Here is a 56,920-nt window from a genome sequence, read left to right as displayed (position 1 = left end):
GCGCTGGATGTGGGGGCCACCGCCATCGCCGAGCGAATCCTGCGCTCGGTCCTCGAATCGGGGCCGCCGCAGTCCCGGATTCTGGCCGTCCAAACCTGGGTGCTCCTCGCCGTGGCCGAGGCCCGCAGCAGGCGCCAGACGGATGCCGTCTCGTCGATCCGGCGGGCGCTCAAGTTGGCGGAAGAGCATGTGATCCTGCGGCCCTTCATGAACTTCGCCGGAGACGTCGCCGAGCTACTGACCGCGATCCGGCCGGGGCAGGGCGTCTCACAGCAGTTCCTGGACGCCGTGCGCTCCAAACTGCTCGTCGTCTCCGCGGGGCGCAATCCCGGCCTGACACCCACCGAGAAACAGGTCCTCGCGCAACTACAGACACGGAGGATGCTCAAGGAGATCGCGAAGGAAATGCACCTGTCCGTGAATACGGTCCGTACCCACGCTCGCAACCTGTATCGGAAGCTGGACGTCTCGAGCCGAGACCAGGCAGTCGAGGCCGCAATCCGGCGCGGCCTGCTCTGACCGATCCGAATGCGGCGTCTGGTCGTTTCTGTCCGTAACGACCGAATCCCCGTGCAAGATCATCATCATGACCGAGGGCTGCTGAGGCCCTCCACGGGGAGGAGATCGGCATGGGGTGGAGCGGTTCTGGGACGGTACGGGTTCTGATGGCTGCTGCGGCGGCGGCCGCGGCCGTCGTGGTGGCGGCACCGGCGACTGCGACTGCGGCCGTTGTTCCGGGTGAGTTGGTCCAGATCGACTGGCTCGCCACCAACGCAGGCACCAAGGGCATCTCCGAGTTCGCGTTTCCCGTCACGATCGACGAGATCGGTGTGACCGGACCCGGGCAGACGCTCTCTGTGGGGCAGCATTTCAATTTCCAGAACTGGCAGGGCGGCTACATCGGGCTCGAGGTCCAGCGACCCGCGGCCGATGCTCCGCTCATCGCCCGCACGGTCTTCAGCTACTACGGTCCCGATGTCCAGCAGGCCGGGTGCGGCCCCATCTTCCCCGGACCCGGTGGGACGACCTGTCGCAGCGACTTCTTCGACTTCGCCCTCGGCAAGACCTACACGCTGCGAGTGGAACAGATGGGGTCCAACTACTGGCAGGCGTATGTCGGAGACGGTTCCGTGCAGCGGTGGCTCAGTGGGGTGCAGATCTGGAACGAACTGCGCCGCATGATGCCGTTCGGCTATCAGTCCGTCGGCTTCCACGGGGCATCGGGTTCGTGCGCCGAGGTTCCGCATGCCCGGGTGCGTCTCGGGACCCCGACGGCGTATTCGACGCCGATCGACTACACCGGTACACCGGTTCTCGTGGCGCCGCGCAGGCCGAACCTCACGTGCTTCGGCGGCATCGTCAACGACGCCGCGGCGATCGGCGGCGGTGTTCAGGTGACCGTCGGGCGCGGATAGGTCTCACACCCGCGTCGAGGCCGACGAGAAGACGTCCACGATCGCCTCGCAGAACGCCGGCAGATCGTGGGGGTTGCGGCTCGAGACGAGCACGCCGTCGATGACCACCTCCCGGTCGACGACATTGCCACCGGCGTTGCGAATGTCGGTTCGGACGCTCGGATACGACGTCAGCGTCCTGCCCCGAACCACGTCCGCCTCGACGAGCATCCACGGTCCGTGGCAGATGACGCCGACGGGCTTGCCCGACCGGACGAAGTCGCGCACGAACGACACCGCTCCGTCGTCTTGGCGCAGCTGGTCCGGATTGGTGGTGCCGCCGGGCAGGATCAGCGCGTCGAAGTCGTCGACGGACGCGCCGCCGACGGTGAGGTCGACGTCGTATCGTCCGGCTTCGTGTACATCGCCGTTCATGGCCTGAATCTGGCCGTCGGACAATGAGATCAGACGCACGTCGGCGCCGGCCTCCACGGCCGCCGCGCGGGGCTGAACGAGTTCGACTTCCTCGACGCCGTCGGTCGCGAGGATTGCGATGGTGCGGCCGGTGAGTGCTCGGTCGTCGGTCACGGGTGTTCCTTTCGGTGTAGCCCGGTGTGGGCGAGATGGCCGTTCGAGGGCGCCGGTTCGGCTCGGGTATCGATCTCGGCGAGGACGGGATCGAACGCGGGACCGTCGTTGGCGGGCGTCATCGCGAGGCCCGCGCCCTGTCCGAAGACGAGATGCCCGCCCAGCGCACCGCCCGCTCCGACCGCACCGAGCGCGGTGAGAGACAGTGCCGTCGCCAGGGCGTCCGATGCGGCCGGATCTCGCCGACGCCGACGGAACGAGGCGAGCATCAACACGATTCCCGCCGCATTGGCACCGGCGTGCAGCAGGCCGACGCGGCGCTGACGTACGTCGCGCTCGCTCCAATCGGCCCATCCGGTCGCGAGCGTCGGCGGAACGGCGATCAGTCCCACGCCGATCAGGCGACGTGCCGTCCGGTGATCGCGGAGGACGACATCGAAGAGCAGTGAACTGGTCCACGCGCCGATCGGTATCGCGACCAGGCTGGGGTGGACGGGATGGCCGAGCCAGTCGCCGCGAAGCCGATCGCCGATCACGGTGCGGCCCAACCCCGCTTGTATTCGGTGCTGCAGGGCGGCGCTGACGCCGTCGAGGAACGCTGCGGACTCGGCGCGGTTGTACAGATGTCGAAGGTTCATCCGGTTCGACTACCCGAGAACGCGGCGCGATAAACAACGTCGGTCACGGCGGCGACTGCCGTCGCCGCCGCTGGGGAGAGGAGCGGGCAGGTCGATCAGTACCAGTAGCGTCGACCGCCGACGGCGCGGCCGGTCGCGCCCAGAATCGCCAGGATCACGCCGATCACCAACAGGATGATCCCGATCGTCCACAGGATCGAGATGCCTGTCAGGAAGCCGATCAGCAGCAATATCAAACCGAGAACGATCATGACGGACCTCGATCCGGTCGAGGAGACCCGACGGGTCCCCGCGCATCAGGATTACCCCGTGCGCGGGGACCTCAAACCGCCTGGTGTGTCCGCGGATCAGCCGCCGGGCGTCGACGTGCGCGGCGCTGCGGAACCGGGCGCCGCCGCCAGGACCGACCCGTCACTGACGTAGATCGTGACCGCCGATCCCGGCACCGCCAGGCCCGACGGTGCGCTGCCCGTGACGTTGCCCTTCGGCGCGTCCGACTTGGTCGATACCGGGTTCACCGTGAAACCGGCCGCCTTCAGTGCTGCGGTCGCCGCGTCCTGGGTCTGCCCGACAACGTCGGGTACCTGGGCGTTCTGCGAACCCCTGACGTACCTGTCGTCGACGGCCGGCAACGTCGTCGGACCGAAATTGCCCACCACCGGCATCAGTGCGTCGAACCAGGTGCGGGCGGGTTCGGTGCCGCCGTACAGGTTGCCGTCGCCGCACGGGCGCAGCGGCCCGGAGCAGATCTCGCCCGGGGTGGGGGAGTCGCCGTACACCAGGACGCTGGCCGCCAAGTTGTTGGTGAATCCGAGGAAGCCGGACGACATGTGGGACTCGGTGGTTCCCGTCTTGCCCGACATCGGGAGCTTCCAGCCTGCCGCGCTGGCCGCGCCGAACGAGGTGCCGCCGGGGGCGTCGTCCTTGCTCAGCGCCACTGACAGTGTGTCCGCGAGACCGGGATCGACCACCTGCTCACAGGCCTGCTGCGTCAGCGACACCTGCTTGCCCTCGCGGTCGGTGATGGAGTCGATCGGGGTGGGCGGGCACCATTTGCCGTGCGAGGCCAGCGTGGCCGCGACGTTCGCGAGTTCGAGCGGGTTGACCCACGTGGGGCCCAGTGTGAACGAGCCGAGGTTCTGCGACTTCTGCATCTCGGCCATGCTCTGGTCGCCGAAACCGGACGACCCGCTGGCGGTGTAGGAGCGCAGGCCCAGTCGGACGGCCATGTCGACGGTCGGGGTGACGCCGGTGGACTCGATGAGCTTGACGAACGCGGTGTTGGGTGACTGCGCGAGCGCATCGGTCACCGGCATCTTCGCCGGATAGTTGGGGCTGGCGTTCTCGACGCAGTACGTGGCCGCGGGGCATCCGCGGGCGCCACCGTTGCCCATGCCGCGCGCCTCGAAGCGTCGGGGCACGTCGAGCACCGCGCTGGTGCCGAGACCCTTCTCCATCGCGGCGGCCGTCGTGAAGACCTTGAAGATCGAGCCGGCGCCGTGACCGACGAGCGTGTACGGCTGTGGCTGGACGGTCTCCTCCTTGGAGGTGTCCAGGCCGTAGGTGCGGCTGGAGCCCATCGCGAGCACGCGGTGCTGGTCCTGGCCCGGCTGGACGACGTTCATGACGTTCGCGATGCCGTCGAGCTTCGGGTCGGCGTTCTTGACCAGGGCCGTCTTCACCGAGTCCTGTACGACGGGGTCGAGTGTCGTCTTGATCGTGTAGCCGCCCTTGTTGATCTGCTCGCGGCTGACGCCCGACGCGGCCAGGTACTGCAGCGCGTAGTCGCAGAAGAAGCCGCGGTCACCGGCCGCGATACATCCGCGGGGCAGGGAATTCGGCTGCGGCAGCACGCCGAGCGGGGCCGTCTTGGCGGCCCGGATCTCGGTGGCCCGGTCCGGGATGTTCGCGATCATCGTGTCGAGCACGGTGTCGCGCCGCTCGGTCACGCCGTCGGGGTTGGTGTACGGGTTGAGGGCCGAACTGGACTGCACCATGCCGGCGAGCATCGCGGCCTGCGTCAGGTTCAGGTCCTTCGCGTCGACCCCGAAGTACGTCTGCGCGGCGTCCTGCACACCGAACGATCCGTTGCCGAACGGGACCAGGTTCAGGTAGCGGGTGAGGATCTCGTCCTTGGACAGCTTCTTGTCGAGCGTGAGCGCCATCCGGATCTCGCGGATCTTGCGGGCCGGGGTGGTCTCGATCGCGGCCCGGCGTTCGGCATCGTTCCGCGCGACCACCAGCAGCTGATAGTTCTTCACGTACTGCTGGTCGATCGTCGACGCGCCCTGCTGGACCTCGCCGCTGGTGGTGTTGGTCATCGCCGCGCGCAGCGTGCCCTGCCAGTCGACGCCGTGATGGTCCGCGAAGCGCTTGTCCTCGATCGAGACGATCGCGAGTTTCATCTCGTTGGAGATCTGGTCGCTGGGGACTTCGAAACGTCTCTGCTCGTACAGCCACGCGATGGGGTTGCCGGCGACGTCGGTCATCGTCGAGACCGCGGGGACCGTGCCCTCCACGAGCTCGGCGGAGACGTTGTCGACGGCGTCCGCGGCACGGTTGGAGGCGAAACCGAATCCTCCTGCCAGCGGAAACATCGCTCCCGCGAGCAGAACACCGGCGAGTGCGGAACATCCCGCGAGCTTGGCGATCGTTTTGGCTCTCGACACGATGTACAGAGTACGTCGAACGGACCGTGTGCCCTGGTGGACGACTCGAACAGGCCGGTCGGTCGCGGGTGAACTCGGTATGAACTTTGCCGTAGAGCCGGGCAATTGTCGCGAAGTATGCACGCTCGTACCAGAAAGTGCCGACCTGATCTTGCGCTTCGCGCTCTCTTTACCTAGATTGACTCAAGTCAGTGTGATACAGCTAACACTGGATTAGGAATGTGGTGCAGTCCTCACGTGCTAATTGCGAGGAATGCTCGAGCATTTCGGGCGCCGTGGGGAACGGCGTTCGGACGAAGGGGAACCGAATGCACATGACCAGTCCCGCGACCCGGCTCGATTACGAGCAGGCGGAAGCGCGCATTCAGTGGGTCGCGCAGGCACGATGCCGAGAAGTGGATCCCGATCAGCTGTTCGTACGCGGCGCCGCGCAGCGCAAGGCCGCCACCATCTGCCGTCACTGCCCGGTTCTCATGCAGTGCGGTGCCGACGCTCTCGACAATCGCGTCGAGTTCGGGGTCTGGGGAGGCATGACCGAACGTCAGCGTCGGGCGCTGCTCAAGCAGCACCCGGAGGTGGAGTCCTGGGCGGAGTTCTTCGAAGCGCAGCGTCACCACCAGTCCGCGGTCTGACCGCGAACATCGAGTCGGCCCTCGTCGGGGAGTAGGACCGACTGCAACAACACGAACATTCGACGGGCACAGCGGCGCGCTCGGTGCCGCTGCGCGACCGGTCGGGTCGAGCGCCGCCGCGTCAGCCCTGCCGGGTGAGTTGGTCGCCGACGGCGCGCAGCGCCTCGAGATCCGACACCTCGAATGGCAGCGACGGGACACCGATGATGGGCACCGTCGGATGCGACGCGGTGAACCGGCCGAGCAGCCGCACCTCTCGCTTCGCCATCACCGCGCGATCCCCGTGTACCCGCAGGATCGCCGACGTCAGCGCTGCCCCCGGATCGTCGGGGGCCTTCTCGTCCAGCAGGTCCGCCCCGGTGAGAGCGTGATCGGCGGGCAGCGAACACAGGGTGGGATGCGTCCGGTTCAGCACGAGCCCCGCGAGCGGCATGTGGTCGCCCGACAACCGGTCGACGAAGAACGCGGCCTCGCGCAGTGCGTCGGGTTCGGCGGCCGCGATCACCACGAACTGCGTGCCCTCCTGGCGCAGCAGTTCGTACGTGCGGCCCGCGCGCTCCCGGAAGCCCCCGAACATCGAGTCCAGCGACTGCACGAATGCGGACGCGTCGGACAGCATCTGGCTGCCCACAACGGTGGACACCCCCTTCAGTGCCAGCCCCATTGCTCCGGTCACGAGACGTCCGATGCCGCGGCCCGGCGCGGTGAGCAGCCGGATCATCCGACCGTCGAGGAACGCGCCCAGGCGCTGCGGCGCATCGAGGAAGTCGAGGGCGTTGCGCGACGGCGGGGTGTCCACGATCACCAGGTCCCACCGGTCGTCGGCCGCAAGCTGGCCGAGCTTCTCCATCGCCATGTACTCCTGCGTGCCGGAGAACGACGTGGCGACGGTTTGGTAGAAGGGGTTGGCGAGAATCTGCTGGGCCTTGTCCGGCGCGGAGTGCTCGAGCACCATCTCGTCGAACGTGCGCCGCATGTTCAGCATCATCGCGTGCAGTTCCCCGGTCGAACCGGGTGCGAGCTGCACCAGTTGGGGTTCGTTGTCGAGGTCCTGCACGCCGAGGGCCTGCGCGAGTCGGCGGGCCGGATCGATCGTCAGCACCGCGACGCGTCGGCCCCGCTCGGCGGCCCGCAGCGCCATCGATGCCGCCGTGGTCGTCTTACCGACACCGCCCGCGCCGCAGCACACGACGATCCGAGTCTTCGGGTCGTCGAGGATGCCGGACAGGTCGAGGGCGGCGGCTTTGCGCGGCGGGTTCATCGCACGCCCTGCTCGGTGAGCCGCTCGGCCAGCTCGTAGAGCCCCCCGAGGTCGACGCCGTCCACCAGCGCGGGCAGATGCATGCGGGCCACCTTCACCTCGTCGAGTTGGGTTGCGCTCTCGTCCTGCGCGGCCAGCGTGGCCGCGTGCTCGATGGTCTCCGTCAGCAGGCCGGCGAAGTCGTCGTCGGAGAGTTCGATGCCGGCCTTCGCGAGCCCGGCCCGGACCGCGTCGGCGTCGATCAGGCCCTCCGCGGCATCGGCTTGCGCGTCCTGCGGCAGGAAGCGGCTGTCGTTGCGGTTGACGATGACCGTCCCGAGATGGAGGTCGGCGGACTGGAGTTCGGCCACCGCGTCGGCGGTCTCCTGCACGGGCAGCGCCTCGAGCAGGGTCACCAGATGCACGACGGTCTGCTCCGAGTGCAGCAGACGCACCACGCCCTGGCTCTGAGAGTGGATGGGCCCACCCTTCGCCAGTTCCGACATAGCGCGGGTGACGTCGAGGAACTTGCCGATCCGGCCGGTCGGGGGAGCGTCGACGACGACGGCGTCGTACACGTTCCGGCCGGACTTGTCGGTGCGGACCACGCACTCCTTGATCTTGCCGGTGAGCAGCACGTCGCGCAGGCCCGGCGCGAGGGTGGTCGCGAACTCGACGGCGCCGATCTTCTTCATCGCGCGGCCCGCGAAACCGAGGTTGTAGAACATGTCGAGGTACTCGAGGAACGCCGTCTCGAGGTCCACCGCGAGCGCGAACACCTCGCCGCCGCCCTCGGCGGTCGCGATCTTGGTCTCCTGCGGCGGCAGCGGGGGCACGTCGAACAGCTGCGCGATGCCCTGCCGTCCCTCGACCTCGACCAGTAGGACGCGTCGGCCCCCGGCGGCCAGCGCGAGCGCCAGGGCTGCGGCCACGGTGGACTTCCCCGTCCCGCCCTTGCCGGAGACGAAGTGCAGTCGCGCCGCGTCGGCGACGGGCGGCCAAGCCTGCTCGTTGCCGTCGGGCCGCCCCTGCGCGGCTGTGTCTGTCGGTGCTGCCACGGGCACGAGCCTATAAGTCGTTGGGCGGAAATGTGTGGGGGATAGGCTCAGCGGCATGAGCGAATTGACTACCTGGGAGTATGCGACCGTGCCGCTGCTGACGCACGCGACGAAGGCGATCCTCGATCAGTGGGGTGCCGACGGCTGGGAACTGGTCACGGTGTTGCCCGGTCCGACCGGTGAGCAGCACGTCGCGTACCTCAAGCGTCCGAAGGGCTGAGGCGCGTGACGGACACTGCACAGTCCTGGACTGCGCGCCTGGCCGAGCTCGGCATCGAACTGCCCCCGGTCGCCGCCCCGGTCGCGGCCTACGTGCCGGCCGTGCGTACCGGTGACCACGTGTACACCTCCGGTCAGTTGCCGTTCGTGGACGGCAAGCTGCCGCTCACCGGCAAGCTCGGCGCGGATGTGTCCGACGCCGACGCGAAGGCCGCCGCCCGCACGTGCGCGCTGAACGCGCTCGCCGCGGTGGACGCGCTCGTCGGACTCGATTCGATCGTGCGGATCGTCAAGGTCGTCGGCTTCGTGGCCTCGGCCGAGGGGTACACGGGTCAGCCCGGTGTGATCAACGGAGCGTCGGAGTTCCTCGGTGAGGTCTTCGGCGACGCCGGCATCCACGCCCGTTCGGCCGTCGGTGTGGCGGAACTGCCGCTCGGCTCGCCCGTCGAGGTGGAGATCATCGCCGAGGTGCGCTGACCGCGCCCGGCACCTGCTGAGCCGCATTCCCGAGAAGGGGATGCGGCTCAGTTGTTTTCGGCGGTGAGGGCGGGGTGGTCGAGGAGCGTGCGCATGCACCGTTCCGCCAGTCCCGCGGGACCGCCCGGACCGGTCGTGGGGGCGTCCGTCTCCGCCCACGTCTCGACCGCGATCCGCATTGCGGCATTCACGGACGCGGCCGTGAGCCGGACGATCAGGGGATCGGCGTCCGGGCCCATCAGTGCGGCGAGCGCGCCGACCAGTCCCTCCTCCGAATCGTGTTGTACCCGAAGCCACACCGCGTGCAACCCGGGCTCGTCGTGCACCGTCCGCAGCAGCCCGCGCGTCCACTCGAGCATTTCGTCAGCGACGTCGTCGGTCGGCGTGAGTGCGCGCTCGGTCGCGCGTTCGATCGCCCCACGCACCGACATCTCGACGTCGGCGTCCTCGGTGAGATACGCGATCCATCCGGTGACGCCGCCCGCGAGCAGGGGCGCGACGGCCTCCTCCTTGGTGCGGAAGTAGCGGTAGAACGTGCGCAGTCCGATGCCGGCCGCGGCCGCGATCTCCTCGGCGGTCACCGCGGAGGCGCCACGGGTCGAAAACAGTTCGGCCGCGCGGCGCGAGATCTCCAGTTGTGTCGCCGCCTTGCGTCGCTCGGTCAGCGATGTCACGGGCTGCAGGCCGGGCATGTCGGGTCCTCCGCTCGTCTCCGATCGCAGACTACCGGTTCTTTTCGGAAGAAATGCGTGACACAACGTGCCATATCGGCTTACTGTGCCAGTGGGTTGCACCACACCACTGTAAGCGAATGGGAGAGAACATGAAGCGATTCGAAGGCCGTCGCGTACTGGTCACCGGCGCGGGATCCGGCATCGGCCAGGCCGTCGTCGCCCGCATCCTCGACGAGGGCGGCACCGTCGCAGGAGTCGATGTCGTCGAAACCGGACTGGCCGTCACGCGTGAGCGCGCCGAGCAGGCGGGCGTCGCCGACCGACTGCGCACCGTCACCGCCGACATCTCCAGCGAGGACTCCGTCCGGGAGAACATCGGCGGCGCGATCGCCGACCTCGGCGGACTCGACGCCCTGGTCAATGCCGCCGGCATCCTGCGCGCGTCGCACACGCACGAGACCGAACTGGACTTCTGGAACAAGGTCATCGGCACCAACCTCACCGGCACGTTCCTCGTGACCCGGCAGGCGCTGCCCGCGCTGCTCGAGACCGGCAAGGGCGTCGTCGTCAACTTCAGTTCCACGTCGGCGCAGTTCGCGCACCCCTACATGGCGGCGTACGCGGCGTCGAAGGGCGGCATCCAGTCGTTCACACACGCCATCGCGCTCGAGTACGCCAAGCAGGGCCTGCGAGCCGTCGCTGTCGCACCGGGCAGCATCGCATCCGGCATGACCAGCAACCCGGGTTTCCCGGAGGGCGTGGACGCGAGCCTGATCGGCAAGCTGTACCCGTGGATCGGCGAGGGCTTCGCGGGCCCCGAGACCGTCGCCGGCGTCGTCGCGATGCTCGCGTCCGACGACGGTGCGTTCGTCACCGGCACCGAGATCCGGATCGACGGCGGCACGCACATGTGAGTGCGCTTGCGCCGCACCAGGTGTCGGGTCGTGCGCCCGGCAGTGGATCGGGGCCGTACAGTGATGTCGGTTTCGTGTGCCCGGTTTCTCCGGGTCCGCTGTCGGTCCGTCACGAAAGGCGCGCCCATGACGCTCCAGCACCCCGCGTACGCACAGTTGCGCCAGGTCACGCCCATCGCGGCGGTCATGCTCGAGAACAACCCCAGCATGTACTCGCTCGACGGCACCAACACCTGGATCCTGCGCGCCCCGGGTAGCGACGAGTGCATCGTGGTCGATCCGGGCGACGACGATCCCGAGCACCTGGCGCGCGTCGCCGGCGTCGGGACCGTCGTGCTGACCCTCATCTCGCACCGCCATCACGACCACACCGGCGGCATCGACCGGTTCCACGAACTGACCGGTGCCCCGGTGCGGGCCGTGCGCGAGGAGTTCCGCCGCGGCGGCGGTGGCGGACTGGCGCACGACGAAGTGATCGAAGCGGCCGGGCTCACGGTGCGGGTGCTGTGGACGCCGGGGCACACCGACGACTCGGTGTCGTTCGTCATCGAGGACGAGGGATCGGTCCTCACCGCCGACACCATCCTCGGGCGCGGCACCACCGTCCTCGACGCGTCCGACGGCAACCTTCGCGACTACCTGGGCTCGCTGGATCTGCTCATCGAACTCGGCCCGGGCCGCACCGTCCTTCCCGGGCACGGCCCGGAACTGCCCGACCTGGAGAAGGTGGCCCGCTACTACCGGGCGCACCGCGAGGAGCGGCTCGCGCAGGTCCGCGGCGCTCTCGCCCTCCTCGGCGCCGACGCCGACGTGCGAGCGGTGGTCGAGCACGTCTACACCGACGTCGACAAGACGCTCTGGCCCGCGGCCGAGCAGTCGGTGCGCGTGCAGTTGGAGTACCTGCTCGGCTGACGGCCTACCGCGCGTAGGCGTTGAAGCCGCCGTCGGCATAGAGGATCGTCCCCGTCACGAACGACGCCGCGTCGCTAGCGAGGAAAAGGGCGGGGGCGGCGATTTCCTCGGGTTTCCCGAAGCGGCGCAACGGTGTCCGCCCGACGATCTCGTTCCGGGAAGAGTCGTCCTCGCGCGTCGCAGCCGTCATGGGTGTCTCGGTGAAGCCGGGGCCCACCGCATTGACGCGGATACCGTGCTTCGCGAACTCGATCGACAGGGTCTTCGTGAGCATCCAGGCTCCGGCCTTCGAGACCGAGTAGGCCGACGCGTTTCCGCTGGCCCACGCCGCCGAGATGGACGCGATGTTGACGATCGAACCACCGCTGCCGGCGGCGATCATGTGCCGGGCGACGGCGCGATTGCAGTACATCAGGCCGTCGAGGTTGACGTCGAGAACACGTCGCCACACGTCGGAGGACCAGTCGAGGCCGGCCGCGGAACCGTCGTGGTCGGTGGGATCACCCGGCGCGGCGGCCGCACTGATTCCGGCGGCGGCAATCAGGCCGTCGACGCCGCCGAAAACCTGTGCGGTGTAGTCGGCCATCTCCTCGCAGCGACGCGCATCGGTGACATCTACGGCGAACGACTCGGCCCGCCCACCCTGGGCCCGGATCGACTCCGCCGTCTCCCCGGCGGCATCGGGGTTGCGATCGGCGACCAGCACCGCCGCCCCGGCACGCGCCGCCTCGATTGCGCAGGCGCGTCCGATCCCGCTCGCGCCGCCCGTCACGACGAACCTCTTGCCGTCCAAACAATTGTTCATTCTGCGCGCCCTCTCGTCGGATCCAGGTAAAGCGAACAGGTCCGCGAAGTCTGCGGGCTCTCCCACTGAGAGGGAGCCGATCCATGGCAATCGATCAACGGCCCTTACGGGACCGACCGAGGAAGGCGCAGGGCTGGTGGCGGATGGTCGGTCAGGCAGAACTGGCCATCTTCGCATGGTTCGATCGGTGCCGCGACCCGACATATGGGTGGTCACCATCACAGAAAGTCTGTAGTGGCGACTGTAGACAATCATGTTTGGCTGTTGTAATCTTCCATTCGTAAACGAGAGACGGGTCCAAAAAGCGTGGTAGAGGACGAACTGCCCGCATGAAGGCACGACTGGTTAGTAGTAGGGCGGGACGCGTCGAGAAGGTGTGTTGATGTGTTTCGGAAGGACTCGATGCGTCCCGCCGTCTACCGGGTGGTCGGATCGGCCCGGTAAGGAAAACGCAGGGAAAAGGTAGTTGCAGGACATGCGGTGCTGGTGGCCGCAGACGGGGCGGTAGCGAGATCGCTGCTCCGGAACATCGGAAACACTCGACTGGGAGGTGGTGCACGGTCAGCTTCGACACGATCGCGTTCCGTCCGCCGAGGCGGGGAACAGGTAAGTGAATCCCCTAGGGCCCCGGCGCCGTACAGGCGCCGGGGCCCCGTCCATGTCTGCGCACCCAGGCCTTCCTTCGCAGCGGGACCTCGACGCCGAACGAGCGGCGAGCGTCATCGGACGGCTCAGCCCGACGCCCTCTCGAAGAAGGCCGCCGGATCGAGCTCGCTGACAGGTGTCCAACGCGCGGTCGGCGCCGGAGTGCCCGAATCATGCACTGCCGCAGTTGTATAGCCCTGGATCTCCAGGGCCATCTGGGGGCTTTCGTCCACGCGACGGGCGACTTCGTAGAGTACGGCGAGCAGGTGCAGGCAGGGCGCGGAACGCGCCGAACACGAGCAGTCGGTGTCCGCCAGGACGGGCGCGAGCGCGATACCAGCGGAGACGATGGCGCGGTGGGTGTCGTCGGTGAGCACGGTACTGTCCGGCGCGATCGCCGCAATACCGATGATCGACTCCCTGGTCAGCGGCGCCACCTCCAGTTGGGTCACGGACGCCTGACCTCCGCGGTGGATGGAGGCGCGCACGGTCCGCCCCTCGACGGTGGCCTGCACGAGATTGTTGCGTGCCAGGCTGCGGGCGCGGGGAAGCAGCAGGCGCGCCGGTCCGCTCTGCTGCAGCGGCTGGGCGAGGCGCACCCAGTCCCTGCCCCATGCGGTGTATCCGAATTCGTTGTCCGCCATCAGCTCTCCCTCTTGCGTCGAAGGATCTCGGTCAGTTGGTCGTCGTCGAGTCCCGCGAGCGCCGCGATGCCCGCCGTGTCACTGAGATCGGTGAGTGCGGCCTTGCGGTCGTGCATGCCCGCGATGTGCTCCTCGACGGTGGTGGTCGAGGTGAGAGTGGTGACGGTGACCGTGCGGGTCTGGCCGATCCGGTGTGCCCGGTCGGAGGCCTGCGCCTCGACTGCGGGATTCCACCAGCGGTCGAAGTGGATGACATCGGCGGCACGGGTCAGTGTCAGTCCGGTGCCGGCGGCGCGCAGGCTCAGGATCACCACCGGCGGTCCGTTCTCGGCCTGGAAGCGAGAGACGATGTCGGCGCGTTCGGCCTGGTTCAGTCCGCCGTGCAGGAATGGTGCCGTGATGGCGAACTGGTCGGCGAGATGACGCACGAGCAGTTCGCCTGTGCGTCGATACTGGGTGAACACCAGTGTCGGGCTGGCGGTTTCCAGATTGGTGGCCACGATGTCGGTGCACAGGTCGAGCTTTCCGGATCGGCCGGTCAGGGTTCCGAGTTCGCCGGTGACGAGCCCGGGATGATTGCAGACCTGCTTCAGTGAGGTCAGCACTGCCAGGATGCGCCCGTGGCGTTCGAATCCGGAACCGAATCCGTCGTCGACGGCCTCAGTGAGGAGCAGGTCGTAGAGTTCCTCCTGCTCGGCGGTGAGATCGCAGAGCAGGTCGTTGTGGATCTTCGGGGGCAGTGCCGCAGCTACCTGGCTCTTCCTGCGCGCGAGCACGATCGGTTCGATGGTGTCCCGCAGTCGGGCCGCGGCGGGGACCGAGCCTTCCTGGATCGGTTGGACGAACCGTCGTCGGAACTGTGCCCGGTGCCCGAGCACCCGGGGCGACACCAGGTGTATCAGCGCCCACAGCTCGTCGAGGTGGTTCTCGACCGGTGTTCCGGTCAGCGCGACCTTCGCTGCGCCGTTCAATGCCCGCGCGGCCTTCGAGGTCTGGGTGCGGGGGTTCTTCAGCGCCTGCGCCTCGTCGAAAACCACCGTGCTCCAGAGCTGTTCGGCCAGCATCTCGCCGTGCAAGCGCAAGGTCGGATATCCCACGATGACGACGGTTCCCGGTTCGACGGGGACCTCCCCGCCGCGCCACACTGTCGCGTGCAGCCCCGGCGCGAATCGCTCGATCTCGTGTGCCCAGTTCCCGACGAGCGAGGTCGGGCAGACCACGAGTTGCGGCTCGGCGTCCGCGCGGCCGAGTAGGAAGCCGATGGCCTGAACGGTCTTGCCGAGTCCCATTTCGTCGGCGAGCACTGCGCCGCCGTGCGCGGCGACGGTCTCCCTCAACCAGCCGATGCCGCGTGCCTGGTAGGGCCGCAGTTGCGCCCGCAGCGTCGAGCGGAGTTCCGATGTCACCGCCTCGGAGTCGTGCAGGACGCGAACGGCGTGTGCGGCCGATACGATCGCGGTGCCCGTAGCGTTCGGCACCGCGTGGGCCGCGACGGGAAGCGGTGGCCTCTCGGCGGTGGAAGCGGTGCGCGGGTCGCCGGCCGTGGCGCGGACCGCGTCCTGCCACTGCACCACGGACTCTCCCGCAGTGTCGAGCGTCAGTCCGACGAGGGCCGCGGTGTCCACGATCGTGGTGTCGACGTCGGCAACCTCGATCGCGCCGTCCGCGCCGACCGGGAGCGCGAGCGCGAGGGTTTCGCGGTCACCGAGGACGCGCGGCGCCGGGCCGGTGCCGCGGCCTGTCCATGTCCAGAGCGCGAACATGTGCCGATCCGGCAGGTAGGTGGCGTTTGTGCTGGGCAGAGGAGACCCCCGGAAGTAGCGTATGGTGTACGGAGTATCTCTGACAACGTACACCGCACTGGATTTGTTCCGAAGGGGCTCCGTGAGCGAGGAGATCAGCACCGAGCAGGCGAAACAGGTGGTCAACCTGTTGTGGCGGCACGAGCTTCCGCCGCAGCCCGCCCGGCGTGGTCCGAAGCAGACGGTCACTGTCGACGCGGTGGTCGCCGCGGCGATCGCGCTCGCCGACAGGGAGGGCTACTCGAGCGTCTCCATCCGCTCGGTCGCCACCGAGCTGGGCCTGCGGCCGATGAGTCTGTACACCTACGTCCCCAGCAAGGACGCGCTCACGATCCTCATGGTCGACGCCGTCGCCGACGAGGACGCCACCCCTATTCCGGGAAGGCTCGCACCGCGCGAACGGATGGTCGCCATCGCCCGTCAGGTCCGTGCCGAGCTGATCGCGCACCCCTGGCTCCTGGAGGTGCCGCCCTGGCGGCTCGTTCTCGGCCCCGGGCGCATGCGCCGATACGAACTGCAGCTCGCCGCGATCGAGGGCATCGGCCTGTCGGACGTCGCGATGGACCGGGTGATCGCGGTGCTGTCGGAGTTCGCCACCGGCAATGCCCGAGTGGCGGTCGCGGCGGCCGATGCCGCGCGGCACACGAGCGACGCCCAGTGGTGGGGGGTGCACGGGCCGTTGTTCGCCGCGGTCATGCCGCCGAGTCTGTTTCCGTTGTCGTCGCGGGTGGGCGCGACGGTCGGCGAGCTGTACCAGGCGCCCGCAGACCCGGACGGAGCGTTCGAGTACGGGCTCACCAAGCTGCTCGACGGGATCTCACGCGAGCTGTCCGCGGACTGACGGGCGGGCAACGTGTCCTCCCGGGCGCCTAACCGGCTCGTATGCCCATAAGGGTATGGGGAGAAGCTGATTTGGCATTTGTTCGGCATGGATTGGGGCTCGACCATTGAGCCATGACTTCAACCCTCGACGGCTGGATCCGCAACTTCGTCGACGGCACCTTCGTCGAACCCGACCCGCAGCGCGGATTCGATCAGATCGACCCTGCGACCGGGCGGGTCCTCGCCCAGGTCCACGAGGCCGATCAGGTACTGGTCGACCGGGCTGTGACCTCCGCGCGGCGCGCGCTCGACAACGGCTGGGCCGACACCCCGGTCCGCGAGCGCACCGCGCTGCTGCGTCGGGCCGCCGACCGCATCGAGGAGCGGTTCGAGGAATTCGTGGCCGCCGAGATGGCGGACACCGGCAAGCCGATCACGCAGGCCCGCGAACTCGACGTCGCCCGTGCCCTCACCAACTTCCGGACCTTCGCCGATGTCGCGGCCGCCGCCGGTCAGGAATCGTTCATGACCGATCTCGCCGGTGGACGGCAGGCGCTCAACTACGCCGTGCGCAAGCCACTCGGCGTGGTCGCGGTGATCGTGCCGTGGAACCTGCCGTTGCTGCTGCTCACCTGGAAGGTGGCGCCCGCGCTGGCGTGCGGCAACGCGGTGGTGGTCAAGCCGAGCGAGGAGACCCCCGCAACTGCGACGCTGCTCGCGGAAGTGCTCGCCGAGGTGGGCCTGCCCCCCGGTGTGTACAACGTGGTGCACGGCTTCGGTGGCAACTCCGCCGGTGAATACCTCACCACGCACCCGGGCATCGACGGCGTCACCTTCACCGGGTCGTCCGCGACCGGCTCTCATGTCATGAAAACCGTTGCGCCGCGAGTACGTCCGGTCTCGTTCGAGCTCGGCGGCAAGAACGCGGCCATCGTGTTCGACGACGTAGACCTCGACGAGGCGCTCACCGGGCTCACCAAGTCGGTCTTCACCAACACCGGACAGGTGTGCCTGTGCACCGAGCGGGTGTATGTGCACCGCTCCATCTTCGATGACGTCGCCGCGGGTCTGGCTGAACGAGCCCAGGGCTTGCGTCTCGGGGATCCGAACTCGGAGAGCACCACCACCGGGCCGCTGATCTCGCAGGCGCACCGCGACAAGGTGTTGAGCTTCTTCAAGATGGCCGAACAGTCGGGCGCGAACGTGCTCACCGGCGGTGGGATCCCGGACCTGGGCTCGAAGCTCGCGTTCGGCTCGTGGATCGAGCCCACGCTCTGGACCGGGTTGACCAACGACGACCCGGTGCTCCGCGAGGAGATCTTCGGGCCGGTGGCGGCGCTGGTGCCCTTCGATACCGAGGAGGAGGCAATCGCGCTCGCCAACGACACCAAGTACGGCCTCGCGGCGGCGGTGTGGACCAACGACCTCCGGCGCGGACACCGTGTCGCACAGAGGATGCGGGTCGGGATCTCGTGGGTCAACACGTGGTTCACACGCGAACTGCGCTCGCCCTTCGGAGGTGTCGGGCTCTCCGGTATCGGGCGGGAGGGCGGCGAATCCTCGTTGCACTTCTACACCGAACCGACCAACGTGTGTGTGGCGCTGTAACCCCTCGAGGAGTGATGACTGTGGCATCGAAGGCATCGAAGACATTGAACGGCAACGAGATCGAGGCGCTGGCGATCCGGCTCGACGAGGCGCAGACCGGGGTGCACGACACCCTCAGCCTCGCGGACGACGTCGACCTCGGCATCGACGACGCCTACCGGATCCAGGAAGTACTGGTCGGTCGGCGTCAGGAACGCGGTGAGTCCCTCGTCGGCGTCAAACTCGGATTCACCAGCAAGGCGAAGATGGCCCAGATGGGTGTCTCCGACGTGATCGTCGGCCGGCTTACCGATGCGATGTGCGTCGAGGACGGGGGCGAACTGGACCTGCACCGGTTCATCCACCCCAAGATCGAGCCCGAGATCGCGTACCGGCTGTCGCAGGACGTCGACCTCGACGACCCCACCGTCGATATCGAATCTTGTGTCGACGCCGTCGCTCCCGCGATGGAGATCATCGACTCCCGATACCGGGACTTCCGCTTCACGTACACCGACGTCGTCGCGGACAACACCTCTGCCGCCGCCTACGTGATCGGGCCGTGGCGGCCCGTGCGACCCGTAGGGGATCTCGCGGTGCGCCTCGCGGCGGGGGACGCGTCCGTCACCGGTTCGACCGCCGCGATCCTCGACGATCCCGTCAACGCATTGCACGCGCTGCTCGACATGAGCCGGCGCCGTCGCATCCCGCTGCGTGCCGGTGACGTCGTCCTCGCAGGCGCCGCGACCGCCGCGATCCCGCTCACCGCCGGTCTCGCGGAGTGCGAGATCGACGGACTCGGTCGTGTGACGGTGAAGGGAATCGCATGAGTGACAACGCATCCAAGGTGATCGAAACCCTCGCCACCCCGCGCGGGCGTTTCCCGCACGTGAAGGTGGTCGGCGACTTCGTCTACGTCTCGGGCACCAGTTCGCGTCGTCCGGACAACACGTTCGTCGGTGTCGAGGTCGACGAGATGGGCACCACCAACCTCGATATCCGGGCGCAGACGCGTGCGGTGATCGAGAACATCGCGGCGATCCTCGCCGAGGTCGGCGGTGACCTGAGCGACCTCGTCCAGGTCACGTCGTACCTTGTCTCGATGAACGACTTCGGCGGATACAACGAGGTGTATGCCGAGATGTTCGACGAGTTCGGCCCCACACGCACCACCGTTGCGGTGCACCAGCTTCCGCATCCGCACCTGCTCATCGAGATTCAGGGCGTGGCATACGTGCCCGCCGACCGACGCAGCAACCCCACCGTATCGGCAACCTCGGAGGACCACTCATGACCCGTATCCCGCCCGTCATCGACTTCCAGAAGTGGATCGCCGAGAACCGCCACCTGCTCGCGCCGCCGGTGAACAATCAGACGATGGCGCTCGGTGACGACTTCATCGTCCAGGTCGTCGGCGGCCCCAACCAGCGCACCGACTACCACCTCGACCCCTACGAGGAGTGGTTCTACCAGATCGAGGGCGACATCCACGTCGACGTCATGACCGAGGACGGCCCGCAACGAGTCCACATCCGTGAGGGTGAGACCTGGCTGCTTCCCGGCAATCTGCCGCATTCGCCGCAGCGTCCGACCGCCGGTTCGATCGGTCTGGTCATCGAGCGGGTCCGACGCGAGGGCACTCTCGAGAAGTTCCAGTGGTACTGCCTCGACTGCAACCACCTGATCCACGAGATCGAACTGCAGGTTCGCGACATCGTCGCCGACCTGCCTCCGGTGTTCGTCCAGTTCTACGAGGACGAGCAGGCGCGCACGTGCACCAACTGCGGCGCCCTGCATCCCGGAAAGGGCTGACGTGAGCGGCATCATCGACATTCACACCCACTACGTCCCCAAGGGGTGGCCGGATCTCACTGCGGACGCCGGGCCGCAGGCGCCGTGGCTCAAGGTGGAGAGCGAGTCGGAGGCCGTCATCATGATGGGCTCCAAAGAGTTCCGTCGGATCCAGTCCGACGCGTGGGACGCGGAGACCCGGCTGCGGGACATGGATGCGGACGGTGTCCGTACCCAGGTCGTCTCGCCGACACCGGCGTTCTTCAACTACGGACGCACCGGCGAGCAGGCGGCCCGCATCTCGCGGATCTTCAACGACCTCGCACTCGAGATCGTCGCGCCCGCTCCGGATCGGCTGATCCCGTTCTGCCAAGTTCCGCTCCAGGACGCCGATGCGGCGTGCCGCGAGGTCGAACGGTGCGCTGCCAATGGTCATCGCGGAGTCGAGATCGGCAACCATGTGGGCGACCGCGACCTCGACAGCGAGGGTGTGGTGACCTTCCTGCAGCACTGTGCCTCGCTCGACATCCCGGTGTTCGTCCACCCGTGGGACATGGACTCGTCGCCGCGTCTGGACCGGTGGATGGCGCAGTGGCTCACCGCGATGCCGGCCGAGACCCACCTGTCGATCCTCGCCCTGATCCTCGGCGGCGTCTTCGATCGCATCGACGAGCGCTTGAAGATCGGATTCGCACACGGCGGAGGATCTTTCGCGTTCTGGCTCGGCCGGATGGAGAATGCCTGGCATCGACGCAACGACATCATCGGCACGTCCGAGATGCCGCCGTCGCACTACCTCGGCCGCTTCTATGTGGACTCGGTGGTGTTCGACGACCGCGCCCTGCGTCTGCTTGTCGACACGGTCGGCGTCGATCGCGTGATGGTGGGCAGCGACTACCCGTACCCGCTGGGGGAGCGGCCGGTAGGCGAAGTGGTGCGCAAGAGCGAGTTCCTCGACGAGGCCTCACGCAGTCTGATCCAGCGCGGCAATGCCGAGCGTTTCCTCGGAATCTCCGACATCGCTTGAGGCATAGCCAAATTGAGATACCCAGCGGCCGATTCGGCATTTGTGAGTCATGTCTCACTCGTGCAGACTTCTTCTCACAAGCCCCAAGGGGCCGCTGGATTCTCTTGGCGAAGAGCGGATCTCGAATGTCCGCCCGCCTCCCCGACACCCGATAGGTATCTGCGATGACCGACAGCACGACACGAGGCCGGGGCGCCGCCCCCGTCGCGGCCGCGCGCAGCCGCGTCGCCATGGCGACCCTGGCCGGCACCACCCTCGAGTGGTACGACTTCTTCCTCTACGGCACCGCCGCCGCACTGATCTTCAACAAGCAGTTCTTCCCCGGACTCAGCCCTACTGCCGGAACGCTCGCCGCCTTCAGCACATTCGCGGTCGGGTTCATCGCCCGCCCGCTCGGTGGTCTCGTGTTCGGACACTTCGGCGACCGGATCGGGCGCAAGGCGACGCTCGTGGTCTCACTCGTGATGATGGGCATCGGGTCGACCCTGATCGGCCTCATTCCGAACTACGACGCGATCGGCGTGTGGGCCCCGATTCTGCTCGTCGCGATGCGCGTTGTGCAGGGCATCGGATTGGGCGGTGAGGGCGCCGGCGCGACGTTGATGTCGATGGAGCATGCGCCTGCCGGGAAGAAGAACCTCTATGCCGGCTTCCCCCAGATGGGCACGCCCGCCGGCCTGGTGCTCGCCAACGGTATCTTCCTCACCATCAGTTCGGTGATGTCGGACAGTGCATTCGCGTCGTGGGGCTGGCGCATCCCGTTCCTGCTGAGCTTCGTTCTCGTCGCCATCGGTCTGGTCATTCGACTGCGGGTCACCGAATCCCCGTCGTTCACCGGCATCGTCGCGAACAACGAGGTGTCGAAGTTCCCGCTCCGCGAGTCGCTGAAGGTCGGGTTCCCGCGCCTGTCGCTCACCCTGCTCGCCGTCCTCGCGAACTCTGCGGTGGCGTACGCCTTCATGGTGTTCTCGCTGTCGTACGGCAGCCAGCATCTCGGCTACGACAAGCAGTTCCTGATCCTGTGCGTGACCGCCGCGGCGGTGCTGTGGTTCGCATCGATTCCCGTGTGGACCAGGTTTGCCGACAAGCACGGCCGGCGCACGATGTTCATCGCCGGCTCGGCAGCGATCCTGGTGTGGTGCATCGTGTTCTTCCCGCTGCTCAACACCGAGAACTCGGTGATCGCCGTGATCGCGTTCCTCGGCATGGGCTTGATCGTGCCGGTCACGCACTGCGTGCAGGGCAGCATCATCGCCGACACGTTCCCGGCGAAGGTGCGCTACTCGGGATCGTCGCTGATCCTGCAGAGCGGCGCCATCCTGGGCGGCGGACTGGCACCGATGATCGCCACCGCACTGCTCGACGCCACCGGATCGTCCACCGGCGTCACCCTGTACCTCGCGATCGTGTGTGCGATCAGCCTCGTCGGCGCGATCGCCCTGTTCCGGGTGGTCCCGGACTCGTCGCGTGGTTTGCAGCACGAGGAGGCGCCGGTCGCCGTGCGCGCCTGATCTTGTCGGGGGAGCGGGAGCCGTCCACCATGGTGGACGGCTCCCGCTCGTCTTTGGTCAGGTGCGGTCGGGCGCGATCTCGGCCGCGAACTCGGCGAGAAAGTCCACCAGCGCCGAGGCAGACGGGCTCAGCGTCCGTCCCGCCGACAGCGTGATTCCGACGCTGTGGCCGATCGGATCCAAAGTGACCGGCAGCGTGGTGAGCCGGGCGTCGTCGCGGGGGATGAGGCTGGGCAGCACGGCCACCATGTCGGTCTCGAGCAGGAGTTGGCGCACCGTCAGGAACGACGTCGCCTCCACCCGGTTCTCCGGCAGGGACAGGCTGTTGCGGGCGAAGAACTCCTCCAACTCCCGGCGCAGCGCAGTCTCGACGCCGGGCAGGATCCACGGATACTCGGTGAGGTCGCTCAACTGCACACTCGGTCGGCCCGCGAGGGGATGGCCGCGCCGCGTCACGAGTTCCACCGACTCGGCGTACAGCGTGCGTCGCACGGCCATCTCGTCGGTGGGCGAAGTGAGGCGGCCGACGATGAGATCGATTCGTCCCGACTGCAGTTCGGTGAGCAGCATTTCCGGCGTGCCCTCCCGCACCACGACGGTGAGCAGCGGTCGCTCGGACTTGAGTCTGGCGATGGCCCCGGGCAGCAGGACGTTCGAGCCGGCGAGATGCGTTCCTACGACGACGGTTCCGCGATCGGCGTCCGCGAGTTCGACGACGTGCCGTCCCGCCTGGGTGAGCTGTGCGATCACCGCTCGGGCGTGGACAGTGAACGCCTCACCGAAGATCGTCGGGGTGATTCCACGCGGGCCCCGGTCATACAGGGAGACACCGAGAATCGACTCGATGTCGTGCAGGCTGCGCGTCGCGACCGGCTGTGTGACATGCAGGGCTGCGGCCGCCGCGACGACGCTGCCCTGACTGGTCAGTGCGTCGACGAGGAGCAGGTGGCGGAGCTTGAGGCGCCCGTCCAGCAGTTTGGGCATGTCCATGGAGGAATCCTAGCGACGTCCGTGACCCGCGTATACCGTCAGCGAATAGGTGGTTGCGAAGCGCAACCGTACTGCGGTGAAGCAGCTTTCGAGCCCGTCAGGATGTGCGTCCGAGGTCGGCGAACAGACCGAGCAGCGCGCGACTCAGCGCCGTGTCCGGATCGGCGAGATCGAGGAAGACGTCGTAGTGATTGCGGCCCGGGATCATCAGCAGTTCGCTCTCCGAGCGACGCGCCCACGCGTCGTGGAACATTCGGCTCTGTTCGAGGAACCCGACGCCGTCGTGCTCTGCGACCGCGACCACGGCACGCGGACCCACGCGGTCCGCCTGCAGCATCGGGCTCAGCGCGCTCGCACGCGTGTCGTCGAGGCCCAACCACTCGTTGGCGAACGAGTTCACGAGCGGGCGGATGTCGAACAGTCCGCTGATCGGCATCGCCGCCCGCACCACGTCGTCCGGGAGGTCGAGCGGGCCCTGCCAGCCGGGCACCATCGTCGTGGCAGTGAGATGGCCGCCGGCGGAACTGCCGCCCACGACGATCCGATTCGGGTCGAGGCCATGATCGGCACCGTGGTGGTACACCCACGCGACCGCCGCCCGCACCTGCCGGACGATCTCCTCGAGGGGAGTGTCGGGCGCGAGGCCGTAGTCGACCGAGACTGTGGCGATGCCCGCGGCGTCGAGCATGCGCGCCATGAACGCGGTGTGATGTCGGGACAGCGCTCGCCAGTAGCCGCCGTGGATCGCCACGAAGGCCGGTCGTAGGCCGCTCCCGGTTCCCCAGACGTCGAGGCACTCGATGCTGTCCGGGTCGTATCGCAGATCGGCGAAACCGTCGAGGCCGTCGACGGCCTCCCGTGAACGCCGCCGGTACTCCTCGATGGTCGCGTCGAACAGTTCGGGGGAGATGGTGTTGCGGACGTTGTAGTCCGCGTCGATCTGCGCGTCGGTCACCGTCCCATCCTCTGGGGCGCACCGAATGCCTGTCGAATGCGAAATTCGAGTTGAGATATACCTTTATTGGCATATCGGATCGTTCGATCAACGACGAAGCCGTCCGATCCCGGAGGGGATCGGACGGCTTCGAGTCGTTCGGTGCTGCCGCCGGAGGCGATCAGCGAGCGCGACGCGCCAGACGCTCCGAGTCGGAGATCAGTACGCTCTTGCCCTCGAGGCGCAGCCAGCCGCGGTGCGCGAAGTCGGCCAGCGCCTTGTTGACGGTCTCGCGGGACGCGCCGACGAGCTGCGCGATCTCTTCCTGCGTGAGGTCGTGCGTCACGCGGAGCGAGCCGGCCTCCTGGGTGCCGAAGCGCTGCGCGAGCTGCAGCAGCGCCTTCGCGACACGACCGGGAACGTCGGTGAAGATGAGGTCTGCGAGGTTGTTGTTGGTGCGGCGCAGGCGACGGGCCAGCACGCGCAGCAGCTGCTCCGCGATCTCCGGGCGCTGGTCGATCCACGACTTGAGGGCGTCGCGGTCCATCTGCACCGCGCGCACCTCGGTGACCGTGGTCGCGGTGGAGGTACGCGGACCCGGGTCGAAGATGGACAGCTCGCCGAACATGTCGGACGGGCCCATGATGGTCAGCAGGTTTTCGCGTCCGTCCGGGGAGCGGCGGCCGAGCTTCACCTTGCCGGACACGATGATGTAGAGACGGTCGCCCGGCTCACCCTCGTTGAAGATGACGTGCCCGCGCGGGAAATCGACGGGCTGCAGCTGCTTGACCAGCGCAGCCACCGCCGAGGGCTCGACTCCTTGGAAGATGCCGGCTCTGGCCAGGACCTCGTCCACGTGCGCTCCTTTGGGAAAAACTGTTCATCGATGCAAATTGCTGCACATGACGGGGGTCTCATGCAACGAGTACGCAAACAAAGTCTACTTGCCGCGCCTGTGTGACGAGTCACGGACACCACAGTGAGTTCTGCGAGTTCGTGTCGATGTCGTGTCGACGGACCCGGCGAGAGTCTCCAGACCGAGCCTACGGGGGCTCTCGGACGTCGTCATGGCTCTGCATCTTTTTCTCGATCGGCGTCCTGTCGTCGCTCGACCTCCCTGCGTCCGTAGGTGGCGCGGAGGATCTCGGTGCGGTCCGAGGTCGTGGATCCGACCGCGCCCGCCGCAATCCCCAGCGAGGCGGCGAGCCATGCGAGCTTGACGTAGGTCGCGAGGGTCGCGGGCGCGCCGAGCTGCTCCGCAAGATAATCGTCGGGCACCACGACGACGGCCGCGAGCAGCACCGCGAGGAGAAGTAGCCCGTACATGCAGATCGCCCCCGCCACGACGGTGCCGAGGGTGGCGGAGTTGTACAGCACTCGGTCCGCTCGGGTGCTCCGAAAATTCGGTCGCTCCCACAGTCCGTTGGGCACGATCAGCCAGGTGCTGATGGCCATCAGGACGGCCAGCGTCACCAGCGTCAGTCGGGCGACTGTCATCGATGCCGCCATCTGCCAGATGCTCGCGTAGAAGACGCCGAACGCGGACGCTGCGCTCGCGGCGCCGAAGGCCCCCGACAGCGCCGGGATGAGACGCCAAGGGCGGTTGCCCCGCACCATCCCGGCAACCAGTCGGACCCGGCCGAGTGGGGAGGTCGACAGGAGACTTCTGACCCCGTCTTCGGCGTTGGTCCAGCGCGTTCCTGCTGGGGTCGGCATCGACGATCCGGTTCCGATGAGACACGGCAGCATGTCTGCGGCGGTGCGTAGCAGCCGGCGGGCCGTGCCGAGAACTCCGAACGACGGCGTGTAGAACACGCACATCCTGTCGCGGAAGACCTCCGCCACAACGGATCGGGAAGACAGTCTTCGCGGCATCTCCGAGACGACGAGCACCAGGTCGAAGCGGTGGTGCAGGACGTCCCACCACTCGTCCAGTGCGGGTGAGCCGTCGCGGGCCGGTGGGAGAGGGAGCGCGATCATCTCGACCTCGATCTCGGCGGGTCGGTCGGTCGAGCACGCGCGCAGCAGTTCGGGCAGACGAGCGGTGAGGATCTGCGCCAGGTGCGTCGAGAAGCCGGGATCGGCGACCACACCGACGATCACGACGCCGTCTCTCGGGACGGGCGTCGAGAACTCAGCCGCGCGAGCACCCAGTGGCCATGCGTGGCGATCGGTGGAGCGTTGGTTTCGGTCACAAGACCGCGGATACCCCGCGGGAGCGAAAACCTACCGTCGGTGGGGTGTGGACGCGGCGCGGTCGCCGTGCGTCAGCTGGCGCGCCGCGCGGGGATGTCCTCGTCGCCGTCGTGGCTGCGCCGCCGACGCCGGTTGAAACGGGCCAGTGCGTGCGGGAAGCCGTCGGAGGCGAGTGTCGCGACTTCCGACTGGCTCGCCTGGTCGAGGAACTCCTCGACCTCCTGCTCGCGGACAGTGAGTCGGCGGAGACGGAACTCGACGCGCTCCATGGCCAGTGCGAACAGCATCAGCAGCACAGGAAACAGCACCACAGCCAGACCTTGCATAACCGGAAGTAAACACAACGAAGGTCTCAGAAGCGACACGGTCCGGAATCCGATCGGACGCCGAGTCCGTAGAGTTGTCGGGGTGCATGCGACCTCAGCCGGCGGCCCGAAACCGGACGTAGAACCCGCCACGGGGGGTGAGTCCCGACTGGCGCTGGTGCGCCGGGCCCGGCGCATGAACCGCCGCCTGAAGGACGCGTTTCCCCACGTCTACTGCGAGCTGGACTTCACCACACCGCTCGAACTGACCGTCGCGACCATCCTGTCGGCGCAATGCACGGATGTGCGCGTCAACCAGGTAACTCCCGCACTGTTCGCCCGCTATCGCGACGCCCGCGCCTACGCCGAGGCCGACCGCGTGGAGCTCGAGGAGTACATCAGGTCGACCGGTTTCTACCGCAACAAGGCGAACTCGATCATCGGTCTCGGGCAGGCACTGCTCGAGCGCTACGACGGCGAGGTGCCGAACAAACTGAAGGACCTCGTGACGTTGCCGGGTGTCGGTCGCAAGACGGCCAACGTCGTCCTCGGTAACGCGTTCGGCGTGCCGGGAATCACAGTCGATACCCATTTCGGACGGCTCGTCCGGCGGTGGAAGTGGACCGAGGAGACCGACCCCGTCAAGGTCGAGCATGCGATCGGTGAGCTCATCGAGCGCAAGGAATGGACCGACCTGTCGCACCGCGTGATCTTCCACGGCCGACGGGTGTGTCATGCCCGCAAGCCCGCGTGCGGGGTGTGCGTGCTCGCGAAGGACTGCCCGTCGTACGGCACCGGGCCCACGGACAAGGTCGCGGCGGCCGCCCTCGTGAAGGGGCCCGAGACCGAGCATCTTCTCGAACTGGCAGGTATGTGAGCGGTATGCGGATGTCGAGTGGCGCGCGATGGAGCCTGGTCGCGCTCGTGGTGGTGGTGGGGCTGATCGTGGCAATCTGGCCGCGCGGAGGCGACGAACCCGTCGACGTCGGGACCTACCCCGGCGCCGACCGTCCGGCGTCGCAGGAACGGCGTGTCGCGGACACTCCCGAGGCGCTCGCGGCGGCGCGGGCCGACGCCGCACTGGAACCGTGTCCCGCACCGGGCGGTCCCGCGCCGGAGTCGTCGGTGCTCAGCGGGATCACGCTCGAATGCGTCGGCGACGGGAGTCGCGTCGACCTCGCGGCCGCGGTGGCCGACAAGCCGGTCCTGCTCAACCTGTGGGCCTACTGGTGTGGGCCGTGCCGGGAAGAACTGCCGTATCTGCAGCAGTACGCGGATCGGGCGGGTGACGCGGTTACCGTACTGACGGTGCACACCGATCCCAACGAGGCGAACGCTCTTGCCCGTCTCGCCGAGTACGACGTCCACCTGCCCGGCGTCCAGGACGGGTCGGCGCGCGTGCAGGCCGCCGTCGGATCCCCCGCGGTGCTGCCGGTGTCGGTGTTGATCCGCCCCGACGGCGCGGTCGCCAAGATCCTGCCGCAGCCGTTCCGCAGCGTCGACGAGATCGCCGACGTCGTCGAGCAGTACCTCGGCGTCGCCACATGAGCTTCCGGTCGCACCCACTGAATCCCACGGCCGCCCCTGAGTGGCTGCGCGCGGTCACGCACACCCCGCCCGCCGACCCCAACCGCGTCAATCCGGTCCTGAACCGGCGCTCGCCCAAGGGCGCAGCCGTGCGGCCCGCGTCGGTGCTGGTGCTGTTCGGTGGATCGTTCGAATCCGATCCGCTCGCCGTCGGCGGCCTGCCCGCCGACGCCGACGTGCTGCTGACCCAGCGGGCGTCGACGATGCGGCAGCACAGCGGCCAGGTCGCGTTCCCCGGCGGCGCCGCCGATCCCGAGGACGACGGTCCGGTCGACACCGCACTGCGCGAGGCAGAGGAGGAGACCGGGCTCGAGCGCGGCGGCGTGCAGCCGCTCGTGACACTGCCCGAGATCTTCATCCCGCCGTCCGGGTTCGACGTCACTCCGGTTCTCGCCTACTGGCGCGATCCCAGCCCCGTGGGCGTGGTCGACGCGGCGGAGGCCGAACGCGTTGTCCGGGTGCCGGTGCGCGACCTGATCGACCCCGACAACCGGTTCCAGGTCCGGCATCGCGCCGGCTATGAGGGACCGGCGTTCGAGGTCGACGGAATGCTCGTGTGGGGCTTCACCGCCGGTGTGCTCGCGGGACTGTTCGCGGTGTCCGGGTGGGAACTCGAGTGGGACCACCACGACATCCGGGACCTCGACGTCACGCTCACCCGGGTTGCCACCGGCGTGGACGAGAACGATGTCACCAGCGACTTCGGGCACCGCCCGGCAAGGGAGATGGGGGAGCGTTGAGCGGATCCGGATGGATCGACCTGGCCGTGGTCCTGATCGCGTTGCTGGCCGCCTCCTCGGGCTGGCGGCAGGGCGCGGTCGCGTCGGCGCTCGCGTTCCTCGGCGTCGTGCTCGGCGCGGTCGCGGGCATCCTCATCGCGCCGCACGTGCTGGTGCACGTCGACGAGGGACGGGCCCGGGTGCTCGCCGGTATCGCGCTGATCGTGGTCCTGGTCGTGATCGGCGAGGTCGCGGGCATGGTGCTGGGCCGGGCCGCGCGGAGTGGCATGCACAGCCCGGTCGCGCGTTCGGTCGACAGTGTCGTCGGCGCCGGCCTGCAGTTGACGGCGGTCCTGGTCGCGGCGTGGCTGCTCGCGATCCCGCTCACCACCTCGACACAGACCAACGTGGCAACCGCGGTCCGCGGTTCGAAGGTGCTCAACACCGTCGACGACGTCGCCCCGGACTGGTTACGTCAGGTCCCGAGCGAGTTCTCGGCACTGCTCGACACATCCGGCCTGCCCGACGTCATCGGTCCGTTCGGACGCACACCCATCACGAATGTGGAGGCCCCCGACGCCAGCGTCCTCGCGAGCCCGGTGGCGCAGCAGCTGCAGTCGAGCGTCCTGCGGATCCGCGGGGCGGCGCCGAGCTGTCAGAAGGCGCTCGAGGGATCAGGGTTCGTCGTCGGCCGCGAACGGGTCATGACCAACGCGCATGTCGTGGCGGGTACGTCGTCGGTCACCGTCGACACTGCCGCGGGACCGCTCGACGCGAGTGTCGTCGTGTTCGATCCGGCGGTCGACGTCGCGGTGCTCGCCGTCCCCGGCCTCAACGCGGAGGCGCTGCAGTTCGCCCCGGAGAAGGCGCGCACCGGTGACAGCGCGATCGTGCTGGGCTACCCGGGCGGTGGCCCGTACACGGCCAGCGCGGCCCGCATCCGTGAGGTGCTGGATCTGCGCGGCCCCGACATCTACCGCTCCGGCAACGTCGAGCGCGAGGTGTACACGGTCCGCGGATCGATCCGTCAGGGCAACTCGGGTGGACCGCTGGTCGACGAGCAGGGGCGTGTCCTCGGCGTCGTGTTCGGTGCCGCCGTCGACGACAGCGACACCGGATTCGTCCTCACCGCGGACGAGGTGTCCCGCCAGCTCGAGCAGGCGGGGCAGGCCCGCGTCGCGGTCGGCACGGGCGTCTGCATCGCCTGACCCGGACGGGAGGTGTCCCGCACCGGTGTCAGCGTGATGCGAGGGCGAAGCGCAGCAACTGCGCCGTCACCTCGTCCGGTGCCTCTTGGTGCGCGAAGTGACCCACCCCGGGGATCGAGTGCAACTGCTGCCCGGGTGCGTGACGGATGGACCGCTCGACGGTACTGGTCAGCACGTAGGGGTCGAGATCGCCGTGGATCTGCAGGACGGGAATCCGCAGTGTGTGGTCCATCGCGGTCATGAATCGGTGACCGTCGGGGCGGAACTGGCTGCGGAACGCCCATCGCTGATACTCCAGCGCGGAGTGCGCGACGCCCGGGATTCGGATCGCCGAACGCAGGCGCCGCACCACCTCGGGGAACTCGTCGGACTGCACCCAGGCGGGTCCGGATCGGGCCCGCAGCAGCCGCTCGACCTCGGCACCCTCGGAGCGCAGGAGATGGCGCTCAGGACGCCACGGAACCTGGTGGCGGATGAACGTCGGCAGCAGTGCCGCCCGCTGGCGACGGTCCCGCAGCACTGATTCCTTCAGGGCCATCGGGTGCGGCGAACTGACCAGGCCGATGGACCGTACGAGCCGCGGATGCAGCAGCGCTGTCGCCCAGCAGACCAGTCCGCCGTCGGCGTGACCGATCAGGGTCGCATCGGTGTGCCCCATCGAGCGGATCAGGCCGGCGATGTCGCCGGCGAGGGTCCAGCCGTCGTAGCCGCGAGGCGGGGTGTCGGTGTCGCCGTAGCCGCGCAGGTCGACCGCGACGGTTCGGAAACCGGAGTCGGCCAGCGCGGTCAACTGGTGCCGCCACGACCACCAGAAGTCGGCGAAGCCGTGCAACAGCACGACGAGTGGGGCGTCGGAGTGGGAGGGCCCGGCCTCGGCCGCGTGGATGCGGATGCCGTTGGCGTGGAAGTCCCGGTGGGTCCACGGTCCGTCGAAACGGACCGTGGACGGATCTGGCTGTGTCACTTGTCTGGCCACGACAGGGTCAGCGCGCGGTGCCCGTTCCGGTGCCCAGCGGGGAGCCTGCCTCCGGATGCTGACCGGGCAGCACCGTGGCGGCCTGCTTGAGGGAGTCGATGGTCTTGTTCGGTGCTCGGAGCTTGCGCACCCGCAGGTAACCGAGCAGCGCGAGGACGCCGGTGACGACGAGCATCAGCACGAACACGATCAGGAACGAGGCCCACCGATCGAGCCACACGCTGAGGAGTTCGGCGAGGAAGAAGAAGAAGAAGAACGCGCTGAAGATCAGCACGGAGAGCGCCAGGATGAAGAACAGGCTGCCCTGCAGGCCCTTCTTGACCTCGCTGGTCACCTCGGACTTCGCGAGCTCCACCTCAGCGCGGAAGAGCGTCGAGACCTGTGCGGTCGCGTCGCGCACCAGTGTGCCGATCGACGCCGTCTCCGGATTGTGGGGATCGGAGAGGGGGATCGAGGAGATCGTCGTCGGAACCCCGTCGCCCGCCCGGCTGCCGTTGCCGGTGACTCCACTGCCGCTGGTGACACTCACTTCTCGACCCCTCCAGGTAGCTCTGACGCGCTGGTAGCTGCGATGCGCAAGTCGACCTCACACATCCGTGGCAGCGGCGCGGGCCTGATGAACCCGTCCGCGTCGCAACAGTAGCGCCGATCCGATCAGTGATGCAGCCAACGATGTTACGAGCACGGCGACCTTCGCGATGTCCGCTTCGCTGCCGTCGCCGATTCCTGCGAGTGCAAGATCGGCCACAAGCAGGCTAACGGTGAACCCGATCGCGCCGAGCACCGAGAGGGCGAACATGTCGCGCAGACCCAGGTTCCGCGGCTTCGTGGCGATGCCCAGACGGATCGCGAGCCACGAGACGCCGAAGATGCCGACGGTCTTGCCGACGAGCAGGCCCAGGATGATCGCGAGGCTGACCCGGTCGGTGAACAGCTTGCCCAGGACGTCGCCGTTGATGGGCACACCGGACGCGAACAGTGCGAACAGTGGGACGCAGATGGCCGCGGACCAGGGCTGGATGCGGTGCTCGAGCCTCGTCGCGGGCGCATGTTCCTCGCCCGGGTCGGTGCGGACGCGGGTGAGGAGTCCGAGTGCGACGCCGGCAAGGGTCGCGTGGATGCCGGCCTCGTGGACGCTGTACCAGGTGAGCAGGACGAGCGGGACGTAGAGGAACGGTGTGGTGATCCGGCGGTGCTGCGCGTACCAGTAGGCGGCGAAGCAGGCGATCGCGGACAGGATCCACATCATCGCGAGCGACGTCGTGAACAGCACCGCGATGAGGATGATCGCGAGCAGGTCGTCGACCACGGCAAGACTGAGGAGGAACACGCGCGCACTCGCGGGGATTCGCGATCCGGTGAGGGCGAGCACGCCGAGGGCGAATGCGATGTCGGTGGCGACGGGGATGGCCCAACCTCGGTCCATGCCGGGGGTGCCGGCGCCGACGGTGGCCGCGATGATCGCGGGCACCAGCACACCGCCGCACGCGGCGATGATCGGGAGCAGCGCCTTCTTCCGATCGGCGAGTTCGCCGACGACGAGTTCACGTTTGAGTTCGAGGCCCGCCACGAAGAAGAAGATCGCCAGCAGGCCGTCCTGCGCCCAGGTGCCGACGCTGAGATTCAGGTGGAGCGCACTGGGGCCGATCTGCCAGTCGCGCAGATCGAAGTAGGCGTCCGACAAGGGAGAGTTTGCCCACACGAGGGCGACGGCGGCAGCTATCAGGAGGATGGATCCGCCGACCGTCTCCGTGCGGAGATAGCGGCCGAGTTCGGAGCGTGCGGCAGAAATCAAGGAAAGCCTCTCACCTGGGGTTTCGTCGGGCACAGCAAGACCATCGCCGACCAGACTTCCCGGCACTCCTCCTAGATCTTAACGCGTTCATTGCAACCGATCAGTCCGAAAGCGCCGCTTGCGGCACTTCTGGTGGCGGTGTTCAATTCCTACGGTTTGGGACGGACTTCCACTCAGTGGAAACGTCCACACGGGATCTCGGGGGATATCGGTGCAGGAGAAGGACACGTGAGCAAGGGTGTGGAGTCCGCCGAGCGCGGACAGGGCGAGCTGGCGGCCCCGGACGACGGGACCGTCGGGGGTGTCCCCCGGAGCCGGATCGTGGTGGCCAGCATGGTCGGCACGTCGATCGAGTTCTACGACTTCTACATCTATGCGACGGCTGCGGTGTCGGTGTTCCCGCACCTGTTCTTCCCGAAGGGCAACGACACGACGGCGCTGTTGGCGTCGTTCGCGACGTTCGGTCTCGCGTTCGTCGCGCGTCCGCTGGGTTCGATCCTGTTCGGTCATTTCGGTGATCGCATCGGGCGCAAGGCCACGCTGGTCGGCTCGCTGCTCACGATGGGCGTCGCGACGTTCCTGATCGGCCTCCTGCCGACCTATCACGCGGTCGGCCTGTGGGCGCCGGCTCTGCTGGCGTTGATGCGGTTCTGTCAGGGTCTCGGCCTCGGCGGTGAATGGTCCGGCGCGGCACTGCTCGCGACGGAGACCGCGAAGGGCGGTAAGCGGGCCTGGGCGGCGATGTGGCCGCAGCTGGGTGCGCCGATCGGCTTCTTCTTCGCGAACGGACTGTTCCTGCTCCTCACGCTGGCGCTCGGCTACACCAGCAGTTCGTCTCCCGATCTGGACAGCGCGTTCCTCACCTGGGGCTGGCGCATCCCGTTCCTGCTGAGCGCGCTGATGGTGATGATCGGTCTGTACGTGCGCCTCAAGATCGAGGAGACGCCGGTCTTCGCCCGGGCCGTCGCGAACGGGGAGAAGGTCAAGACCCCGCTCAAGGAGGTCTTCAAGACCAGCTGGCGTCAGCTGATCATCGGCACGTTCGTGATGCTCGCGACGTACACGCTCTTCTACATCATGACCACATGGGTGCTCAGCTACGGCACCGGCAAGACCGCGGACGACGGCGGGTACGGCGCGGGGTTCCAGTACCGCGAGTTCCTGGTGCTGCAGCTGGTGGCGGTGCTGTTCTTCGCGGCGACCATCCCGGTTGCCGGCTGGCTCGCAGACCGCTTCGGCCGTCGCATCACGCTGCTCGTCATCACCGGCGCGATGATGGTCTTCGGTCTGACGTTCGGGCTCCTGCTCGCGGCCGACGGCATGAGCGATGCCCGGATGCTGTTGTTCCTCGTCATCGGCATGGTGCTGATGGGCTTCACGTTCGGTCCGATGAGCGCCGTGCTGCCGGAGCTGTTCCCCACGAACGTCCGCTACACGGGTTCGGGTATCGCCTACAACACCGCGAGCATTCTCGGTGCGGCCGTCGCCCCGTTCATCGCCACCTGGCTGGCCACCAGCTACGGCGTCGGCTGGGTCGGCATCTACCTGCTGATCGCCTCGGCGCTCACCTTCGTCGCGCTGCTGATCATGCGCGAGACCAAGGACGAGTCGCTCGACAATGTGTGACGCTCGAGCCCTGACGGGCACGTCTCCGCGATGGTGTGGGGGCGTGCCCGTTTCGGCATTCGTGGAGATATCCGGGATTCGTGAACCCCCACCCGTCGGTTTCCATTCGCGCGCATTCATCGCGAATATCCAGTATCTTCCGAAACGCTTGTAATACGCGGCACCTGAGTTCGAACCCGATTTGTCCTGAATGTGGCGAAAAGGAGTTTCCAGCGTGCGTAATTCCGGTACAGCTTTCCGAATTCTGGCCGTCACGGTGCTCACCGGTCTGGTTGCGCTGACGACGGTGGTCTTCGGTCCGATCAGCATCGCTCAGCCTCCTGCAGGCGGCCTCTCGCTGGCGAAGACGGCCTCCCCGACGATTGGTCTCGAATCGGGGGACACGGTCAGCTACACGTTCGTGGTGACGAATAACGGGGCAACTGCGGTCTCCGATATTGCCGTGGAGGAACTCGCGTTCTCGGGTTCCGGCGGGGCGCCGGACGCCGAATGCCAGGCGACGACACTCGACCCCGGGCAAACGACGACCTGTACTGCCGAGTACGAGGTGACCGACGAGGATCAGGCTGCCTGTCTCATCACCAACGAGGCCCGGGCGACCGGCGTCGACCCCGGCCCGGTCGCGTCGGCGCCGTCAGCGGCGCGGGTCGTCACGGACTGCGCCGGCGACTTCGCCGGGAGCGCGATCCTGCCGGCCGCACTGGGATCGACGGAGGGGGCATTGTTCGCTCTGGCGCCGCTGGCCCTGGGCTCGTTGGGGCTGGGGTCCCTGGGCTCGCTCGGCGCCCTCGGCGGCCTGATCGGCGTCGCACTCACGACCCCCTATCAGCCGGCCCCGGCTGCTCAGTGCCTGAACGAGCCTTTCCAGAACGTGCCGTTCCCGTACGTGCCGTTGCTGACCTCTCCGTGCCCGAGTGCACAGGACCCGAACGCGCAGGGCCCCGAAACGCCCTGACCGGGTGTGCGTCGAGGTTCTCTGCCTGCGCTACTGGCACACGAACAGCGGGTAGGGTTCGCCGGCGATCATGCGGTCGTAGCGGACGCGGGCTCGCTTCTGGTTTCCGTCGAGGGCTCCCTCGATCCAGGCGTACGTCCACGGTCCTTCGTCGAGGGCGACGATCGCAATCGTGTACGGGGTGAAGTCCGTGCATGTCCTGCTGGGGGAGATCTCGATGACGGTCCAGGACACGATCGACCCGGTGCCCTCGGACGACGTCCGGCTGATCGCGGTGTTTCGGCAGGACGAGCACGTGGTCGCGTCGGGGGCGAGCAGGGTGCCGCAGGCGTCGCAGCGGCCGATCGTGAAGCTGTCCACGGTGGTGGCGGGGGGAAGAGTCTGAGTGTGCATCGGGAGACCTCGACTTCGTGAAGCTTGGGTTGTCCGGCTCCCACAGTTCCAAGAGAACTGCAACGTCACGACGGCAGAAGTACCCGGGCCCATACCTGTTTCCTGCGGGCACGTACCTGGGAGCGGTAAAACCCCAGTTCAGGAGGCATCGCTGTCGGCCTGTCTGCCCTGTTCGACGATCCACGCGGCGATCTGGGTGCGCGAGTTGAAGCCGAGTTTCGCCAGAGCATGCTCGACGTGGCCCTGGACGGTGCGCTGCGAGATGACCAGTTTCTCGGCGATCGCCTTGTTTGTCAGCCCCTGCGCCACCAGTTCGGCGACCTCCTGCTCCCGGGGCGTCAGGTTGGTCGCCGATCGCTCCACGGGCGCCTCCTGAGGAAGCTGATCGTCGACGGCGAAGCTCACCACCTCGTCCCGCGCCAACCTGCGGCCCTTGCGTACGGCGGCATCGAACGCCTGGTCGCCGAGAGCGTTCCGGCACAGGTCGCGGGCTTCTTCACGGTTGTGGCGCAGGGCGGGAATCACGACGCCCGGATTGCCGGCCGCGGACCACAGGGCGTCGGCGCCGCCCAGCAGGATCGCGGCCCGCTGGAACTGCCTGGTCGCGGTTGCCGTCCAGGAGAGCCCCTCCATCGAGATCGCCGTTCCGAGCAGGTCGTCGACGCCGTCGCTCAGCTTCACCGCCTTCTCGAACAGCGGCCGCGCCAGGTACGGGTCGTCGTGCCACTGGGAGAGCCCTCGCATGCACAGCGCGTACGAGCGGTAGATCGATTCGCCGTGGGCGCGGGTGATCTCGAGGACCTCGTCCGTGTACTCGGCGGTCGCCTCGCTTTCACGCAGAATCGCAGTCGCCGTGGCGAGACCGAGGACAGTCGAGATGTGACGTAACAGGTTCCGGCCGGTGCGGACCTCGGCGAGGATGCTTCCGAGGAGTCGGATCGCTTCGGTCGGATCACCCGCATAGATCTGTAGATGTCCGGCTGCATGGATGGCGACGATTTCGGTTTCCCGGTCCTCGATCCGGGCCGCCACTTCGTGTGCTGCGGCGACGAGAGTGAGCCCCGTGGCCACATCGCCCTGGTTCGCGGCGAGAATCGAGGCGGCGGCCAGCGCCTTTGCCCGCTCCGCAGTCGGATCCTGACCTTGTGCGGCGAGCACCCGCCCGAGCCACAGGCGCCCCTCGTTGAGGAGGCCCCGGGAGATCCAGAAGATGTAGAGCACGTTGGCGATGCGTAGGCCGTTCTCTGCCTCGCCGGGTTCGGTCATGCAGTACTCGAGCGCATCGCCCAGATTCGGACGCTCCCGCCCGAGCCGGGCAACCCAGACAGGCTGGTTCGGTCCGATCCATTCCTCCTCGCACCGCCGGGTCAGTGCCTGGTACCAATCACGGTGGCGTCGGCGCAGGTCTGCGTATTCGCCTGCCTCGTGCAGGCGTTCGAGGCCGTAGTCGCGCAGGATTTCGAGCAGCCGATATCGCACGACCCCGGTGTGTTCCTCTCTGATCAGGATCGATTTGTCGACAAGGGAAGCAACGACATCGAGCAGGTCGTCCGGGGCGAGGTCGCCGGCGGCGATCGCCTCGGCCGCGTCGAGTTCGAAACCGTGCGGGAACACCGCAACCCGCCGCCACACTTCCTGTTCGGTCGGATTGCAGAGGTCATGGCTCCAATCGACACTCATCCGCAGCGTCTGCTGCCGGTCGGGGGCCGCGCGACTTCCTCCTGTGAGCAGACGGAACCGATCGGTGAGGTGCTCGAGCACCTGGTCGACCGACATCGCCCGCAGCCGCGCCGCCGCGAGTTCGATCGGCAGGGGAAGCCCGTCCAGTTCGGAGCAGATCGCCACCACCGACTCGCGGTTGTCGTCGGTGAGCTCGAAGCCGGGCACCGCGGCGGCAGCCCGCTCGGTGAAGAGACTGATCGCCTCGTACTGAGCGAGCGCCCGGAGGGGCGTCGATTCGTCGGGTACCGGAACGGTGAGGGGCGGGACGCGGAGCACCATCTCGCCACCGATCGCGAGGGGCTCGCGGCTCGTCGCCAGTATCCGGAGCTCGGGGCTCCCACGGAGCAGGGTTTCGGCGAGTTTCGCCACGTCGTCGATCAGGTGTTCGCAGTTGTCGAGAACGAGCAGGAGCTTTCGCGATGCCAGATAATCGGTGAGCACCTGGGTGGTCGGGACCGTCGACTGCTCGCGCAGCCCCAGTGCCGCGGCCACGGTCTCGGCGACCAACTGGGGGTCGCGCCGCTCCCCGAACTCGACGAGCCAGACGCCGTCGTCGAACGCCCGCTGCGAGTCGGCCGCCGCGCGCAGCGCGAGTCGAGTCTTTCCGACCCCGCCTATCCCGGTGAGCGTCACCAGCCGCGACATCCCCAGCAGTCGTCTCGTCTCGGTCACCTCGCGGCGCCGACCGACGAAACTGGTCAGATCCTGAGGCAGGTTGCCGACCTTGCCTCGCACGGCGGGTGCCATCCGCGACCTTCTTTCGGTCTTCTCAGGTCACGGTACGCCTGCTCGTGGAGACATCGCTGTCGCTTGCCAGCCAGCGATCGACGGCGGCAGCGCCTGCACCGAGGCGGTGCAAGCTCGGCGCATTGCGGGGCGATTCCAACGTGGAGGCGCTGAATCGCGCTGCCGGTCGCGAAACGAGATATGCCTCGCCCGAGGAGTCCCGGACCTCCTGAAAGAAGTCCACGGCCGCGAGGTGTTCGTCGGAGAACAGGTCATCGACACCGGTGATCGGCATGGCGGGCACGTCGAGTTCGTCGAGGATCTTCAACCATTCCCCGGTGGACCGCTTCTCGAGCAGTTCCTCGAGAATGACGTACAACTCGTCGATGTTCCGGTTCCGTGCCTCGACGGTCCGGTAGCGGTCCTGGTCGAGTAGTTCGGGCATGTCCACGAATTCCAGGAACCGGCGCCAGTGGCCCTCGTGGTAGACGACGACGGAGATCAGTCCGTCCGACGTCCGGTACGGCCGACGATGCTCCGATCGCATGCGCGCATACCCTGTGGGTCCCTCCGGTGGGAGGAACGCCCGCCCACCCCACTGCTCCATCAGGGTGAAGCCGACGAGGGTCTCGAACATCGGAACCTCGATCGACTGCCCGAGTCCGGAGCGCTCGCGCCAGAACAGTGCTGCCGTGATGGCGTTCGCTGTCGCGAGCCCTGCGACCTTGTCGGCGATCGGCGACGACATGTAGGAAGGCTTTTGTGCCACAAGGGTTTGCAGCCATGCCAGCCCCGAGGCCGCCTGGATGCAATCGTCGTACGCAGGCCGCCCCGCGTACGGCCCATTGCTGCCGTATCCGGTTATGGCCGCGTGGATCAGTCGTGGATTGATCTCCAGTGCGGTCTCGGGCCCGATGCCGAGTCGGTCAGCGGCCGTCTGGCGCATATTGTGAACCAGGCAGTCCGCCTTCTCGATCAGCGCCCGGACAGTCGCTCGCGCCTCGGATGACTTCAGATCCATTTCGATGCTCGACTTGTCCCGGTTGCTTGCCACGAAGACACTTGCCATACCGGGTGTACGAGTCGTGCCGAGGTTGCGGGTGATGTCGCCGCCCGGTGCCTCGATCTTGATGACGTCCGCTCCCATCTCGGCCAGCAGTTGCGTGCAGTACGGGCCCGAGAACGTCGTGGTGAAGTCGAGGACGCGGATGCCGCCGAGCGGGCCGGTGTGGGTGCTCACGCGTGACCGCCGGCGACGCTGGGCTTGTTCGGCTTGGTATTCCAAGCGGTTTCGCCCTTGCGGCCCATCGACCACATCTGCACTCCGCGTTCGATCTCGACGGCCGCAGGCCACGGAACTCCGGGCGGATCGAGTTCGAGGCGCGCACTGTTCTTGATGCGTCGCGCGAGAACTGGATCCTGTGCTGCGATCGAAACCAGTTCGATCGCCTTGCCCAGGATCTCGTCGGGGCCGGTGGTGTCCCAGGCGAGTCCGCGCCGCACCGCATCGGTGCCGGAGAGCGCCGCGCCGAGTACGCCCATCGCGAGTGCCTGCTGACGTCCGACGGCGCGGCCGAGTAGCGCCAGGTGTCCGCCGCCGGGATGGATGTGGCGCGCGAGGAATCCGCTGTCGAGCACCGCGTCCGGCGTGACGAGCATGACGTCGGTCGCGAGAGCAAGGTTCAGGCCGGCGCCCACCGCGCCTCCGACGACTGCGGACACCGTGGGCACCGGCAGATTGCCGATCCGCACGAAGGCGCCGTACACGGCGGATACCCTCGCCACTGCCTCGGACGAGGCGGGATCGGCAGACGAGATCGCGAGATCGCGGGTGTCTGCGCCACTGCAGAAGTACCGGCCGCGGGAGGCGACGACCGCCGCGCCGATCGACTCGTCTCGTTCGATCCGGTCGCAGTACTCGGCGATCTGTGTCGCCATTCGGATGGTGATCGCGCCCTTGCGATCCGGGTTGTCGAGGGTGATCTGCGCTATCGAGTTCTCGACGGCGAACAGCACCCGGGGGGTGGCCGGGGATTCGGGCATGGGCAACCTCGCGTGATGATGTCGACTCGGTGGTCCCGGCGCGATCGGATCGCACGGGCCGGTCCAGAATGCAGCACCGGAGATTGGATTACAAGATTGGATCCAATCTGTTGACAAAGTGCCGCCACCCACCTTGAATGAAGGCTCGGTAGGGCGAACGGTGTTCGCCGACTTACCTTCCCAGATCTCACGCCGCCATCGCGGCGGTCGGGTGCCGGTGCCGGACAGTCTGCGCGCGGAGTGCGCAGTCGTGGACGGCTTACCGGAGCGGGCGGGCACGGTGCGTTGTCGGAAGGTAGTTCATTGCTCACATTGGCAGCGGTAGGCGGCATCGCCGACGAACTCGTCGCGTTGCGTCGCGAGGTTCGCGAATTCCTGCGGGAGGAGATCGAGTCCGGTCGTATTCGGACCGAGGCCGACGCGTGGATGTCGGGAATCGACATCGACTTCAGCGGGCGGCTCGCCGCCCGCGGGTGGATCGGGATGACCATTCCAGTCGAGTACGGAGGCCACGGACTCACGGCCTTGGAGCGTTACGTCGTCACCGAGGAACTGCTGGCCGCGGGTGCGCCGGTGGCCGCACACTGGATCGCGGACCGGCAAATGGCGCCGGGCATCCTTCGGAACGGATCGGAAGCGCAGAAGCAGGCGTGCCTGCCGGGAATCGCGAGGGGGGAGAGGTTCTTCGCGATCGGCATGAGCGAGCCGGATTCCGGCTCGGACCTGGCGTCCATTCGAACCCGGGCCGTGGAGGTGGAGAGCGGCTGGAAGCTGTCGGGCACCAAGGTGTGGACAAGCGCGGCGCACGTCGCGACCGACATCGTCGTCCTGGCCCGAACCGATCGCGGCGAGTCCCGACACGAGGGTATGTCGCAGTTCCTGGTGGATCTGCCGCACCCGGACATTCACATCCGGCCGATCGTCACGATCGACGGTGAGCATCACTTCAACGAGGTCGTGTTCGAGGATGCTGTGATTCCCGCGACCAGTCTGCTCGGCAGGCGTGGCGACGGCTGGCGCCAAGTGACCGCGGAGTTGTCGAACGAACGTTCAGGTCCCGAAAGGATCTTGAGTACCCTCCCACTGCTGACGGCGTGGGCGAGCCGGGAATCCACCGAGGCTTCGCCGGTCGAGCGGCTGGAACTGGGACGGTTGGTCGGCCGCATGACGGTGTTGCGTCAACTGTCGCTCGCAGTTGCCGACCGACTACGCGCAGGCGAGAGTCCGGTGGCGGAAGCGGCGCTGGTCAAGGATCTCGGCACCCAGTACGAGGGCGACGTCGTGAATGTCGTCCGGCGGCATGCCGGCCCGGAGTCGGACGATGCCGGCGACCCTCTGGCCAGGCTGTTGGCGCAGTCCGTGCTTCATTCGCCGGCCTTCACCCTGCGCGGCGGAACGAACGAAGTGCTGCGCTCGGTCGTGGCGAAGGGACTGTGACAGCGATGCGGGAACATCATGCCGAACTCGGGAACGCCGTGCGGGCCGTCCTGGGCACTCGCCGCCGAACCGACTCCCGGCCGGTCGACGACGTCGACGGCCCGCTGTGGAAGGACCTGGAGGAACTCGGTTTCACATCGTTGACCGTGCCGCTCGAGCTCGGAGGATCCGGGGGAGATCTACTCGACGCCGCCGTGATCGTGCGCGAGTCCGTCACCGCTGCAGCGCCGTTGGCAGAAACGCTCTTTCTGGTCGGTCCGCTGCTCACTGCCGCCGGATTGTCGCTTCCACAAGGCCCGATAACCGCCGCGGCCGCCGAGAACGTGGAACTCGGTCGTGACGGCGACGGCTGGCATCTGTCCGGTGTGTTGCGCGGAGTGCCCTGGATCTCGGGAGCCGACCACGCCGTGCTGCTGGTGCGGCGTGACGGGCGTGACTCGGTCGCCCTCGTCTCGACCGGGGAGGCCGGATTCACAGTGGTTCAGGGACGCAACCTTGCCGGTGAACCGCGCGGGACGGCCCTGCTCGACCGGGTCAGGGTCGCTGCCATCGAAGATCTGGGTGGCGCCGACTGGTTCCGGAGGTTCGAACTGCTCGGTGCCACCGCGCGTGCCGTTCAGATGGCGGGCGCCGCCGGCGCGGTTCTCGCAGCAACCCGCGAGTACGTCCATGTGCGAAACCAGTTCGGCCGCCCACTGGTTGCCTTCCAGGCAGTCCAGCACCAGTTGGCGCGTTTGGCCGCGGACGTTGTGACGGTCGAAGTGGCTTCGGAGGCAGCCGTTCTCGCCCTCGTCGACGAGGATCCCCAAGCTGAACTACTCGTCTCGGCTGCAAAGGCCGAGGCGTCCTCGCTCGCCGGGCCGATCGCGTCCGCGGCACACCAGGCACACGGGGCGATCGGGTTCACGATGGAGCACTCGCTCGGCGCGTTCACCACTCGCCTGTGGGCCTGGCGTGACGAGTACGGAAACGAGCTCCGTTGGTGGAGTCGAATCGCCGATCTGGTGCACGGGTTCGATGGCGATCTGTGGGGGTTGGTGACGGGAACGGCACCGATTCGTCCGGGAGATGGACAAATCGATTGGCGGGTCGACAGTGGCGAGCAAGGCTGACGTGACAGTGGAACTCACCGCGGACATGGGCGACCGAGAGGAGACGACGGTGCTGCAGTGGGACGATGACGTGCAGGCAGTGCTCGCGGCTCGTCAGGCGAGGCCGACGTTGCAGGAGCTCGGTGTCGAGCGGTGCCGCAACATGCTCGAACAAGCTCCCCGACGACACGGGCCCGAGATGCGCAGCGTGCGGTCGACGGAGTTCGACGGACCGCACGGCTCCGTGCCGGTCCGCCTCTACACGCCCGAGGGCTGCGATTCACCTGCGCCGGCGCTGGTCTGGTTCCACGGTGGCGGCATGATCATGGGTTCCCTCGAGTCGTGGGATCACCTTGCCCGGGCACTGGCCGTCGCGTCCGGTGCGGTCGTGGTCAACGTCGGATACCGCCTCGCGCCGGAACACCGGTATCCGGTTGCCAACGACGAAGCGTATGCCGCCGTCGAATGGGTTGCCGCACAGCATGCCTCTCTCGGTGTGGATCCCGCACGCATCGCGGTGGGCGGCGACAGCGCAGGTGGGTCACTCGCAGCCGCGGCAGCCCTGCGTGCGCGCGACGACGGTGGGCCGGCGCTGGTTCAACAGGTGCTGGTGTATCCGGGTATCGAGCGTCGGTCGGCGCGAGCGTCGATGGTCGAGTTCGGGGACAGCCCTTTCCTTTGTGCGACGGATGTGGATTGGATGAAGTCGCTGTACCTGGGCGAGGACCCCGAGGCCGACGATTCGTACGGTGTACCCGCACTGGCAACCGACCTGTCGGGTCTGCCGGCCGCAGTCGTGGTGTCTGCCCGGTTCGACCCGCTGCGCGACGGAGTCGAGGAGTTCGGTGTGCGCTTGCGCGACGCCGGGGTCGAGACCGCGCTGCTGCGGTATCCCGGTGTCGGACACGGCTTCCTCGTCCAGATCGGATCGTTCGCACGCGCCGACGCTGCGCTCGCCGAGATCGGCGCGCTCGTGCGTGCCAAGTTCGCCTCTCGAGGCGCCTCGATCGACGTGGGTAATGCTATGTCGGAGATGCGTTCATGACGGTGCCGGACTACACCCGTCAGTGTCTGTTCATCGGCGGTCGATGGATCGTGCCGCACTCCACCGATACGCGACCCGTATACGAAGCGGCAACGGGGGAACTGCTCGGCACCGCACCTCTGGCAGACGCGGACGACATCGACACGGCGGTGTGTGCGGCGCGTGCCGCATTCGATTCGGGCCCGTGGCCTTCGATGCCGGTCGCTGAGCGCGCCGCGATGCTGCGTGCGTGGGCGGCGGAACTGGACCGGCGGGGGGACTTCACCGCTGAACTGGTGACCCGTGAGAACGGCATGCCGTCAGCCGTATCCCGGGGATCCAATGTGTCTGTCCCGGTAGCGCTTCTGCACAGGTATGCGGACCTGATCGAGTCCGGCCGGTTGGAAGAGGTTCGGCCGAGCGCGCGCGGTGCAACCATCGTGCGCAGGGCGCCCGTGGGTGTTGTGGCCGCGATCGTGCCGTGGAACTTTCCGCAGCTGATCGCGATGGCGAAGATCGCGCCGGCGCTCGCGGCCGGATGCACTGTCGTCGTGAAGCCCTCACCGGAGACTGCACTCGATGCCTATGTGCTCGCGGACGCCGCCGAGGCGGTCGGCCTTCCTGACGGCGTTGTCAACATCGTCCCTGCCGAACGGGATGCGAGCGCTGCACTGGTAGCTCACCCCGGTGTCGACAAGGTGTCCTTCACAGGCAGCACCGGCGCGGGGCGCCACATCGGCGAGGTGTGCGGCAGACTGCTCCGCCCGGTCACCCTCGAACTGGGTGGTAAGTCGGCTTCGATCGTGCTCGACGATGCGGATCTGGACGTGTTCGCCGCTCAGCTCGCGACTACCTCGTTCATCAACAATGGGCAGGCCTGCGTACTGCATTCACGCATCCTCGCGCCCCGTGCGCTGTACGAGGAGGTCGTGCGTACCGTTGCCGAGACTGCTCGATCACTCGTGGTCGGCAACCCGCTGGAACCCGATGTCACCTGCGGGCCGATGGTCTCGCAGGCTCATCGCGACCGCGTGCTCGGATATATCGAGGCGGCGCGCGTGTCGGGAGCCCGTCTGGTCACCGGCGGGCAGGCGCTCGACGGGGCCGGCTGGTTCGTCGAACCGACTGTCTTCGCGGACGTCGATCCGCGCAGCCGGCTGGCACAGGATGAGGTGTTCGGGCCCGTCGTCGCAGTGATTCCCTACGAAAACTTGGATGATGCCGTCGCGATCGCGAACGACAACCCCTACGGGCTCGCGGGAACGGTCTGGACCCGCGACGAGGACCGAGGGGTAGAGGTTGCACGTCGAATCCGAACGGGCACTTTCGGAGTGAACTACTACCAGATGGATCTCGGGGCGCCGTTCGGCGGAACCAAGTCGAGCGGTCTCGGTCGCGAACTCGGTCCCGAGGGCCTCGATGCGTTCGTCGAATACCAGTCGATCTACGTCGAATCCCGAGAACGGAAGGTCGGAGCATGAAGACTCGTGCGGCGGTGCTGTGGGCACCGGGAGAGCCTTGGTCGATCGAGGAGATCGACCTCGACGAACCCCGAACCGGGGAGGTGCTCGTCAAGCTGACCGCCAGTGGTCTGTGCCATTCGGATGAGCACTTCCGGGACGGAACGAGCGTGATCGGCTATCCGTTCATCGGTGGTCACGAAGGATCCGGGATCGTCGAACGGGTCGGACCCGGGGTCACCGAGCTCGTGCCCGGCGACCCCGTGGTGTTCAGCTTCATTCCTGCGTGCGGGAAGTGTCGTGCCTGCGCCAAGGGGATGTCGAGCGTGTGCGACATGGGCGCGCACATCGGCGTCGGGACCCAGATCTCCGACGGTACGTCTCGCCATCGCGTACGCGGTGAAGATGCGCGCCTGATGTGTGTCGTGGGAACGTTCGCCGAGCACACCGTGGTGAACCAGGCGTCGTGCGTGAAGATCACGCCCGACGTGCCCTTGGACAAGGCAGCGTTGGTGGGCTGCGGCATCCCCACGGGCTGGGGGTCGTCCGTGTACGTCGGGAAGGTCACCTCCGGTGACTCGGTCGTCGTCCTCGGCATGGGAGGAGTCGGCTGTGGCGCAGTTCAAGGTGCAGCCCTGTCCGGTGCCAGGCATGTGGTCGTCGTCGATCCCTCCCCGTTCAAGCGGGCGGAGGCGAAGAGGTTCGGCGCCACGCACACGGCGGGGACTGTCGAGGAGGCCAGAGCGCTCGTCCAGGAATTGACCTGGGGCGCGATGGCCGACGTTGTCGTCATCACGGTCGGCGTGATGACCGGTGGATTGCTTGCTCCCGCGATGTCATTGCTCGGCAAGGGTGGCACCTGTGTCCAGGTCTCGGTCGGCGACCCGGCCGAGACCGCAGTGGAACTGAGCCTCATCGATCTGACGTCCATGCGCAAGACCCTCACAGGTTCGTGGTACGGCAACGCGAATCCCAGATCGGATATCCCGCTCCTGCTCCGCATGTACATGGAGGGACGGATCCTGCTCGACGAGATGATCACCAAGACATATGCACTCGACGACATCAACACCGGATTCGAGGACATGCGGAGGGCTGAATCGATCCGCGGACTGATCGTCTTCTGAGTTCGACGATCGTCGGTATGTTCAGTCCTGCAACATCGTTCGATCGAGCCCGGGGGAAAATGGGTGCGAGGTCGTGACCCCGCACTCGGATCAAAGTGACCACTGGCCGGGAAAGTCGTCTTCTTCGTGCCGTTGATACTCCCTAGCGTGGACGGTGCCCGATCGATCCGGGAACCATCGTGCAAGTAGTGGAAGAAGGGCGTGTTTTCGTGAGTGCGACCAGCAGTCAGTTCGACGCAGTCGTTGTCGGGGCCGGCGTGGCGGGCATGTACGCGGTGCACAGCCTGCGGCAGCGGGGAATGTCGGTATGTGGATTCGAAGCGGCCGCAGGTATAGGCGGAACCTGGTATCACAACCGGTATCCCGGTGCGCGCTGCGATATCGAAAGCGTGGACTACTCCTTCTCGTTCTCCGAGGAGTTGCAACAGGAATGGACCTGGACGGAGCGGTTTGCGACGCAACCGGAGATCCTGGCCTATCTCGAACACGTCGCCGACCGCTTCGATCTGGCCCGTAGTTTCCGGTTCTCCACGCGGGTCACGTCCGCGGTCTTCGATGAGGACACCGCCCTGTGGACCGTGCGGACCGACGGCGGCGACGAGGTTGTTGCTCGGTTCTGTCTGTTCGCGACAGGATGCCTCTCCGCGGCCAACACTCCTGATATCGCGGGTCGCGACGACTTCGCGGGAGAGGCTTACCACACCGGCGAATGGCCGCACCGCGGCGTCGACTTCTCTGGCAAACGAGTGGGAGTGATCGGAACAGGATCCTCAGGCATGCAGTCGATCCCCTTGATCGCGCAGGAGGCGGACCACCTCTTCGTGTTCCAGCGCTCCGCCAACTATTCGATTCCGGCAGGGAACCGGCCTTTCGGCGAGACCGCGATGCGTGAGATCAAGGAGAATTACGCACAGCGCCGTCGTGAGGCCCGTTCGAGCGGAGGGGGATCCCCGTTCACTCCGTACCCCAAGGGCGCGCTCGAAGTGACCGAGGCCGAACGTACCCGGGTGTACGACGAGTGGTGGCAGCGTGGGGGAGTGCTGTTCAGCAAGGCCTTCCCGGATCAGTTGTCGAATATCGACGCGAACGACACCGCCCGAACCTATTGGGAGGCGAAGATCCGTGAACTGGTGGAGGATCCGAGCTTGACCGAGAAGTTGACCCCGGGCGACCACCCGATCGGCACCAAGCGCATTGTCACCGACAGTGGCTACTACCAGACCTTCAATCGTGACAACGTCACGCTCGTGGATCTGCGAGAGTCGCCGATCGATGCGATTACGCCCGGTGGCATCAGGACCACAGACCGTGAGTACGAGCTCGATGTGATCGTCTACGCAACCGGGTTCGATGCGATGACCGGTGCGCTCAACCGCATCGACATTCGGGGGAGGGGCGGACGTGCGTTGAAGGAAGAGTGGTCGGCCGGTCCGCGAACCTACCTGGGGCTGGGCGTGCACGGTTTCCCGAACATGTTCGTCCTGACCGGTCCCGGTAGCCCCGGTCCGCTCGCGAACATGGTCCTCGGTGCAGAGCAGCACGTCGACTGGGTCTCGAATTGCATGGGTTACCTGCGTGATCAGGGCGTCACCACGATCGAGGCCGACTCCGATGCTGTGGAGGCGTGGGTGGCGGAGTGCAACTCCCTCGCCGCGAAAACACTCTTCCCCGGCGCGAACTCGTGGTACATGGGCGCGAACATTCCAGACAAGCCGCGAGTGTTCATGCCCTATATCGGCGGGTTCGCCGTCTACGGGCGCATCTTGAACGAGGTTGCCGACGAGGGGTATCGGGGTTTCACACTCGCGGCCCCCACCGCCACCGCCACCCCCACCGCCACCGCCACCGCCACCGCCACTGCCGACCGCGCCGCGTCCTAGTCCCCCTGATTCTCGAGGAGATTCGCCATGACTATTCACCCCGAAGTCGCTGCCCTGCTGGCCGCTCTCGATGCGGGATTCCCCGACGTCACTACCGTTCCTCCGCTCGAACTGCGAGAGCTCATCCGCAGTCGACGGGCACCCTTGCAGCGACTGCCCGATATGACCGCGGTCCACGACCTCACGATCGACGGGCCGGGCGGGGCACTGCCACTGAGGGTCTTCGTGCCGCACCACGAGGACGCCGGCCTGCCGGTCGTCGTATTCGCGCACGGTGGCGGCTTCGTGTTCTGTGACCTCGACAGTCACGACGAGTTCTGTCGAGCGATGGCACAGGGCGTCGGAGCCGTGGTGGTGGCCGTGGACTATCGGCTCGCGCCCGAGTTCCCCGCACCGGCAGCTCACGAGGATGTCTACGCCGCGCTCGAGTGGGCGGTTGAGAACGCGGCCGAGTATGACGGGGACTCAACCCTTGTCGTACTGGCCGGCGACAGCGCCGGGGGGAACCTGGCCGCGACGGTTGCGATCGCAGCACGGGACCGTGGCGGCCCGGCGGTGTCGGCGCAGGTGCTTCTCTACCCGGTTATCGACGACGATTTCGAGACCGAGTCCTACCGCCGCTTCGGCAGCGGGTACTACAACACCACGACGGCGATGAAATGGTACTGGCAGCAATACGCGCCGAGCGGAACCGGTGACGCGCGGGTGGTCCCCACTCGGGCAGCGACTCTTTCGGGGTTGCCCCCCGCCGTCGTCGTGACCGCCGAGTTGGACCCGCCGTGTTCCGCCGGCGACGACTTTGCGCGGCGCCTGGCATCCGACGGCGTACCGGTCCGGCACCGCCGCTTCGACGGGCTGTTCCACGGGTTCCTGACGATCCCGTCGCTCTCGTTCACTGCGCCTGCGCGCGAGGAGATCTGGGCGCTGATGCGTGACACTCTCGCGATTGCGCACAACTGACCTCAGGAGGTTCTCGGCATGGTTACCAGCTTCTCGCTGAAGGACAGAGTCGCCGTCGTCACCGGTGGTGGGCAGAACACCGGGCTCGGCATCGCTCACACACTCGCCGCAGCCGGTGCACACGTGATCGTCAACGACATTGCCGCGGAGAGGGCAGAGGAGGCCGCCGCATCTGTTCGGGAGGCAGGCGGATCGGCGACCGCCGCGCCGTTCGACATCACCTCGTACGAGGACGTCGTCTCCGCGATGAAGCGGGTTCGTAGTGACATCGGCCGGATCGACATCTTGGTCAACAACGCGGGGTTACCGGCGGGCAGTCAGATGCTGCCCTTCCTCGATACCCCGCGGAACGAATGGAATCCGTACCTGGACATCAACATCTACGGGTCGCTGCACATGATGCATGCTCTCCTCCCCGGAATGATCGAGCAGGGCTGGGGCCGCGTCGTCCAGATTTCGTCGGGTTCGGGATCGGTGGCCAGTCGGGGCTTGGGAGGTACCTTCTACGGCGCGAGCAAGGCGGGCATCGAAGGCGCGGTGCGCCACATCGCGACCGAAGTCGGTCCGATGGGTGTCACGGTCAACACCCTCGCACTCGGACTCATGGAGAAGTTGCGCGACGTCATCGAATCCAAGGCCTCCCCGATGTTGAACGCAATCTGGGAAGGCAATGTAATGCAGCGGATCGGTACCGGTGAGGACGTCGGTGCGGCATGTCTGTGGCTCTGTTCCGATGCCGGTGAATTCGTATCGGGGCAGACGATTCACCTCAACGGCGGCTCATTCTCCGGCCGCTGACGCGTCCGGCACACGGCAGCAGCCTCGATCACTCGGGAGTACGAACATGCAGGATCTGGTCGGTCGCGTCGCGGTTGTCACCGGGGGAGCCAACGGTATCGGCGCAGGTCTGGCGCGGCGGTTTCTCCAAGAAGGAATGAACGTCGTCATCGCCGACAATTCCGTCCCGGACCTCCTCCGGGCCGAGAGCGAACTCGCGCCGCTCGGCGATGTCCTCGCCGTGGAAACAGATGTCGCCGAAGTAGATTCGGTGCAACGGCTGGCCGATGCTGCCGTCGCCCGGTTCGGTGCCGTGCACGTCCTGTGCAACAACGCCGGCGTCGGCGGGATGCAGCGGTTCTCGACCATCGATCAGCTCACCTGGGAGTGGACGGTGGGCGTCAACTTGTGGGGAGTTGTCCACGGTTGCCGGGTGTTCCTTCCTATTCTGGCGGCTCAGGACCAGGCGTACATCGTCAACACGGCGTCGATGGCCGGTTTCACGACCGGCCCCTATCAGGCGCCGTACAAGGTCACCAAGGCTGCGGTCGTGGCGCTCTCCGAGAGTTTGTCCAACGAATTTGCACACGAGTACCCCCACATCGATGTGGCAGTGCTGTGCCCGGCATACACGGCGACCGCGATCGGCAACGACGAGCGGAACGCACCCGCCGCGTACATCCCACGGGCGGAAGCCGACCCGGATCTGGCAGACCTTCGCGCGAAGGTCAGCAGGGCGATCACCGAGGAGGGGATGTCCACGGAGAGAATCGCCGACCTGGTAGTGCAGGGGATGGCCGCACGGAAAACTCATATCTTCCCCCACCCGGAGTGGCTGGACAAATGGCAGGAGCGGGTCGACTCTGTTCGCGCACAAGCGTGATCGGGTAGAGGGGAGCGTCTTCCGGAGCCCATCGTGCGCCACGCTTCCCGGCCGGGGAGGTGTTCGTCCGCTGAGCGGACGAACGCACTGTGCGCCGGTTCCGATGTGCGGTTGGTTGACGGTATATCGGCTCGCCGAGGGCTCGATCGCGATGCGTCGCAGGCCTGTGGAGTGCTGTCGATGCTCGACAATGAAGGGGATTCATCATGACTTTGACCTGGACGTCCGACGGGGCGACCGACGCGCGCGCGAGCGTGACAGATGCCGACCTCGAGATGGCGATCGATGCCGCGGATCCGGGTGCCCTGCTGATGGCGATGGTGCATGCGACCGGTGACCTGTCGCTGCTCGTCGAGTTCGAAGGCAAACTCGACGCAGCGACCCGTACGGCGAACACGGACACCGCGGCGTCGGCGACCCACTACGGAGTTCAGTCCGGTGCCAACGCGGTCCCACCGGGACAGTTTCCGGGGGTCATCGCAGACGAGGTGCGGGCTCGGGCTGCGGAGGTATTGACCACCGATTTACCCGTTGCGATCGATTGCCCGGATCCTGCACTCTTCCGGAGAATGGCAGCGCTGTGCACCGCGAGCATCGTGAACGAGGAGTTCATCCCGCTTCTTCTCGAGCAGGCCGGGTTCCAGAAGAGTCAGCGCTGCGTTCCCGTGACCAAGTCGCCCCCGGCGAACCTGGACGTGATCGTGATCGGCGCAGGCATGGTCGGTCTCAACGCCGCGATCAAGCTCGAAGAGGCAGGTTTTCGGTACACAGTGTTCGAGGCTGCCGACGGCATCGGTGGAACATGGTGGCGCAACACGTATCCCGGTGCAGCGGTCGATACACCGAGTCACTACTACTCGTACTCGTTCGAACTGAATCCCCACTGGACAAAGTACTACCCCCCGGGGCCCGAGTATCTCGAGTACATGCGCTCCGTCGCCGACAAATATGGGCTGCATTCCAAGATCTCGCTCTCGACCGAGGTTCTGTCGGCCGACTGGAACGAACCCGACCAGCGGTGGACCGTGGTGACCCGATCGGCAGACGGGGCCACACAGCAGCACACGGCCGCAGCGGTGGTTACGGCGCTCGGGATGCTCAACGCCCCGAACATCCCCGACATCGAGGGTCTGGGCACGTTCGAGGGGAAGATAGTGCACACCGCGGAGTGGGATCCGGAGTTGGATCTGTCCGGTAAGCGCGTGGTGATCCTCGGCACGGGGTGCACCGCGGTCCAGGTGGTGGCGAACATCGTCGACCAGGTGGCAAGTCTTGACGCAGTGGTGCGAAGCCCACACTGGATAGTCCCCGAGAAGGCCGTCGTCAACGAGGTGCCGGAGGGGGAGCGGTGGGCGATGCGCCACCTGCCCTTCTATCAGGAATGGTTCCGGCTCAAGGCGTACTGGCTCGCGTCGGACAACCTCTACCCCATGCCACGGATCGATCCGGAGTGGGCGGCAACTCACCTGTCAGCGTCGCAGGCCAACGATCGGGTACTGCAGACCGCCCTGCAGCACCTCGCCACCTCCTTCCCTGATCGTCCGGATCTGATCGAGAAGCTGACGCCGGACTTCCGGCCGTACGCCAAGCGAATCGTCAAGGACCCGGGCTTCTTTGCCGCACTCAATCGGGAGAATGTGGCCCTGCACCGTGCGTCGTTCGCGCGTGTGCACCACAACGGTGTGACGACCACTGCGGGTGACTTCATCGAGGCCGACGTCATCATCTTCGCTACCGGATTCAAGCTCCAGTTCGCGTCCTACATCGACATCACGGGGCGTGGGGGGCAGAAGCTGGCCGACCTCTGGGACGACGGCGACGATCCGCGGGCGTACTTGGGAATTCAGGTATCCGGGTTCCCCAACCTGTTCGTCACCGCCGGCCCGAATGCGGCTCCGAATCACGGTGCCGGACACAACCTCCTGAGCGAGGAGCAGGTCCACTACATCGTGGAGTGCCTGCAGCACCTGGTCGAGAGCGGGAATGCATCGATGGATGTCAAGGCGGAGGTGCAGGAAGAGTACAACAACAAGGTCGATGCGGCACTCGACCTCACGGTCTGGGCACACCCCGGCGAGGCCGCCACCGGCTACTACCGAAACAAGAAGGGGCGTGTCGTCGTCTCGTGCCCGTGGCGACTGGTCGACTACTGGACGATGCTCCGTCAGCCCACGATCGAGGACTTCACATTTACCCCCGCCTGAAGTGACCGACGTGACAAGCGCTTCGGCCCCGGTCGACACGAGGTGTGTCGACCGGGGCCGAATCCGTTTTCGAGGGTGAGCGTCAGGTCTTGGCGGCCGTCGGCGTCGACGATCAGGAACGGTAGCTACGACGCCTCCGCTGCAGGCCGCTTCGCGGGGGCGGCGCACTGCAATTGCGGGTGTAGGACACTGTTTTCCAGCTCGCAGAAGGTGTGGCACACCCGGTCACGGACCACCACCTCGATGCATTCGGGATCGAACCAGCGGTCCACCACTGCCCAGTGGACGGGATGATCGAGGTACTGTCCCGTGACGGCAGAGTGTCCGGTGAATTCCTGCTCCCACACATGTGTCCACTCGACCGGGCCGGTGGACTCGAGGACGCGGCTCAGGCGCCAGGCCCTGATCGACGAGATGTGTTTCGGCATGGACAGAAGGTCTCGCTCGAACCTGTCTATCGCGTCGTCGTCGGCAGTCGGGTGCACTCGCAGCAGCAACGTTCGGTACACGGAGGCTCGGGGTGCGCCTACGGCTCGTTCGGTGACACCGGAGGGATACTCCACGCCGTATACCTTGTCGACTTCTGTTGCGCCCAGGACGGACTCGACCGACGAACGGTGTCGTTGCCAATTCTCCCGATCCGAGTACTGGAGATGGACGATCAGATCGCCGCCGTTGATGACGCCCGACAGTGTCGGCGCCACGAGATGGTGGTTCGCGCCGGTGGCTACCTCGCGAAGCTCACAGGTGAGTGCCTGTCGCTCTTCGGCGCCCGCCGCCGTGCGAAAGTGCACCACCTTCGTCACGTTATACATTGCACAGCACCTCGACATCCTCCGTCGGCGCGGCCATGGATCGTGACCGCTCCACGATCAGTTCGTCCACCCGGTTCCACCACTCGCCGAGGGTCGGATCGGGCCGGCCCATCCGGGTCATGTCCCACCAGGCCGCGACGTTGTCGACCGTCCAGGTGGCGGTGACGGTGTTCGAATCGTCGTCCAGCCAGATCGGTGGGCTGACGAGTATGTGCGCAAGCGTCATTCCGCGCGCTCGCCCGCCGGGTACGTACTCGCTGGTGTACGAAGCCACGAACTCCCGGGCTCTACCGGGTTCGGTGACGACTCTGTCGATGACGAATATTCTTCCGGTCATGCATCAGAACGTAGTGCCGGAACACGTGATCGGAAATCGAAAAGACCGTTGGGCGGGAAAGGATTACATGGGAAGATCGAACGTGCGTCAGTGCTTCTCGGTTCGTGGACGGAGAGCGAGGTTCGCGCTCGCCTGCCCGCCCTGCCGGTGACCGTCCATCAGCTCGATGAGGCGGTCATTGTCGTGGGCCCGTAGTGCGTCGAGCATTTCCTCGTGTTCGCGTATCACCCGCGCGCGGCCTTCCGGGTCGTACAGGTAGACCGCGTGGTACGGCATTGCAAGGGTCCAGAGCCGCCGTAACTCGCCGACCACCAGGTCCAGGCCGGACTGTTCGAAGATGGCGAAGTGGAACGCCTGGTTTCGGAGTCGCATGTCGAGGAAGTCCATGCGTTCGGCGGCCGCCTTCACCTCGTCGTTCAACGTGGAGATCTCGTCGACCGTGGCGGAGTCGAAAAGCGGTAGGGCCCGTAGGGTTTCTCGTTCCAGTGCGGCGCGCATCAGATAGATCTGGTCAAGCTCGGACTCGGCGAGCCGGGCGACGGTGTACCCGACGTTGTGTACGTGTTCGACCAACCCGTCTGCGGTCAGCTGGCGCAGGGCCTCGCGAATGGGCAGTCGGCTCACGCCGAGCTGTTCGGCCATGGTCTCCTGCCGGATCTGCTGGCCGGGAGAGAGTTCGCCGGTGATGATCATCCGCCGGAGCTCGTCGGTAACTCGATTGGTCGCTCGTTCGGAGGCGGGAGCGCTCCGGCGCGTCTTCCCGGTCTGCCTGGCCTCGTCGGACAACGGCCCCTCCTCGCGCGGCACACTTTGTGCGGTGGATCCAATAGTGTAATCGCCGCACCGGGCGTGGGCCGGGCCGGTTGCCGAACGCGCCGTGCGTCCGTACCGCCAGGCGATCGGCGAAACGGAGGCACGGCGCGAGAGTTACGTGCTGCAGGAACTACAGCTCGGTGCGCGACCACGCGTGGCCCCAGTAGCTGTCGGCGGTGATCTCCTCGGCTGTGTAGAAGGTCTCGTCCACCTTCATGCCCTCGGTCCCGAACTCGATGTCCCACCCGCCGGGTGCCCCGACATAGAACGACACCATCTTGTCGTTGGTGTGCCGGCCCAGCGTCGATGACACCGAGAATCCGGCCTTCGTGACACGGTCGAGGGCCTGGCCGACGGCGTCGAGAGTGTCGACCTCCACCATCAGATGGATCAGTCCCGGGTCGCCGCTCTCGGGGAACGGACACAGGGCGAGGCTGTGGTGCCGCTCGTTGATGCCCAGGAACCGAATTCGCAACGGACCGAACTCCGGTGGAGCGGGAAGGCGGAACGCGCCGCGTGGCAGGAAGCCGAGCACGTCGGTGTAGAAATCCAACGATGCCTTCGGATCCGTGACAGGCAGGACCACGTGCCCGAGGCCCTGTGCGCCGGTGACGAACGTGGCGCCGAAGGGGGTGACGACCGGGCTGTGGTCGAGGACTGCGCCGTGGAAGACCTCGAGCGTGGTGCCGGCGGGATCCTGGAAGGTGATCACTTCCTCGACGCGCCGCGCATCGGCCTCTTCGACGGACAGCGGCTTGACGGCGATACCTGCGGCCTCGACGGCACTCTGCACGCGGGCGAGCGCGGCATGGTCGCGGACCTCCCAGCCGACGGTGACGACACGGTCGGCGTCGCCCTTCTTCACGGCGATTCGAGCCGCCCGCTCATCCATTCTCAGGTAGAGCGTGTCCTCGTCGGGGCCGCTACCCTCGGCGAATCCCAGAACGTCGAAAGCGAATGCTCGCCAGCGGTCGATGTCGGCGGTCTGCACCGTGACATAGCCCAGGCTCTTCAGATCGGTCACAGTTGGTGTCCCTTCGTGGTTCGAATGTCAGATCATGACGCGCAGCGGGCCCTGCGGGTCGACGCCGAGACCGCTCAGCGTCGCCGCGTGGTACACGGTGCCCGGCACGTGGATCGCGTGGTGCAGGCCGGCGTGTGCGTCACGCCAGAACCGCTGCATCGGCTTGTCCATGCGCAGCGCGTTGCCGCCGCAGCGGGCGTAAACGGCGTCGATGGCCTGCACGGCCTGCCATGCGGCGTTGACCTGGGTCTCGCGGCCCTGAGCGCGCTGCTCGAACGTCGGGGTCTTGCCGGCGTCGACCAGATCCCACATGCGATCGACGTTGGCCAGCAGGGAGTCCCGGGCCGACTGCAGCTTCGCGGTGGCCTCTCCGACCGCGAACATCGTGTACGGATCGTCCTTGATGGCGGTGCCCTGCGGGTTGATTCGCTCGCGCTGGTACTCGTTGGCGTGGTGCAGCACGCCTTCACAGATGCCGATCGTGGCCGACGTGATGCCGAGCGGGAACATCACCGACCACGGCATGAGGAAGAGGGACTCGGTGCGGCCGTACTTGCGGACGGCGGTGCCGTCGATGACCTCAGCCGCGTCCATGACGCGATGCGTGGGCACGAAGACGTCTTTGACGACAAGGTCTTTGGAGCCGGTACCGCGCAGGCCGACGACGTCCCACGAGTCCTCGATGATCTCGTAGTCGCTGCGGGGGATGATCACGTGCAGGCCCGTCGGTGGCATGGCCATCTGCCCGTCGGCATCGGTTAACCAGGCGCCGAGGAAGGCCCAGTCGCAGTGGTCGGTTCCGGAGGAGAACGACCACTTGCCGGAGAACTTGTAACCGCCGTCGACCGGCACGCACATGCCGCC

Annotated in this window: 57 protein-coding genes (1 of these 57 cut by a window edge); 30 read left to right on the top strand and 27 right to left on the bottom strand. The window is 67.0% G+C overall.

The features are described from left to right. Together C8K36_RS22820 and C8K36_RS22815 are read left to right on the top strand one after the other, a co-directional pair. Positions 1-519 carry the 3' end of a LuxR C-terminal-related transcriptional regulator gene (locus tag C8K36_RS22820; protein WP_181319692.1) on the top strand. It extends 2,010 nt beyond the left edge of the window, so 519 of the gene's 2,529 nt are visible here — the last part of the coding sequence; the start codon falls outside the window, past its left edge; the stop codon is at positions 517-519. Between the two features lie 110 nt (positions 520-629). Beyond that, entirely contained in the window at positions 630-1,415 is a 786-nt protein-coding gene (locus C8K36_RS22815) for a hypothetical protein (RefSeq protein ID WP_107987306.1), read from the top strand. A 3-nt stretch (positions 1,416-1,418) separates the two neighbouring features. Here the strand turns inward: C8K36_RS22815 and C8K36_RS22810 are convergent, their stop codons facing one another. The 4 genes from C8K36_RS22810 to C8K36_RS22800 all read right to left on the bottom strand — a co-directional run bounded on the left by C8K36_RS22810 (position 1,419) and on the right by C8K36_RS22800 (position 5,271). Beyond that, positions 1,419-1,982: a type 1 glutamine amidotransferase domain-containing protein gene (locus tag C8K36_RS22810; RefSeq protein ID WP_107987304.1), complete on the bottom strand. Its 564-nt coding sequence runs from the start codon at positions 1,980-1,982 to the stop codon at positions 1,419-1,421. Then, positions 1,979-2,620, bottom strand: a complete 642-nt coding sequence (locus C8K36_RS22805; protein WP_107987302.1) for a DUF2231 domain-containing protein — start codon at positions 2,618-2,620, stop codon at positions 1,979-1,981. The genes C8K36_RS22810 and C8K36_RS22805 overlap by 4 nt, the downstream gene beginning before the upstream one ends. Before the next feature lie 95 nt (positions 2,621-2,715). Then, positions 2,716-2,871 (bottom strand): DUF6131 family protein, encoded by a 156-nt coding sequence (locus C8K36_RS24940; protein WP_181319691.1) that lies wholly within the window; start codon positions 2,869-2,871, stop codon positions 2,716-2,718. 96 nt (positions 2,872-2,967) lie between these two features. Further along, complete coding sequence (locus C8K36_RS22800; protein ID WP_107987346.1) at positions 2,968-5,271, bottom strand: transglycosylase domain-containing protein; 2,304 nt, start codon at positions 5,269-5,271, stop codon at positions 2,968-2,970. 326 nt (positions 5,272-5,597) lie between these two features. Here C8K36_RS22800 and C8K36_RS22795 point away from each other — a divergent pair, with 326 nt between their 5' ends. Beyond that, positions 5,598-5,921 carry a WhiB family transcriptional regulator gene (locus C8K36_RS22795; RefSeq protein ID WP_064066863.1) on the top strand — a complete coding sequence of 108 codons (324 nt, stop codon included), beginning with the start codon at positions 5,598-5,600 and terminating at the stop codon, positions 5,919-5,921. 121 nt (positions 5,922-6,042) lie between these two features. Here C8K36_RS22795 and C8K36_RS22790 read toward each other — a convergent pair whose 3' ends face one another. Both C8K36_RS22790 and C8K36_RS22785 read right to left on the bottom strand, forming a co-directional pair. Next, positions 6,043-7,182: an ArsA family ATPase gene (locus C8K36_RS22790; RefSeq protein WP_107987300.1), complete on the bottom strand. Its 1,140-nt coding sequence runs from the start codon at positions 7,180-7,182 to the stop codon at positions 6,043-6,045. Then, entirely contained in the window at positions 7,179-8,219 is a 1,041-nt protein-coding gene (locus C8K36_RS22785; RefSeq protein ID WP_258195562.1) for an ArsA-related P-loop ATPase, read from the bottom strand. The genes C8K36_RS22790 and C8K36_RS22785 overlap by 4 nt, the downstream gene beginning before the upstream one ends. Positions 8,220-8,274: 55 nt before the next feature. Between C8K36_RS22785 and C8K36_RS22780 the strand changes: the two genes are divergently transcribed. Further along, positions 8,275-8,439, top strand: coding sequence for a DUF4177 domain-containing protein (locus tag C8K36_RS22780; RefSeq protein WP_107987298.1), 165 nt, complete (start codon positions 8,275-8,277; stop codon positions 8,437-8,439). Positions 8,440-8,444: 5 nt separating this feature from the next. After that, positions 8,445-8,915 carry a RidA family protein gene (locus C8K36_RS22775; RefSeq protein ID WP_107987296.1) on the top strand — a complete coding sequence of 157 codons (471 nt, stop codon included), beginning with the start codon at positions 8,445-8,447 and terminating at the stop codon, positions 8,913-8,915. Positions 8,916-8,962: 47 nt separating this feature from the next. On the opposite strand, the gene C8K36_RS22770 is transcribed toward C8K36_RS22775, so the two are convergent. Further along, on the bottom strand, positions 8,963-9,607 hold the full coding sequence (locus C8K36_RS22770; protein WP_107987294.1) for a TetR family transcriptional regulator: 645 nt from the start codon (positions 9,605-9,607) through the stop codon (positions 8,963-8,965). Between C8K36_RS22770 and C8K36_RS22765 the strand changes: the two genes are divergently transcribed. Beyond that, positions 9,583-10,503, top strand: a complete 921-nt coding sequence (locus tag C8K36_RS22765; protein WP_420910930.1) for an SDR family NAD(P)-dependent oxidoreductase — start codon at positions 9,583-9,585, stop codon at positions 10,501-10,503. The two genes, C8K36_RS22770 and C8K36_RS22765, sit on opposite strands and share 25 nt — an antisense overlap. Positions 10,504-10,629: 126 nt before the next feature. Beyond that, the gene (locus C8K36_RS22760; protein WP_107987289.1) at positions 10,630-11,415 is read left to right on the top strand and encodes an MBL fold metallo-hydrolase; all 786 of its coding nucleotides are present in this window, start codon (positions 10,630-10,632) and stop codon (positions 11,413-11,415) included. Between the two features lie 4 nt (positions 11,416-11,419). On the opposite strand, the gene C8K36_RS22755 is transcribed toward C8K36_RS22760, so the two are convergent. From C8K36_RS22755 to C8K36_RS22745, 3 genes are all read right to left on the bottom strand, one after another. Then, positions 11,420-12,220 (bottom strand): SDR family NAD(P)-dependent oxidoreductase, encoded by an 801-nt coding sequence (locus C8K36_RS22755; RefSeq protein ID WP_181319690.1) that lies wholly within the window; start codon positions 12,218-12,220, stop codon positions 11,420-11,422. A gap of 731 nt (positions 12,221-12,951) precedes the next feature. Continuing rightward, positions 12,952-13,509 (bottom strand): SWIM zinc finger family protein, encoded by a 558-nt coding sequence (locus tag C8K36_RS22750; protein WP_107987285.1) that lies wholly within the window; start codon positions 13,507-13,509, stop codon positions 12,952-12,954. Beyond that, positions 13,509-15,272, bottom strand: a complete 1,764-nt coding sequence (locus tag C8K36_RS22745) for a DEAD/DEAH box helicase (protein WP_107987283.1) — start codon at positions 15,270-15,272, stop codon at positions 13,509-13,511. Before C8K36_RS22745 ends, C8K36_RS22750 begins: the two co-directional genes overlap by 1 nt. Before the next feature lie 121 nt (positions 15,273-15,393). Between C8K36_RS22745 and C8K36_RS22740 the strand changes: the two genes are divergently transcribed. From C8K36_RS22740 to C8K36_RS22710, 7 genes are all read left to right on the top strand, one after another. Next, positions 15,394-16,152 (top strand): TetR/AcrR family transcriptional regulator, encoded by a 759-nt coding sequence (locus C8K36_RS22740; RefSeq protein ID WP_258195561.1) that lies wholly within the window; start codon positions 15,394-15,396, stop codon positions 16,150-16,152. A gap of 113 nt (positions 16,153-16,265) precedes the next feature. Further along, entirely contained in the window at positions 16,266-17,741 is a 1,476-nt protein-coding gene (locus C8K36_RS22735) for a 2-hydroxymuconic semialdehyde dehydrogenase (RefSeq protein WP_107987279.1), read from the top strand. Between the two features lie 14 nt (positions 17,742-17,755). Then, on the top strand, positions 17,756-18,550 hold the full coding sequence (locus C8K36_RS22730) for a 4-oxalocrotonate decarboxylase (protein WP_107987342.1): 795 nt from the start codon (positions 17,756-17,758) through the stop codon (positions 18,548-18,550). Further along, positions 18,547-19,014 (top strand): RidA family protein, encoded by a 468-nt coding sequence (locus C8K36_RS22725; protein ID WP_107987277.1) that lies wholly within the window; start codon positions 18,547-18,549, stop codon positions 19,012-19,014. Before C8K36_RS22730 ends, C8K36_RS22725 begins: the two co-directional genes overlap by 4 nt. After that, entirely contained in the window at positions 19,011-19,532 is a 522-nt protein-coding gene (locus C8K36_RS22720) for a 3-hydroxyanthranilate 3,4-dioxygenase (RefSeq protein ID WP_107987275.1), read from the top strand. The genes C8K36_RS22725 and C8K36_RS22720 overlap by 4 nt, the downstream gene beginning before the upstream one ends. Position 19,533: 1 nt before the next feature. Beyond that, entirely contained in the window at positions 19,534-20,538 is a 1,005-nt protein-coding gene (locus C8K36_RS22715; RefSeq protein WP_107987273.1) for an amidohydrolase family protein, read from the top strand. Between the two features lie 164 nt (positions 20,539-20,702). Then, positions 20,703-22,049, top strand: a complete 1,347-nt coding sequence (locus tag C8K36_RS22710; protein ID WP_107987271.1) for an MFS transporter — start codon at positions 20,703-20,705, stop codon at positions 22,047-22,049. A 57-nt stretch (positions 22,050-22,106) separates the two neighbouring features. On the opposite strand, the gene C8K36_RS22705 is transcribed toward C8K36_RS22710, so the two are convergent. The 5 genes from C8K36_RS22705 to C8K36_RS22685 form a co-directional block, all read right to left on the bottom strand. After that, positions 22,107-23,039: a LysR substrate-binding domain-containing protein gene (locus C8K36_RS22705; protein ID WP_107987269.1), complete on the bottom strand. Its 933-nt coding sequence runs from the start codon at positions 23,037-23,039 to the stop codon at positions 22,107-22,109. Positions 23,040-23,136: 97 nt separating this feature from the next. After that, entirely contained in the window at positions 23,137-23,994 is an 858-nt protein-coding gene (locus tag C8K36_RS22700) for an alpha/beta hydrolase (RefSeq protein ID WP_107987267.1), read from the bottom strand. Positions 23,995-24,154: 160 nt separating this feature from the next. Continuing rightward, positions 24,155-24,829, bottom strand: coding sequence for a Crp/Fnr family transcriptional regulator (locus C8K36_RS22695; protein ID WP_107987265.1), 675 nt, complete (start codon positions 24,827-24,829; stop codon positions 24,155-24,157). Positions 24,830-25,038: 209 nt separating this feature from the next. Continuing rightward, the gene (locus C8K36_RS22690; protein WP_107987263.1) at positions 25,039-26,076 is read right to left on the bottom strand and encodes a hypothetical protein; all 1,038 of its coding nucleotides are present in this window, start codon (positions 26,074-26,076) and stop codon (positions 25,039-25,041) included. A gap of 164 nt (positions 26,077-26,240) precedes the next feature. Further along, a complete protein-coding gene (locus C8K36_RS22685; RefSeq protein WP_107987261.1) occupies positions 26,241-26,495 on the bottom strand; it encodes a hypothetical protein in 255 nt (84 codons plus the stop codon). Positions 26,496-26,670: 175 nt separating this feature from the next. Here C8K36_RS22685 and nth point away from each other — a divergent pair, with 175 nt between their 5' ends. Genes nth through marP form a run of 4 tightly spaced genes read left to right on the top strand, consistent with a single transcriptional unit; the run spans position 26,671 to position 29,988 of the window. Then, positions 26,671-27,351: an endonuclease III gene (gene nth, locus C8K36_RS22680; RefSeq protein ID WP_258195564.1), complete on the top strand. Its 681-nt coding sequence runs from the start codon at positions 26,671-26,673 to the stop codon at positions 27,349-27,351. A 5-nt stretch (positions 27,352-27,356) separates the two neighbouring features. After that, positions 27,357-28,022, top strand: coding sequence for a TlpA disulfide reductase family protein (locus C8K36_RS22675; RefSeq protein WP_107987257.1), 666 nt, complete (start codon positions 27,357-27,359; stop codon positions 28,020-28,022). After that, positions 28,019-28,801 carry an NUDIX hydrolase gene (locus tag C8K36_RS22670; protein WP_107987255.1) on the top strand — a complete coding sequence of 261 codons (783 nt, stop codon included), beginning with the start codon at positions 28,019-28,021 and terminating at the stop codon, positions 28,799-28,801. Before C8K36_RS22675 ends, C8K36_RS22670 begins: the two co-directional genes overlap by 4 nt. Next, positions 28,798-29,988: an acid resistance serine protease MarP gene (gene marP, locus C8K36_RS22665; RefSeq protein ID WP_107987253.1), complete on the top strand. Its 1,191-nt coding sequence runs from the start codon at positions 28,798-28,800 to the stop codon at positions 29,986-29,988. The genes C8K36_RS22670 and marP overlap by 4 nt, the downstream gene beginning before the upstream one ends. Before the next feature lie 28 nt (positions 29,989-30,016). On the opposite strand, the gene C8K36_RS22660 is transcribed toward marP, so the two are convergent. The 3 genes from C8K36_RS22660 to nhaA are packed head-to-tail and all read right to left on the bottom strand — an operon-like array spanning position 30,017 to position 32,759. Beyond that, a complete protein-coding gene (locus tag C8K36_RS22660; protein ID WP_107987251.1) occupies positions 30,017-30,952 on the bottom strand; it encodes an alpha/beta fold hydrolase in 936 nt (311 codons plus the stop codon). Between the two features lie 19 nt (positions 30,953-30,971). Further along, on the bottom strand, positions 30,972-31,493 hold the full coding sequence (locus C8K36_RS22655) for a phage holin family protein (protein ID WP_107987249.1): 522 nt from the start codon (positions 31,491-31,493) through the stop codon (positions 30,972-30,974). A gap of 57 nt (positions 31,494-31,550) precedes the next feature. Then, positions 31,551-32,759, bottom strand: coding sequence for a Na+/H+ antiporter NhaA (nhaA, locus tag C8K36_RS22650; RefSeq protein WP_107987247.1), 1,209 nt, complete (start codon positions 32,757-32,759; stop codon positions 31,551-31,553). A 270-nt stretch (positions 32,760-33,029) separates the two neighbouring features. Here nhaA and C8K36_RS22645 point away from each other — a divergent pair, with 270 nt between their 5' ends. Both C8K36_RS22645 and C8K36_RS22640 read left to right on the top strand, forming a co-directional pair. Continuing rightward, positions 33,030-34,385 carry an MFS transporter gene (locus C8K36_RS22645; RefSeq protein WP_107987340.1) on the top strand — a complete coding sequence of 452 codons (1,356 nt, stop codon included), beginning with the start codon at positions 33,030-33,032 and terminating at the stop codon, positions 34,383-34,385. A 214-nt stretch (positions 34,386-34,599) separates the two neighbouring features. Further along, positions 34,600-35,340: a DUF11 domain-containing protein gene (locus C8K36_RS22640; RefSeq protein ID WP_258195560.1), complete on the top strand. Its 741-nt coding sequence runs from the start codon at positions 34,600-34,602 to the stop codon at positions 35,338-35,340. A gap of 30 nt (positions 35,341-35,370) precedes the next feature. Here C8K36_RS22640 and C8K36_RS22635 read toward each other — a convergent pair whose 3' ends face one another. The 4 genes from C8K36_RS22635 to C8K36_RS22620 form a co-directional block, all read right to left on the bottom strand. After that, complete coding sequence (locus C8K36_RS22635) at positions 35,371-35,733, bottom strand: Zn-ribbon domain-containing OB-fold protein (RefSeq protein ID WP_107987243.1); 363 nt, start codon at positions 35,731-35,733, stop codon at positions 35,371-35,373. A gap of 138 nt (positions 35,734-35,871) precedes the next feature. Beyond that, on the bottom strand, positions 35,872-38,202 hold the full coding sequence (locus C8K36_RS22630; protein WP_107987241.1) for an ATP-binding protein: 2,331 nt from the start codon (positions 38,200-38,202) through the stop codon (positions 35,872-35,874). A gap of 22 nt (positions 38,203-38,224) precedes the next feature. After that, positions 38,225-39,421: a CaiB/BaiF CoA transferase family protein gene (locus tag C8K36_RS22625; RefSeq protein WP_181319689.1), complete on the bottom strand. Its 1,197-nt coding sequence runs from the start codon at positions 39,419-39,421 to the stop codon at positions 38,225-38,227. Then, entirely contained in the window at positions 39,418-40,224 is an 807-nt protein-coding gene (locus tag C8K36_RS22620; RefSeq protein ID WP_107987237.1) for an enoyl-CoA hydratase-related protein, read from the bottom strand. Before C8K36_RS22620 ends, C8K36_RS22625 begins: the two co-directional genes overlap by 4 nt. Before the next feature lie 303 nt (positions 40,225-40,527). Here C8K36_RS22620 and C8K36_RS22615 point away from each other — a divergent pair, with 303 nt between their 5' ends. The 10 genes from C8K36_RS22615 (at position 40,528) to C8K36_RS22570 (ending at position 53,067) form a co-directional block, all read left to right on the top strand. Next, positions 40,528-41,661 (top strand): acyl-CoA dehydrogenase family protein, encoded by a 1,134-nt coding sequence (locus C8K36_RS22615; RefSeq protein ID WP_107987235.1) that lies wholly within the window; start codon positions 40,528-40,530, stop codon positions 41,659-41,661. A 5-nt stretch (positions 41,662-41,666) separates the two neighbouring features. Then, positions 41,667-42,773 carry an acyl-CoA dehydrogenase family protein gene (locus C8K36_RS22610; protein ID WP_146176526.1) on the top strand — a complete coding sequence of 369 codons (1,107 nt, stop codon included), beginning with the start codon at positions 41,667-41,669 and terminating at the stop codon, positions 42,771-42,773. 25 nt (positions 42,774-42,798) lie between these two features. Further along, a complete protein-coding gene (locus C8K36_RS22605) occupies positions 42,799-43,797 on the top strand; it encodes an alpha/beta hydrolase (protein ID WP_107987338.1) in 999 nt (332 codons plus the stop codon). Continuing rightward, a complete protein-coding gene (locus tag C8K36_RS22600; RefSeq protein ID WP_107987231.1) occupies positions 43,794-45,257 on the top strand; it encodes an aldehyde dehydrogenase in 1,464 nt (487 codons plus the stop codon). The genes C8K36_RS22605 and C8K36_RS22600 overlap by 4 nt, the downstream gene beginning before the upstream one ends. Then, positions 45,254-46,363, top strand: a complete 1,110-nt coding sequence (locus tag C8K36_RS22595; protein ID WP_107987229.1) for an NDMA-dependent alcohol dehydrogenase — start codon at positions 45,254-45,256, stop codon at positions 46,361-46,363. Before C8K36_RS22600 ends, C8K36_RS22595 begins: the two co-directional genes overlap by 4 nt. A 266-nt stretch (positions 46,364-46,629) precedes the next feature. Beyond that, positions 46,630-48,243, top strand: coding sequence for a flavin-containing monooxygenase (locus C8K36_RS22590; protein ID WP_420910931.1), 1,614 nt, complete (start codon positions 46,630-46,632; stop codon positions 48,241-48,243). A gap of 27 nt (positions 48,244-48,270) precedes the next feature. Continuing rightward, entirely contained in the window at positions 48,271-49,203 is a 933-nt protein-coding gene (locus C8K36_RS22585) for an alpha/beta hydrolase (RefSeq protein WP_107987227.1), read from the top strand. Positions 49,204-49,221: 18 nt separating this feature from the next. After that, positions 49,222-50,001, top strand: a complete 780-nt coding sequence (locus tag C8K36_RS22580; protein WP_107987225.1) for an SDR family NAD(P)-dependent oxidoreductase — start codon at positions 49,222-49,224, stop codon at positions 49,999-50,001. A gap of 46 nt (positions 50,002-50,047) precedes the next feature. Next, complete coding sequence (locus C8K36_RS22575) at positions 50,048-50,863, top strand: SDR family NAD(P)-dependent oxidoreductase (protein WP_107987223.1); 816 nt, start codon at positions 50,048-50,050, stop codon at positions 50,861-50,863. Between the two features lie 206 nt (positions 50,864-51,069). Beyond that, complete coding sequence (locus tag C8K36_RS22570; protein ID WP_107987221.1) at positions 51,070-53,067, top strand: flavin-containing monooxygenase; 1,998 nt, start codon at positions 51,070-51,072, stop codon at positions 53,065-53,067. A gap of 125 nt (positions 53,068-53,192) precedes the next feature. Here the strand turns inward: C8K36_RS22570 and C8K36_RS22565 are convergent, their stop codons facing one another. The 5 genes from C8K36_RS22565 to C8K36_RS22545 all read right to left on the bottom strand — a co-directional run. Continuing rightward, on the bottom strand, positions 53,193-53,882 hold the full coding sequence (locus C8K36_RS22565) for a Dabb family protein (protein WP_107987219.1): 690 nt from the start codon (positions 53,880-53,882) through the stop codon (positions 53,193-53,195). Then, positions 53,875-54,219 (bottom strand): hypothetical protein, encoded by a 345-nt coding sequence (locus C8K36_RS22560; protein WP_107987217.1) that lies wholly within the window; start codon positions 54,217-54,219, stop codon positions 53,875-53,877. Before C8K36_RS22560 ends, C8K36_RS22565 begins: the two co-directional genes overlap by 8 nt. An 87-nt stretch (positions 54,220-54,306) precedes the next feature. Next, on the bottom strand, positions 54,307-55,005 hold the full coding sequence (locus C8K36_RS22555) for a GntR family transcriptional regulator (RefSeq protein ID WP_258195559.1): 699 nt from the start codon (positions 55,003-55,005) through the stop codon (positions 54,307-54,309). A gap of 157 nt (positions 55,006-55,162) precedes the next feature. Next, positions 55,163-56,056 (bottom strand): biphenyl-2,3-diol 1,2-dioxygenase, encoded by an 894-nt coding sequence (gene bphC / locus C8K36_RS22550; RefSeq protein ID WP_107987213.1) that lies wholly within the window; start codon positions 56,054-56,056, stop codon positions 55,163-55,165. 27 nt (positions 56,057-56,083) lie between these two features. Further along, positions 56,084-56,920: acyl-CoA dehydrogenase family protein (locus tag C8K36_RS22545; RefSeq protein WP_107987211.1), on the bottom strand; the 837-nt coding region annotated here is incomplete at its 5' end.

Source organism: Rhodococcus sp. OK519, from assembly GCF_003051005.1.
Taxonomy (GTDB): domain Bacteria; phylum Actinomycetota; class Actinomycetes; order Mycobacteriales; family Mycobacteriaceae; genus Prescottella.
The sequence above is the reverse complement of the archived record's forward strand: the minus strand, read 5'-3'. Positions and strand labels throughout refer to the sequence as shown.

Coding starts and splice junctions, on each gene's coding strand:
- C8K36_RS22705 (WP_107987269.1), bottom strand. CDS start 23,039: ATGGACATGCCCAAACTGCTGGACGGGCGCCTCAAGCTCCGCCACCTG.
- C8K36_RS22570 (WP_107987221.1), top strand. CDS start 51,070: ATGACTTTGACCTGGACGTCCGACGGGGCGACCGACGCGCGCGCGAGC.
- C8K36_RS22600 (WP_107987231.1), top strand. CDS start 43,794: ATGACGGTGCCGGACTACACCCGTCAGTGTCTGTTCATCGGCGGTCGA.
- nth (WP_258195564.1), top strand. CDS start 26,671: ATGAACCGCCGCCTGAAGGACGCGTTTCCCCACGTCTACTGCGAGCTG.
- C8K36_RS22720 (WP_107987275.1), top strand. CDS start 19,011: ATGACCCGTATCCCGCCCGTCATCGACTTCCAGAAGTGGATCGCCGAG.
- C8K36_RS24940 (WP_181319691.1), bottom strand. CDS start 2,871: ATGATCGTTCTCGGTTTGATATTGCTGCTGATCGGCTTCCTGACAGGC.
- C8K36_RS22595 (WP_107987229.1), top strand. CDS start 45,254: ATGAAGACTCGTGCGGCGGTGCTGTGGGCACCGGGAGAGCCTTGGTCG.
- C8K36_RS22635 (WP_107987243.1), bottom strand. CDS start 35,733: ATGCACACTCAGACTCTTCCCCCCGCCACCACCGTGGACAGCTTCACG.
- C8K36_RS22585 (WP_107987227.1), top strand. CDS start 48,271: ATGACTATTCACCCCGAAGTCGCTGCCCTGCTGGCCGCTCTCGATGCG.
- C8K36_RS22790 (WP_107987300.1), bottom strand. CDS start 7,182: ATGAACCCGCCGCGCAAAGCCGCCGCCCTCGACCTGTCCGGCATCCTC.
- C8K36_RS22685 (WP_107987261.1), bottom strand. CDS start 26,495: ATGCAAGGTCTGGCTGTGGTGCTGTTTCCTGTGCTGCTGATGCTGTTC.
- C8K36_RS22590 (WP_420910931.1), top strand. CDS start 46,630: ATGTACGCGGTGCACAGCCTGCGGCAGCGGGGAATGTCGGTATGTGGA.
- C8K36_RS22620 (WP_107987237.1), bottom strand. CDS start 40,224: ATGCCCGAATCCCCGGCCACCCCCCGGGTGCTGTTCGCCGTCGAGAAC.
- C8K36_RS22580 (WP_107987225.1), top strand. CDS start 49,222: ATGGTTACCAGCTTCTCGCTGAAGGACAGAGTCGCCGTCGTCACCGGT.
- C8K36_RS22745 (WP_107987283.1), bottom strand. CDS start 15,272: ATGTTCGCGCTCTGGACATGGACAGGCCGCGGCACCGGCCCGGCGCCG.
- C8K36_RS22760 (WP_107987289.1), top strand. CDS start 10,630: ATGACGCTCCAGCACCCCGCGTACGCACAGTTGCGCCAGGTCACGCCC.
- C8K36_RS22560 (WP_107987217.1), bottom strand. CDS start 54,219: ATGACCGGAAGAATATTCGTCATCGACAGAGTCGTCACCGAACCCGGT.
- C8K36_RS22575 (WP_107987223.1), top strand. CDS start 50,048: ATGCAGGATCTGGTCGGTCGCGTCGCGGTTGTCACCGGGGGAGCCAAC.
- C8K36_RS22670 (WP_107987255.1), top strand. CDS start 28,019: ATGAGCTTCCGGTCGCACCCACTGAATCCCACGGCCGCCCCTGAGTGG.
- C8K36_RS22675 (WP_107987257.1), top strand. CDS start 27,357: ATGCGGATGTCGAGTGGCGCGCGATGGAGCCTGGTCGCGCTCGTGGTG.
- C8K36_RS22605 (WP_107987338.1), top strand. CDS start 42,799: ATGGGCGACCGAGAGGAGACGACGGTGCTGCAGTGGGACGATGACGTG.
- C8K36_RS22750 (WP_107987285.1), bottom strand. CDS start 13,509: ATGGCGGACAACGAATTCGGATACACCGCATGGGGCAGGGACTGGGTG.
- C8K36_RS22610 (WP_146176526.1), top strand. CDS start 41,667: ATGCGGGAACATCATGCCGAACTCGGGAACGCCGTGCGGGCCGTCCTG.
- C8K36_RS22730 (WP_107987342.1), top strand. CDS start 17,756: ATGACTGTGGCATCGAAGGCATCGAAGACATTGAACGGCAACGAGATC.
- C8K36_RS22770 (WP_107987294.1), bottom strand. CDS start 9,607: ATGCCCGGCCTGCAGCCCGTGACATCGCTGACCGAGCGACGCAAGGCG.
- C8K36_RS22815 (WP_107987306.1), top strand. CDS start 630: ATGGGGTGGAGCGGTTCTGGGACGGTACGGGTTCTGATGGCTGCTGCG.
- C8K36_RS22735 (WP_107987279.1), top strand. CDS start 16,266: ATGACTTCAACCCTCGACGGCTGGATCCGCAACTTCGTCGACGGCACC.
- C8K36_RS22795 (WP_064066863.1), top strand. CDS start 5,598: ATGCACATGACCAGTCCCGCGACCCGGCTCGATTACGAGCAGGCGGAA.
- C8K36_RS22630 (WP_107987241.1), bottom strand. CDS start 38,202: ATGGCACCCGCCGTGCGAGGCAAGGTCGGCAACCTGCCTCAGGATCTG.
- C8K36_RS22565 (WP_107987219.1), bottom strand. CDS start 53,882: ATGTATAACGTGACGAAGGTGGTGCACTTTCGCACGGCGGCGGGCGCC.
- C8K36_RS22710 (WP_107987271.1), top strand. CDS start 20,703: ATGACCGACAGCACGACACGAGGCCGGGGCGCCGCCCCCGTCGCGGCC.
- C8K36_RS22780 (WP_107987298.1), top strand. CDS start 8,275: ATGAGCGAATTGACTACCTGGGAGTATGCGACCGTGCCGCTGCTGACG.
- C8K36_RS22765 (WP_420910930.1), top strand. CDS start 9,583: ATGTCACGGGCTGCAGGCCGGGCATGTCGGGTCCTCCGCTCGTCTCCG.
- C8K36_RS22805 (WP_107987302.1), bottom strand. CDS start 2,620: ATGAACCTTCGACATCTGTACAACCGCGCCGAGTCCGCAGCGTTCCTC.
- C8K36_RS22725 (WP_107987277.1), top strand. CDS start 18,547: ATGAGTGACAACGCATCCAAGGTGATCGAAACCCTCGCCACCCCGCGC.
- C8K36_RS22755 (WP_181319690.1), bottom strand. CDS start 12,220: ATGAACAATTGTTTGGACGGCAAGAGGTTCGTCGTGACGGGCGGCGCG.